The sequence below is a fragment of the Arthrobacter sp. NPDC058127 genome (assembly GCF_042884555.1).
Taxonomy (GTDB): domain Bacteria; phylum Actinomycetota; class Actinomycetes; order Actinomycetales; family Micrococcaceae; genus Arthrobacter.
Genome location: NZ_JBHVTT010000020.1, coordinates 1 through 55,509 on the forward strand (window position 1 = coordinate 1; position 55,509 = coordinate 55,509).

The window sequence follows — 55,509 nt, forward strand, 5'->3', positions numbered from 1 at the left end:
ATGTGGATCAAACCCAAAGCCCACGGCATGGACCACACCGGCCTCGGCGCACCCGACTTCATCCAACCGGACCGCAGCATGAGCGCCATCGGAGGCTGAGACTTTGCTCGTAAGATACTTCGCTGCCGCGCGCGCCGCGGCAGGCGTCGAAGAAGAACACCACGATCTTCCGGAAGGAACCAGCCTGGACGGACTGATCGCGGCCGTGCTCGCCGTCGAACGTCCGGAACCACCGGCCGGCACGCCGCCCCTGGCCCGGATCATTTCGCGCAGCAGCTTCCTGCGCAACGAGGTGGCAGTCCGCGACCATTCGGCCGCTCTCGGTGCGGACGACGTCGTCGACGTCCTCCCGCCGTTTGCCGGCGGCTGAGCCGGCCACAGCCGAAGGGTGGCTCCCCGGGTCCAACGAGCCTACGCTGTGCCTATCCGCGCAATAGCAAAGGAAGAGCCATGTACACCCTCCTGATCGAACACGCTGTGAACGACTTCGGCGCATGGAAGCGGTCCTTCGACTCGGATCCGGCAGATCGCGCCGGGTCCGGCGTTATTTCCTACAGGGTCTCCAGGTCCTTGGACGATTCGCAGCGGGTCCTGATCGAGCTTGATTTCGCCGGGCGGGAGCAAGCCGAATCAATGCTGGACACCTTGCGGACAAGGGTGTGGAGTGGACCTGGAAGGCCGGCCTCGCTCGATGGTATGCCCGATGCCCGGATCGTTGAGTCGATGGAGGCCAGGATCCTCTGAATGCCGTGCCTGCTTGACGTGAGCCCTAGACGCGCCTGCAGACAGAGATCATGAACGGGCTGAACGTCGCGGCGTCCCCAAGCCTCAGTTCCGCCATGTGGGTCAGCACGCCGCCGTCCACCTTGAAAGTGTGCCGAGCGGTCCCGCGAGGGCTACGCCTCTCAAGCCTGAGTGTGCCGTCCTCCCAATGCCCGCGGGCCGGAGCTTCCGGCGGCCGGCCCATGCTGTCCACGTAGTACCACAAGGTGTCCCCGTGGTCCGGGTCAACGGTAAAGACACCGTGCCCCTCGAAATGGGTGCCGTCGGGCTCAATGTGCCGGTAGCTTTGCACCAAGGCGTAACCTCCCGCCGCGCGAGAAAAAGTCACCTCGGCGTCGGCGGTCCGGGCGGGTCCCCACGGCGACGCCGCAAGCTCGGTACTCCCCCGCCAATGACCCAGGAAGGCTTCCAGCGCAGTGTGTGCATGACTCTTCAATGGCTCGTTCATGGCGACTCCTGCGCGGGACGATGGATACGTCACCATCATGTTCCCCATCGAGCAGGCGCGTCCAGCCTTCCCCACCGGACATGCCCCCTGTTCCAGGCCAGGAGTGGACATATCAGGACTATGTCCACTCCTAAGCTCGAACGAGGGGCATGTCCCTCAGAGGCCGAACGTCTCGGTTTCCTCGAAGGGCCCGACGACGGTCACGGTGCGGGGGGCTTCGGCGAGCACCCGGGCGAGTTCCTGGACCTGCTCGGCGGTGACGGCCTTGATGCGGTCCAGCGTCTCGTCGATGTCCTGGAATTCGCCCGAGACGAGTTCGGCGCGGCCAAGGCGGGACATCCGGGAACCGGTGTCTTCCAGCGCCAGGACGATTCCGCCGCACAATTGGCCCACAGCCTTGCGCAATTCCTCGTCGGTGATTCCGTCAGCAGCGAGCTTGTCCAGTTCGGCGCCCAGGAGTTCCAGGACCTGCTTGACCTTCGACGGTGTGCAGCCGGCGTACATGCCGAAGTAGCCCGCGTCCGCATAAGCGGAGGCAAAGGAGTAGGTGGAATAGACGAGGCCCCGCTTTTCGCGGATCTCCTGGAAGAGGCGTGAAGACATGCCACCGCCAAGGACCGCGTTCAGCACGCTCATCACGAAGCGACGATCGTCGGTGGCCACGATCGAGGGGCAACCCATGATGATGTTGGCCTGCTCCACGGGGCGCTTGATCACATGCAGCCCTGCGGTACCCGTGATGTCCGCCCGCTCGGTGGGGCGGCGCTCAACAGGGGCAGCGGCGTCCTTCAGCTCCCACCCGGCCGTCCGCAAGGCATCGAGCACGAGGCGGCACACGACGTCGTGGTCCAGGCCACCGGCGGCGGTGATGACGATTTCGTCCGGCCGGTAATAGCGCTGGTAGTGTGCCCACACGGAATCCCGGGACACGGCCTTGATGGCGGCAGGGGTGCCCCCGATCGGGCGCCCCAGCGGATGCACACCGAGAACGGCAGCCACAAAGTTTTCATGCGCGACGTCGGTGGGGTCATCGCTGTCCATGGCGATTTCCTCAAGGATCACGTCGCGTTCCTGTTCAAGTTCGGCAGGATCCAGAACTGCACCGGTGATCATGTCGGCAATGACGTCGATAGCCATAGGGAGGTCCGTGTCCAGCACGCGGGCGAAGTAGCACGTGCTTTCCTTCGCGGTGGCCGCATTGGATTCGCCGCCGACCTCGTCGAAAGCGGAAGCGATCTCCAGGGCGGTGCGCTTCTTGGTGCCTTTGAACAAGAGATGCTCAAGGAAGTGGGTGGAGCCGTGCTGGCCGTCCGCCTCGTCCCGGGAGCCGACCCCCACCCAGAATCCGATGGTTGCCGAACGCTGCCCGGGCATGGCCTCAGTGAGCACCCGGACGCCTCCCGGAAGCACTGAACGCCGGACAACGGAGCCGCCTTCGGCACCATGGATCAATTCGCCGCCGGGCACGGTCTGCGCCAATGGGAGGGGTACGACAGTCATCAAGACCTTTCAGTTCTGCGGGAAATCACGGGTGCCAAATCTGGCTGCAATCGTACCAGCGGGCGCATCGCCCATGGGACGGGAATCCGTTGTTAAAACCGGGCAGGACCGGTGGACATGTCCACCGGTCCTGCCGCGTGTTTGCCGGTTCAGGCTACTCGGCGGAAACTTCAGCCCCTTCGGCGGGAGCTTCCTCGGAGGCGGCGCCTTCTTCCTCGGCCACAACCGGGGAGAGGGAGAGCTTGCCGCGGTCGTCGATCTTGGTGATCTCGACCTGGATCTTCTGGCCCACGGAGACGACGTCGTCGACGTTGTCCACGCGCTTGCCGCTGGCCAGCTTGCGCAGCTCGGAGATGTGCAGCAGGCCGTCCTTGCCCGGAGTCAGGGAAACGAACGCACCGAAGGTGGTGGTCTTGACGACCGTGCCCAGGTAACGCTCACCGATTTCCGGGACCTGCGGGTTGGCGATGGCGTTGATCGCGGCGCGGGCTGCTTCCGCAGACGGGCCGTTGGTAGCGCCGATGTAGACCGTGCCGTCGTCCTCGATGGAGATGTCGGCGCCGGTGTCTTCCTGGATCTGGTTGATCATCTTGCCCTTGGGGCCAATAACCTCACCGATCTTGTCAACGGGGATGTTGACGGCGATCACGCGCGGTGCGAACTCGGAGAGCTCGTCCGGGGTGTCGATGGCGGCGTTGATGACGTCCAGGATGTGCAGGCGGGCTTCGCGGGCCTGCTTCAGGGCTGCGGCCAGGACCGATGCGGGGATGCCGTCGAGCTTGGTGTCCAGCTGGATGGCCGTGACGAACTCGGAAGTACCGGCAACCTTGAAGTCCATGTCGCCGAAAGCGTCTTCGGCGCCGAGGATGTCGGTCAGGGCAGCGTAGCGGGTCTGGCCGTCAACCTGGTCGGAAACCAGGCCCATGGCGATACCGGCAACAGCGGCCTTCAGCGGCACGCCTGCGTTGAGCAGGGACAGCGTGGAGGCACAGACGGAACCCATCGACGTCGAACCGTTGGAGCCGAGGGCCTCGGACACCTGGCGGATGGCGTACGGGAATTCCTCGCGGGACGGCAGAACCGGAACCAGGGCACGCTCGGCGAGTGCACCGTGGCCGATTTCGCGGCGCTTCGGGGAGCCGACGCGGCCGGTTTCACCGGTGGAGTACGGCGGGAAGTTGTAGTTGTGCATGTAGCGCTTGCGCGTGACGGGAGACAGCGAGTCGATCTGCTGTTCCATCTTGAGCATGTTCAGCGTGGTGACACCCATGATCTGGGTTTCGCCGCGCTCGAAGATGGCGGAACCGTGAACGCGGGGCAGGACCTCTACCTCGGCGGTCAGCTGGCGGATGTCCGTCAGGCCACGGCCGTCGATGCGGATCTGGTCCTTGAGGATGCGCTGGCGGACAACCTGCTTGGTCAAGGAGCGGAAGGCTGCGGACAGTTCCTTCTCGCGGCCCTCGAACTCGCCGGCGAGGGCGCCAAGGACTTCGTCCTTGAGTTCGTCGGAAGCGTTGTCGCGGTCCTGCTTGTCGGCGATCTGGAAGACAGCAGCAAGCTTCTCGGCAGCGGCAGCTTCAACAGCGGCGTAAACGTCGTCCTGGTAGTCCAGGAAGACCGGGAATTCAACCGTCGGCTTGGCAGCGCGGGCGGCCAGGTCAGCCTGGGCCTCGCACAGGGCCTTGATGAACGGCTTGGCGGCCTCGAGGCCTTCGGAAACGACCTCTTCCGTGGGAGCGGTGGCGCCCTGTTCCTTGATGAGGTTCCAGGAGTTGTCCGTGGCTTCGGCTTCAACCATCATGATGGCGACGTCGTCCCCGTCGGGACCCGACACAACACGGCCGGCAACAACCATGTTGAAGACGGCGTTCTCGAGCTGGGAGTGCTTCGGGAAAGCAACCCATTCGGTGCCCTGTTCGTCGGCGATGAGGGCGACGCGGACGCCACCGATCGGGCCGGAGAACGGGAGTCCGGAGAGCTGGGTGGACATGGACGAGGCGTTGATGGCCACGACGTCGTAGAGCTCGTCCGGGTTGATCGCCAGGACTGTGACGACGATCTGGACCTCGTTGCGCAGGCCCTTGACGAACGCGGGACGCAGGGGGCGGTCCATGAGGCGGCAAGCCAGGATGGCTTCGGTGGACGGGCGGCCTTCGCGGCGGAAGAACGAGCCCGGGATGCGGCCGGCGGCGTACATGCGCTCTTCGACGTCGACGGTCAGCGGGAAGAAGTCGAAGCCTTCACGCGGGGACTTGCCTGCGGTGGTTGCGGACAGCAGCGCGGTGTCTTCGTCGATGTAGACCATCGCGGCGCCGGCTGCCTGCTTGGCGAGGCGGCCGGTTTCGAAGCGGATAACACGCTTGCCGAAGCGGCCGTTGTCGATGATGGCTTCTGAGAACTGGATTTCGGGACCCTCCATTGAGAGTCACCTCCGTTTCTTGTTTAGCGGAAGTCCTCCCGCATCGACCCAGGCCAGCGTCTGTTCCTGGCCTGTACGACACCCGGTCATCGATCGAGACCCACGGGCTGTGCCTTCATCGCAGAAGGCTGCTCCCGGGGATCACTACCGAGGACCGCGAATGCGCGATGCGGTTGAACTCCTGTTAAGTGTTGGATTTAGTTATGGAGAAAAGGCGGCCCGTTCCACGGAGGATCGGGCCGCCCGAAGTCAAACTAGCGGCGCAGGCCGAGGCGCTCGATGAGCGCACGGTAGCGGGCAATGTCAGTCTTCTTGAGGTAGCCCAGCATGCGCTTGCGACGACCAACCATGGCCAGCAGACCGCGCTGGGTGTGGAAGTCGTGCTTGTGCTCCTTCATGTGCTCAGTCAGATCCTTGATCCGCTGAGTCAGGACTGCAATCTGGACCTCCGGCGAACCAGTGTCGCCCTTGGACGTTGCGTATGCCTCGATGATGGACTGCTTAACAGCGGCTTCAAGTGCCACGTGAACTCCTAGAGTTGTGCCGTGCGTCCCGATTCAGCGCCTCGCTGCCGGGTTGTAATGTGCCGATGACCGCACACAAAACAGGTCCAGCCGCCACGGACTGCAGCCGGATCCATCCCTCAGTTTACCGGCAGCCCGGCAATGTTGTCGAAAGCTGCCGTGTGACCCTCATCAAAGGCGGGCGCCGCTCACTGCCCGATCTCGGTCCGGACGGCGAAAAGCTCGGGGAAGAACGTCAAGTCAAGGGCCTTCTTCAGGAAGGAAACACCGCTCGAACCTCCGGTTCCCTTCTTCATGCCGATGGTCCGCTGCACCGTGCGGAGGTGCCGGAACCGCCACAATTGGAAGTTGTCTTCCAGGTCCACCAGTTCCTCGCAGGCTTCGTAGGCCGCCCAGTTGTCTGCCGCGTGTTCGTAGATGTGCTTGAACAGGGGCAAGAGCTCCGGGGCGAACTCGTGGGCTTGGGTGACGTCCCGGTCCAGGACGGACCGCGGAACCTCGTAGCCGTGCCGGTCCAGGTAGGCCAGGAATTCGTCGTAGATGCTCGGGGCATGCAGGAGCTCCTCCAGCATGGTCCTGGACTCCGGATCCGATTCGAACACCGGCAACATCTTGGCGTTCTTGTTGCCGAGGATGAACTCCACGGCGCGGTACTGGCTCGACTGGAACCCCGAGGCGTTGCCTAGGAAGCCGCGGAACTGGGAGTACTCGGTAGGAGTGAGGGTGGCGAGCACAGACCATTGCTCGGTAAGGGTCTTCTGGATGTGCTTGACCCGCGCGATGGCCTTGAGTGCTGAGCCCAGGTCGTCTTGGCGCAGCCACTCGGCGGCACTGCGAAGCTCGTGCAGGACCAGCTTCAGCCACAGTTCGGTGGTCTGGTGCTGGATGATGAACAAGAGCTCGTCATGGTGTTCGGGCTGGCTGACGGGTTGCTGGGCGCTGAGCAGCAAGGGCAACTGCAGGTAGGATCCGTAGCTCATGCGTGAGCTGAAATCCTTGACGATGCCTTCGTCGAGCGGCCGGGTGTTCTTCTCAACGCTCACGGTGCGGGACTACTTCTTCAGCAGGAGATCGTGGGCCTGGACGACGTCCAGCCGCATCTGCTCCACCAGGGCCTCGGGTCCACGATAGGCCACCATGCCTCGCAGCCTGGCCGTGAATTCCACCACGACGGTCTGGCCGTAGAGGTTGAAGTCCTCCACCGCTTCCTCCGGGCGGTCGATCACGTGCGCTTCCACCTGGCGGCTCACGCCGTCGAATGTGGGGTTGGAACCTACCGAAATCGCGGCGGGCCAGCGGGTTCCGGACTCGTCCACGAGCCAGCCGGCGTAGATTCCGTCCGCGGGGACGTAGCCCGTGGCGCCGTGGTCCAGGTTTGCCGTGGGAAAGCCCAGGGCGCGTCCGCGCGCGGCGCCATGGACCACTTCGCCGCGCATCCTGTGCGGGCGGCCGAGGACGGCGGCGGCGGTCTCGACGTCGCCCTCAGCAAGGGCCTCGCGCACCCAAGTGGAGGAACAGCGGCGGTCCGTGCCGCCGTCGTCGTGTACTGGAAAGCCTTCCGCGCCGAACTCATTGACCACGTGGACGCCGAACCCCAGTTCCTTGCCCAATTCCTGCATGGTGCCGACGTCGCCGGAATTTCCCACACCGAAACGGAGATCGTGGCCCACAACAACGTGCGCCGCGTGAAGCCCGTCCAGCAGGACCTTGACGACGAATTCTTCAGGAGTCATTGCCGCGAGCGTGAGGTTGTATTTCATGACGAGGACAGCGTCCACGCCCGTGTCCGCCAGGGCATCGAGCTTGTCCTGCAGACCCATGAGGAGCTCCGGTGCGGAGTCGGGCCGATGGACCAGGGCCGGGTGGGGATCGAAAGTCACGACAACGGACCGCGCGCCGTGCTGCCCTGCGGTGCGCAAGAGTTGCGTCAGCACTTGCTGGTGGCCCCGATGGACGCCGTCAAAGTTGCCGATGGTAACGACGCTGGGACCGAAATCCTCGGGGACCTCGGTGGGATCGTTCCAGATGTGGACCATCAACCTCGCCTTTTACTGCTGGTATTCACTATGCCCGGTGCCTGCTCCGGCGCCGGAATTCTCTAAGGTTACCCGCTCTCAGGGGGCGCCCTTGCCCGGTGGCGGAGCCCCGATTTCTACTGCGGGAGCCGCGCGGGCCGCCGACGGTAGAGCCACAGCAGGCCCAGGACCGGCAGGATCAGCGGCACAAAGCCGTATCCACGTCCGAACAGGGACCATACGGTGTCGTGCGGGAAAGCCACAGGATCGAAAAGGCTGATGGCACCAACCACCACCACTCCGACCATCTCTACGAGCACGGCCGCGAGCGATACCTTGAACCACGTGCGGCCCGGCTTCGCGAGGGAGACCGTGGCCACGATGTACACGACGGCGGCGAAGGCCGAGAGGATGTGGGCCAAGGGAGCATCCGAGAACTTGGTCAGGATCTGGTAGCCGGCACGGGCGGTGGCCGAGATCGCGAAAACCGCGTAGACCGCAATCAACAGCCTCCCGGGCCCGGTATTGCGGGTGTCCGGGTTCTTCTTCCCGGTGGTTTCAACAGTCACTTCGTGTGCTTCTTCCAATGTCAGTACCAGATCTGGTTCATGCGGGCCGCCATGACCAATGCGGTGACGCCCACGGCGCCCATGACGAAATTGCTCCAACGGGTCCGTTCCAGGATGGACCAGTACACCGCGACGATGGGGAGTATGAGAGCCGTGATGATGTAGCCCCAGAATTCCCAGGGCTCCCCAGCGATTTTTTCACCCATCGCCACGCGGATGATCGATCCCACCAGATAGACCAGCAGGACGAGTTCGACGGCGGCAACGGACAGTATGGTGACGTCGTTGGGGGCCTTCTTCATGATGCCCGCCACGACGCAAATGATGGTGGACAGCAGGCCCACTATCAGGACAGCGTAAAAGTATCCGTCCATGGCTAGTGTTCCTGCTTTTCGTTGTCAGGGGCGAACACAAGGACAGGCTTGGCGAAACTCCCCGCGTCGGCCAACAGCGCCACGAGTTCCCCTGAGGGAGAGAACGCGGCAGCCGGGTTCTCGGCGGTGGCGGCGTCGGCCGTGCCGGCAGCGGGTCCCGCGGCGATCCTGCGGCCAAAAGAAATTTCGGTGGTTTCGGCGTCGCTCAGCTCCCGGTTGGGCATGAGCGCGCGGGCGGCGGCGGACATGTCGAGGACTTCCAGTTCCTCGGCAAGCTGTTCGAGGGTGCGGGCTTGCTCCAAGGAGTATGGCCCCACGTGGGTGCGGCGCAGCGCCGTGAGATGGCCGCCAACGTCAAGGGCCTCGCCCAGGTCGCGCGCCAGCGCGCGGATGTACGTGCCCGAGGAGCACTCGACGGTCACATCGATGTCTACTACCCTGCCGCCGTCGACACTCCGGATGGCGTGGATCTCGAAACGGTGGATGGTCACGGGCCGGGCGGCAAGCTTGACCTCTTGCCCCGAACGGACGCGCGCGTAGGACCGTTCGCCGTTGACTTTGATGGCGCTGACGCTGCTGGGAACCTGCTGGATCTCGCCGCTGAGCTGCGCGACGCCGTCGCGGATGGCGTCCTCAGTGACTCCGGCGGCGCTGCGGCTTGCGGTGATGTCGCCTTCGGCATCGTCCGTGATGGTCGATTCGCCGAGCCGGATGGTGGCGGAGTACGTCTTGGACGTGCCCACGATGTACGTCAACAGGCGCGTCGCCTTGTTGATGCCAAGCACAAGCACCCCGGTGGCCATGGGGTCCAGGGTCCCCGCATGGCCCACTTTCCGGGTACCGGCCAGTCGCCGCATCCGTCCAACCACATCGTGGCTGGTCCATCCTTGCGGCTTGTCAACGATTACCAGTCCAGAAAGCACGCCTCCCAGTATATCCGCGCCGGGGCATGCGTCCTGCGGCCTGCGGCTTCCCTGAACGCTCCGGGACCGCGGCTAAGATGGCTCCCATGCCTGAGCTTGCCGCACATGTCCGCGAAGTGCCCGTGAACCAGATCCGCGAGATCACCGAGGCCGCGTGGAGCACCCCCGGGGCGATTGTCCTCAGCATCGGCGAGCCCGGCTTCGCGCTGCCCCGGCACATCCTGGACGCGGGGATCGCATGCCTGGACAGGGACGAGACCAACTACACCCCCAATGCCGGTATCCCGGCCCTGCGTGAGGCCTTTGCCGCCCGCTTCCGTGCCCACAACAAGGTGGATGTCGGGGCGGAGCGCGTGTACGTCGTGGACGGAGCCCAGCAGGGGCTGCATTTTGCCATGAGCCTGCTCCTCTCCCCCGGCGACGAGATCCTGATTCCCAATCCGGGTTATCCCACTTTTGCCATGACAAGCCATTTGCTCCACGCCGTCCCGGTGCGGTATCCGCTCTACCCCGAGAACGAGTTCCAACCCCGCATCGAGGACATCGAGGCACTGATCACGCCCCGCACCAAGGTGCTGGTCCTGAATTCGCCGTCCAATCCCCTGGGCGCCGTGATTTGCGAGGAAACGACGCGCCAGCTGGTGGAATTGGCCGTCAAGCACGATCTGTGGATCATTTCGGATGAATGCTACGAAGCCTTCACCTTCGACGTTCCGCACACGAGTCCTGCCCGTTTCGACAGCACAGTTCCCGGGGAAGCGCGGGTCTTCACGTCCCTGACCCTGTCCAAAACGTACGGCCTGACGGGACTGCGGATCGGTGCGCTCATTTGCCCGCCGGGCCTGGAATGGAAGATGAACAACGTCATGGAAGCGATCGTTTCCTGCGTGGCTTCGCCTTCCCAGTACGCTGCGGTCGCGGCGCTGACCGGCCCGCAGGACTACGTGGACACGGCACGGGAGCATTACCGTTCCAACCGCGACGCCGCCTCGGCAGTGCTTGCCGGGAAGGGCATTCCCTTCCTGGGCGCGCAGGGGGCTTTCTATCTCTGGGCGGACGTCTCGCATGTGAGCGGCGGGAATGTGCGTGCTTGGGTGCGCACCTTCTTGGCGGACTCTGGAGTGGCCGTAGCGCCTGGCACCGCGTTCGGTTCCATCGGCGAAGGGTGGATCAGGATTGCGTTGTGCGGTGATCACCAGCAGCTGCTCGACGGCGTCGGGCGGCTTCCGGCACGGCCGTGAACCTCAGTATTTGGTCCGGTTCTTGTGCCCGCGCCAGGCATCGAAAGGAGCCTCGGATGCGGCGACCTCCGTGTGCTGGACGGGCAGCAGTTCCGGCCTGTTGCCGTCGAAATATTCGTAGAACACGGCATCGTCGAAGCCTGCGGCTGCGGCACCGTACCGGTCCGCGGCAAAGTAGACCCGGCTTACCCGGCCCCATAGGGCGGCGGAGAGGCACAAGGGGCACGGTTCGCAGCTTGAGTAGAGCACGGAGCCGCTGAGGTCGAACCTTCCGAGCTCCGACGCGGCCCGCCGGATGGCCACCACTTCGGCGTGCGCTGTGGGGTCGTTGTCGCGGGTGACCCGGTTGACGCCGTCATGAAGCCGTCCGTCCGGGGTGACCACGACGGCGCCAAAAGGGCCGCCGCCGTCGGCCACGTTTTGAACCGCGAGCCGCACGGCGTGTTCAAGGTAGTCTTCGGGACTCTGAGCTGCATCGTGGGCCGCCATGCTCCGATCTTAGCGACGGGCCGTCAATTTGGCCCCGCTTTCCACGGTTAAACAAGCAGGACCAGACCCGGCAGTCTTGAGAACTGCGGATCCGGCCCTGTCCGGGAAGCGCCGGACTACTTGCCGCCGTCTTCGTCGATGTCTTCATCGGCACGGAGGTCGATGTCTTCTTCGTCAAAATCGTCTTCGTCGATGTCCGCATCCTGCGCGGCATCGCTCTTGTACGGGTCTGCGTCGCCAGCGTGTTTGGCGCCGGCGGCCAGCGCGGCCACCTCGGCGTCGCGCTGCTTGGCGGTGCGCAAGAGCTCCTCAAGGTTCGAGGCGTTGACCGGAATGAGGTCGGCAACGAATTCCAAGGTAGGAGTCAGCCGCACGGTAATGTTGCGGCCCACTTCCTGGCGCAAAACACCCTTGGCCTTCTCCAACGCCCGGGCGGCATCGGCCTGGGCAACCTCGTCACCGAAGACGGTGTAGTACACGGTGGCGTGCTGAAGATCGTTCGTGACGCGGGCATCGGTAATAGTGATGCCCTCAACCCGAGGATCCTTGATCCGCCGGCCAAGTGCCTCAGCAACAACAACCTTAATCCGCTGCGCCAACTTGGCAGCGCGTGCCGGATCAGCCATTTCTACTCCTAAAATTTGCGTACGACGGCGCGTTAGCAACTTGCGTACTTAAGTTCGGTGTGCGAGACGCGCCTAGTGCGAGTCTACGACCGGCCGCCGCGTTCCTCGGAGGCCGTTGGAGCCGATATGGGGGCCCGGGAGTGGCATCGGGCCTGCCGGAGCTGGGTGGCTGACGTCGCAAGACGTCAGCCACCCAGCGAAGGGGCGGGGCCCCCATATCGGCGGAAAGGGCCGGGGCCGCCGGAAGAATCCAACGGCCCCGCCCTCTATTTTTCGTGCTTAGACGCGCGGCTTTTCGCGCATCTCGAAGGTCTCGATGATGTCACCTTCGTTGATGTCGTTGTACGAGCCAAGACCGATACCACACTCGAAGTCCGTGCGGACCTCGGTGGCGTCGTCCTTGAAGCGCTTGAGCGTCTCAACGGTGAGGTTGTCGCCGATGACCTTGCCATCGCGGCTGACGCGTGCCTTCGTGTTACGGCGGATGATGCCCGAGCGCACGATGGAACCGGCGATGTTTCCGAACTTGGAAGAACGGAAGACTTCGCGGACCTCGGCTGTACCGAGCTGGACTTCCTCGTACTCCGGCTTGAGCATGCCCTTGAGGGCCAGCTCGATGTCATCGATTGCCGAGTAGATGACGGAGTAGAAGCGCATGTCCACGCCTTCACGATCGGCCAGTTCAGCCACGCGCTCGGCGGGCTTGACGTTGAAGCCGATGATGATGGCATTGTCCACCGTGGCGAGGTTGACGTCGTTCTGCGTGATGGCACCCACACCGCGGTGGATGACGCGCAGTTGAACGTCTTCGTCGCCGACATCGATCTTGAGCAGGGCGTCTTCGAGGGCTTCGACCGCACCGGAAACGTCACCCTTGAGGATGAGGTTGAGGGTGTCGATCTTGCCTTCGGCCACAGCCTTGTCGAAGTCTTCGAGGCTGATGCGCTTGCGGCGCTTGGCCAGGGCCGCGTTGCGGTCGGCTGCCTCGCGCTTTTCAGCGATCTGGCGGGCCGTACGCTCGTCGGAGGTCACCAGGAAGGTGTCACCTGCACGCGGTACGTTGGACAGGCCCAGGACCTGGACAGGACGGGACGGAAGCGCGATGTCGAGGGCGTTGCCGTCTTCGTCGAACATGGCACGGACGCGGCCGTGGGCCGTACCGGCCACGATCGTGTCACCGACGGCCAGGGTACCGGACTGGACCAGGACGGTGGCCACGGAACCGCGGCCCTTGTCCAGGTTCGCTTCGATGGCAATGCCTCGAGCGTCCTTGTCCGGGTTGGCGCGCAGGTCCAAAGCGGCGTCTGCGGTCAGAAGCACGGCGTCGATCAGTTCGTCGATGTTGATGTTCTGGCGGGCAGAAACCTCAACGAACATGGTGTCACCACCGTATTCTTCGGGAACCAGACCGTACTCGGTGAGCTGGCCCTTGACCTTGTCCGGGTTCGCACCTTCCTTGTCGATCTTGTTGACCGCGACGACGATCGGCACGTTGGCCGCTTGTGCGTGGTTGAGTGCTTCAACCGTCTGCGGCATGACGCCGTCGTCGGCTGCGACAACCAGGATGGCGATGTCGGTGACCTTGGCACCACGTGCACGCATGGCGGTGAACGCCTCGTGACCAGGGGTGTCAATGAAGGTGATGTCGCGCGGAGTGCCTTCGTGGACGTGGCTGATCTGGTAGGCACCGATGTGCTGCGTGATGCCGCCGTGTTCACCGGCAACCACGTTGGTCTTCCGGATGGCATCGAGCAGTCGGGTCTTACCGTGGTCAACGTGACCCATGACGGTGACAACCGGGGGACGCGGTTCGAGGACGTCGTCGCCTTCGGCTTCCAGTTCGGCATCGAGATCGATGTCGAAGGAGTCGAGGAGCTCGCGCTCTTCGTCTTCCGGAGAGACCACCTGTACCTTGTAGCCGAGTTCGGCGCCGAGCAGGCCGAAGGTGTCTTCGTCCAGCGACTGCGTAGCCGTTGCCATTTCACCGAGGTGGAACAGCACGGTCACCAGTGCGGCGGGGTTCGCCTCGATCTTGTCGGCGAAGTCCGTGATGGACGAGCCACGACGCAGCCGGACCACGGTGTTGCCGTCGCCGCGGGGTACGGATACGCCACCCAGCGACGGAGCACTCATCTGCTCCAGTTCCTGACGCTTTGCACGCTTCGACTTGCGCTGCTTGCCGCGTCCTGCGCCACCCTTACCGAAGGCACCCTGGGTACCGCCGCGTCCGCGGCCGCCCTTGCCGAAGCCACCGCCGGCGGGAGCTCCGCCACCGGTGCCTGCGCCAGGAGCGCCACCCGGACGGCCGGGGCCGCCACCGGGACGGCCTGCGCCACCCGGACGACCAGCGCCACCGGGAGCGGGACGCTCGGTGCGGTTGGGCATCATGCCCGGGCTGGGACGGTTTCCTGCGGGTCCACCTGCGGGACGCGGAGCGCCCGGACGGGGAGCACCGGGGCGCGGAGCACCCGGACGCGGACCACCGGAACCGGCTGCGGGGCGGGGACCGCCTGCGCCGGCCGCGGGACGCGGACCGCCGGGACGCTCGCCGTCAGTGCGGCCACCGGAACGGGGCATGCCCTGCGAGGTTGCGAAGGGGTTGTTGCCCGGACGGGGAGGACGCTCGCCGTCGCCACGGCCGCGGGGCATGCCCTGCGAGGTCGCGAACGGGTTGTTGCCCGGACGGGGGCCACCGGGCCGCGGAGCCTGGCTGCCCGGACGTGCCGGGGCAGGGGCTTCGGCCTTGGGTGCCGGACGGGCACCCGGCTTGGCGGAAATAGGACTTGCCGTAGCTGCGGGGGCCACAGGCGCTGCCGGGGCGGGGGTCTCAGCCTTGGGGGCGGGAACCGGAGCCTTGGGCGCAGCGGGGCCCGGAGCCGGGCGGGACGCTGCGGGCGCAGCAGGGGCAGCGGGTGCCGCGGGGGCTGCAATGCGAGGTGCTGCCGGGGCAGCCGCCTTTGCAGCGCCGGCGCCCGGGTAGGCGTCGCGAAGCTTCTTCACGACCGGTGCCTCAATTGTTGAAGAGGCGGAGCGAACGAATTCGCCCAATTCCTGCAGTTTTGTCACTGCATCTTTGGAAGTAATACCGAGCTCTTTGGCGAGCTCATGTACGCGGACCTTGGCCACATTTCTCCTGTCTCGGTCCGCACCGAGCCAGGCACGAACCGTCTAATTCTTACTGCGGGCCCCTGCCGCGAACGCGGCGGATAGGCCCTGTGCAGAGCGCAACAAAGTTGTCATCGTTGCGCACTCATCGCTGGGAACTCATCGGGTTTCCATCAGTTTTCTGACCCGCTTTCAGGTTTGGACGGTTTTCCTGCTTTCACGGGGGTGTCCGCAGGGGGTATGACTGCCGCCAGGTAGCTTTCCACGGCGGTGACTTCGCTTGCGCCCGCGAGGGCCCTTGCGAAAGCACGCCGTTTGCTTGCCAGCGTCAGGCATGTGGTGCTGGGATGCAGCCACGCACCCCGGCCAGCCATCCGGCGTCGTTCATCCACCAGGACGACGGGAGACCCGCCGCCTTCGGCGACAAGCCGGATCAACTCGCTCCGCTTGCCTTGTTTCCGGCATCCGATGCAGGTGCGCACAGGCTGGTGCCTGGTGTGAGGCAGTTCAGTCACTGGGTGTATCAACCTGCCTCAGTGTATTTACCTGTCTTCTGCGGTTCTGCTTTGCTCGGCGCACGCCCTTGGCTTGTTGGGATTGTTGCCCCCACAAGCCGCGAGCACGCCAAAGCGCACGGATACCGGGCATAGGCCCGGTTCCATCTATTCTAAGCCCCCGAGGGCCCGGCCACCGAATCCACAAGGTGCGGGGATCCGGGGCTGGGCACCGTTTGGCGTGTTTAGTTGCCCTTAGCCGGAGCGGCGTCGGAGACGATGTCGATCCGCCAGCCGGTCAGCTTTGCTGCGAGCCGGGCGTTCTGGCCTTCCTTGCCGATGGCGAGGGACAGCTGATAGTCGGGAACAACCACCCGGGCGGAGCGCGTGGCCTCGTCGGTGATAGTGACGGAATTCACGCGCGACGGCGAAAGGGAGTTGGCGATGAAGGTCGCCGGATCGTCGCTGAAGTCGACAATGTCGATCTTTTCGTCGTTGAGTTCGGTCATGACGGCACGGACCCGGGAGCCCATTTCGCCGATGCAAGCACCCTTGGCGTTGATGCCGGGGGTGTTGGCTTTGACGGCCATCTTGGTCCGGTGGCCGGCCTCGCGTGCCAGTGCCACGATCTCGACGGAGCGGTCCGCGATCTCCGGGACCTCCAGTTCGAAAAGCTTCCGGACGAGGCCCGGGTGTGAACGCGACAGCGTGATGGAGGGTCCCTTGGCGCCGCGGTGGACGTCCACCACAAACGCACGCAGGCGGTTGCCGTGGGTGTACTTCTCACCCGGCACCTGCTCGGGCGGCGGCAACAGTGCTTCGACGGAACCGAGGTTCACCTGGATCATGTGCGGGTTGTTGCCCTGCTGGATCAGGCCGGCGACGAGTTCGCCTTCACGGCCCTTGAATTCGCCGAGGACGTTGTCGTCCTCGACGTCGCGCAGCCGCTGCAGGATGATCTGCCGCGCGGTGCTTGCCGCAATGCGGCCGAATCCCGCAGGGGTGTCCTCGAACTCGCCGACGGCTTCGCCGTCGTCATCGATTTCCGTGGCCCAAATGGTCACGTGGCCGCTCTTGCGGTCCAGCTCGGCACGGGCCTTTTCGAAAGCGCCCGGCGTCTTGTGGTATGCCACCAGGAGCGCCTGCTCGATGGTGGGAATCAGGAGGTCCAGCGGGATTTCACGCTCACGCTCCAGGAGTCTCAGCGCACTCATGTCAATATCCATTAGGCCTCCTCGGAAGGTCCGTTGTACTCGTCTTCCAGCACGGCCTCGTTGAGGTGGCTGAACTCTATCTCGACTTTTCCTTGGCGGATCCTGTCGAAAGGAATTTTCACGGGTTCGCCCTGCTTGGGCTTCATGCCCTTCTTGACCTCTTGCTCGGGAACCAGCGTGACGCCGTCGTCGTCGACGGACTGGATACGTCCCGTCAGGTTCTCTCCCTGGATCACGTTGACCTTGACCATGCGTCCGCGGGCCCGGTGCCAGTGGCGGGGCTCCGTGAGGGGCCGGCCGACGCCGGGCGAGGAGACCTCGAGGTCGTAAGGGCGGCCGTCGGTCCTGGGATCGTTGTCCAGGATGTCCGAGAGCGCCCTGGAGATTTCCGCGATGACGTCCAGGCTGACGCCGCCGGTTTCCTCCTGGGGCAGGTCGATGACCACGTGGACTACCCGGTGTGAACCGGCAACGTGGATGGCAACATCCTCAAGATAGAGCCGGCTCGCCAGGACGGCAGGCTCCAGAAGCGCCTTCAGCCTGCTCTCCTCGGGGTTCCGGACCTCGTGTTGTGCTGGACTCGTCGGATCCGTTCCAGCCTGGTCTGTTGAAGTCGTGGCTTCCGAATGACTCACTGGCCAGCCGCCTCCCGATAGATGATGTTGTGACTACTAGCTTAACGACATTTGCGGCGGCGTGGTGCACGGGGCTCCTCTGCGGGGAGGCAAGTGGCCTGTGGGCGTGACACCATAGTCTGTTGTGAACCACGAGACTGTTGAGAAACCACGGAGCCATCGCTGGATGAAAGGCCTCCTTCTGGCTTTCCTCGCAGTCCTCGTCCTCGGAGTCGGGGCCGTGCTTCTCCCGCGGGACGCCGGAAAGCCGCAAGCGGTGCCGTTTTCGGAAGCTGCCCGGTCCGAAGCGCTCTCGTCGAGCGAGACGCTCCTGGACAGCGCATCGCTCCTGGAGAGCACGGACACTGTGACGTTGCTGACAAGCCAGGCGCGGGCGCTGCTGCCACCTTCCAGCCCTTCGGCACCGAACACTCCATCGGCTTCTCCCAGCTCCAGTGCCGCCCAGGACCGCCCAACGCGGGCCGGCTTTGTCTCCGCGCTCTCCGCGAGCGCTTCCCGTCGCTTGGCGGACGCCGCTAACGCCGACGGCGGCATGGCACGGCTGCTTGCCGCCGTCGGGACCGCCCAGCTGCTTGAGTCATCGCGGCTGGCCGCGACGTGGGGCCTGCCGGTACCGGCAACCCCGGCCGAGGCGAGTACCGCCCCGACACAACCGCCGAGCTGCCCGGCTTCGCCCGGCACGGCGACCATGGCGCCGACACCCGGAACGGCCCCGACCACGGCCGATCTGCCCGCAGCCCTTGCCGCCGTCGTCAGCTCCGAACAGGAGTCGATCTATGCGTACCAGGTGGCCCTGACCAGGCTGGACGCGAAGGCGTCCGCAACGGCAGCCACCTGGTTGGCCCGCCACCAGCAGCTGCTCCGGGGCGCGGAGGCCCAGGGCCGGCTGCATTGCATCGCCACGCCCGCGCGGGAAGCCGGCTATCGCCTGCCTGCCACTTTCGCCGCCAAACCCGGCCTGGCGCTCGGAAGCATGGAGTCCAGCTCACTGACTGCCTACGCCGACCTCGTGGCATTGTCGGAGGGTGAGACGCGCCAATGGGCCATCGACGGGCTTGTCGACGCCGCCAAACGCAGCCAAGCCTGGGGAGCTCCGGTTGGCCCATTCCCGGGACTTTCGATCAACAACTCCGCGCTGCCGCCGCTGCCGTCCGCCACTCCGTCTCCATAGGAAAGCCTTTCTTTGCTGGCGGCTGCAGTCCCCGAGTGCTTGGCTTGTACCATGGCTTCCATCGAAACTGCAGCCCTGCATGAGAACGAACCACACTCCAACGACCTCGCCCACCGGCTCAACTGGCTTCGGGCCGGGGTCCTTGGCGCCAATGACGGCATCGTCTCCGTTGCTTCCATCGTTGTGGGCGTCGCCGGCGCCACCACGAGCACCGGCGCCATCCTCACGGCTGGAGCAGCCGGACTCGTGGGTGGCGCTGTGTCCATGGCACTCGGCGAGTATGTATCCGTCAGCAGCCAAAGCGACAGCCAAAAGGCGCTCATCGAGAAGGAGCGCCGGGAGCTCGCCGAGGAACCCGAAGAAGAGCTGGCTGAACTGACTGCGATCTACGAGGCCAAGGGCCTGCGGCCTGAAACCGCGCGGAAAGTGGCCGTGGAATTAACGGAGCACGACGCCTTGGCCGCCCACCTTTCCGCCGAATTGAACATCGACGAGGACGACATCGTCAGCCCGTGGCATGCGGCGTTCGCATCCGCCATCGCCTTCACCCTCGGCGCGGTGCTGCCCATGCTCGCGATTCTGCTCCCGCCCCCGGGGCTGCGTGTACCGCTGACCTTCATTTCCGTGTTGCTCGCGCTGGCCATCACCGGAGCCGTTGGAGCGTGGATCGGCGGCAGCTCGAAGACCCGCGCCGCCGTGCGCGTCGTCATCGGCGGAGCCCTTGCGCTTGCCGCGACGTTCTTCATCGGAAGCCTCCTGGGCTCCTCCGGAGTGGTCTGAACCACTCCCGGACCGGCTTGGGTAGGCTGACAGTGATGACTACCTTCGTTTCGATCCCTGGCGACCTCCAGGCACGCTACTCCCGCACAGCGGAAGGGCGGGCGTGGCTCTCAGGGCTGCCCGGACTGATCAATGCCAGCTTGGAACGCTGGCAACTGTCCGTTGACCTGGAACCCGGCGCGGAACCATGGAATGGCCACGGCGGCATCGTCATTCCGGTCCTCTACGAGGGCACCCGTTCGGTGCTCAAGATAGCTTTCCCGCACGAGGAGGCCCTCGTTGAACGGCATGCGCTGGCCCTGTGGGACGGCGCCGGGGCCGTCAGGCTGCTCGACGCCGATACCGCCTCCTGCGCGATGCTCCTGGAGCGGCTCGACGCGGTCAACTGCCTGCAGGACGCCCCGATGGACGAAGCCCGCGACGTCTGGGGATCGCTCGTGAAGGAACTCAGCATCGAACCGGACGAACGGCCCGAATGGAAAGAGTTTGAGCACATAGCGGCACGTGCCGAGCGCTGGAGCGATGAGCTGCCCGCGGACTGGGAGCACCTTGGCCAACCCTTCCCCCGCTGGCTCCTCGAGGCCGCGTTGGAAGTGTGCCAGACCCGAGGCGCCGTCGGACGCCGCGCGGGCAGGGACGTCTTGGTGCATTGCGACCTGCATTTCATGAACATCCTCCCGCATCTCAATGGCACCCCGCATGGCGCCCCGAATGGGGCCGGATCCACCCGAAAGCGCGCTTACGTGGCGATCGACCCGCAACCGAAGATCGGGGAGGCAGAATTCGCGATCGCCCCGATCTTGTGGAACCGTATCCGCGATCTCTCCACCACGGCTCCCGAACTTGCACTCCTGGAGCGCTGCGCTGATTTCAGCAGCGCGGCTGGACTGGACAGTGAAGCAGCGCGGGAATGGAGCCTGGTCCGCGAGGTTGAAAACGCCCTCTGGTATGCCGGAAAACCGCGGCACGAAGGCGATCTGGCGCGTTCCTTGTGGGTGGCCAGCACCCTCGCAGGCCGGCCCCTCGACGGGTTGCCCGCCGCGCACGACCTACCCGAACCGGGACTGGCCGCCTCGAATTAGCTTCAGTGGTCCGGACGCCCTGCCGTCCGGAGTCCCTGCTTCCTGCGCCCGGCTCAAGCGGTGGCCTCCAGCGCGTCCTTGATAGCCTGCACCGCGATATCCAGGTCTGCCGAATCCGTTGACCAATTGGTCACCGAAACACGCAGGATATCCCTGCCCAGCCAGCGCGAACCGGACATCCAGACCCTGCCGTCGGCCATGACGTAGCCCGTCACGGCACGCGTCCTCTCGTCGGAACCGAAGGCCAGGGACAACTGCGTGAACACCACATCGTTGAGGACCTCGACGCCGGGCACTTCGGCAAGCCGCCGGGCCAGTTCCGCGGCACACTCCGCACGTCCAGCGACAAGCTCCCGCACGCCGTCACCACCCAAGGAACGCAAGGCCGCCCATACCGGCACTCCCCGGGCACGGCGGGACAACTCGGGCACTTTCTCCATGGGATCACCGGGGCCGTGGTCGTCCTGCATCAGGTATTCGGCGTGCATGCCGATGGCGGATCGCAGGGCGGCAACGTCACGTACCACCACGATTCCGGCGTCGTAAGGCACGTTGAGGGTCTTGTGGGCATCGGTTCCCCACGAATCGGCCAACCCGACGCCCTCGACCAGATGCCGCAGTCCCGGCACAGCAGCTGCCCACAGGCCGAAAGCCCCGTCGACGTGGACCCACGCGCCGTAGTCCTTGGCAGCGGAAATCGCCTCGGGGAATGGATCGAATGCTCCGGAATGCAGGTTCCCGGCCTGGAGACACACGATCGCCGGACCGGAACCGGCTTCCAAGGCGGCCCGGAGCGCGGCGGGGTCAATCCTTCCTTGTTCGTCCGCCGCAACAACTTCGGGTGCCCCGAACCCCAGGAAACGCAGGGCCATGTCCAGGCTCTCGTGCCGCTCGGCGCCGACGAGGACACGCAGTTTCGGCGCGCCGTGGAGTCCCCCGGCGTTGACATCCCAGCCGACGGCGGCGAACTGGCGCCACCGGGCCGCCGCGAGGGCCGTGAAGTTGGCCATGCTGGCGCCCGTCGCGAATCCGACGTCGGAGCCAACAGGTAGGCCGAGCAGCTCAAGGAGCCATCGCCCGGCCGCTTCCTCGATCCCGGCTGTGGCGGGGGTGGCGAAACGCAGGCCGGAGTTCTGGTCCCATGCGGACACCATCCAGTCCGCGGCCATGCCTGCCGGCACCGTACCGCCGATGACCCAACCGAAGAAGCGCCCCGATTGCATGGCCATGAGCCCGGGTTCGGCGTGTTCGGCGAGGAAATCAATGACCGCGGCCGGGTCCAGTCCACTGGCCGGCAAGGGTCCGCCGAAGACTGTCGTGATGTCGTCAGCCGTGGTGCTTGGCCGTACCGGCCGCCCGGGCAAGGCCCTCAACCACTCCCGGGTATGCTCCCATGCACGTTCGAGTGCCTGCTCATAGTCGCCGGAATCGACCCACATGAGTGCATGCTACGCCCGGTGCTTCCCTGCGGCCATCGCCGGCGACTTTCGAAACGCTACTTGGCGAAGTAGTCGTTCCAGACGTCCACGCCGAGTTTGATGATCAACGCGCCGACCACGATCAGGAACACAATCCGGACAAAGCCGCTGCCTTGTTTCACGGCGGTCCGCGCGCCCAGGTAGCCACCGGCCATGTTGGACAGGCCCAGCACGGCGCCGACGCCCCACAGCAATGATCCGTGCGGCAGGAAGAACAACAGGGCACCGGCGTTCGTGGCCATGTTGACGATCTTCGCCTTGGCGCTGGCCTCAAGGAAGGCATAGCCCATGGCGGAGACAAGGGCTATCACCAGGAACGAGCCTGTTCCTGGACCTATCAGGCCGTCGTAGAACCCGATCACGCCACCGATGGCGCAGGCCACGACGTAGTGCCGGTGGCCGTCGTGTCGCAGGGCGGTCAACTCGCCTGCATTGGGCCGCAACGCGGTGAAGAGCGCGACGGCGATGAGCGCCACCACGATGATGGGTTTGAAGACGCTCGCGGGAAGGTTGGCGGCCAGGACTGCTCCGCCGAAACTTCCCGCGAGGGCAATGACCGCCATGGGTATGGCCGTCTTGAGGTCAGGGCCCACCCGGCGGTAATAGGTGACGGCACTGGTCGTCGTCCCGAAGATGGAGCCCATTTTGTTGGTGGCCAATGCCTGGACGGGGGTGATCCCCGGAACCAGGAGCAAGGCAGGGAGCTGGATCAGTCCCCCGCCGCCCACGACGGCATCTATCCAGCCGGCCGCGAATCCAGCCACCACGATCATGATGAGCGTGGTGAGCTGGACCGACTCGAAGCCGGAGATCACTTCTGGCGTACGGCGTTGACCACGTAATCGGCAGCCTTCTCGACTGCCACGTTTTCTGCCTCGCCGGTGCGGCGGTCCTTGATCTCCACGACACCGTCTACCAAGCCACGGCCGACTGCCACGATCGTGGGGACGCCCACGAGCTCGGCGTCGCCGAACTTCACGCCCGGGGAAACCTTGGGGCGGTCGTCGTAGATCACGTCGAGGCCGGCAGCCTCGAGTTCGGCGGAGAGCTTCTCGGCCGCCGCGAAAATTTCCTCGCCGCGTCCGACGGCGACCACGTGGACGTCCGCGGGGGCCACGGAGCGCGGCCAGACCAGACCACGGTCGTCGTTGTTGGCCTCGGCGAGGGCGGCCACGGCACGGGTCACGCCGACACCGTAGGAGCCCATGGTGACCACAACCTGCTTGCCGTTCTGGTCAAGGACCTTCAAGTCGAGGGCCTCGGCGTACTTGCGGCCGAGTTGGAAGATGTGGCCCATTTCGATGCCGCGCGCAGTTTCCAAGGGACCGGAGCCATCCGGGGCCTCGTCTCCCGCCCGGACCTCGGTGCATTCAATGACGCCGTCCCAGGCGAAGTCGCGCCCGGCTACGAGGCCGAACACGTGCTTGCCGTCTTCGTTCGCTCCGGTGACCCAGCTGGTGCCGGAGACAACCCGGGGGTCAACAAGGAAGAGCAACTTGGACGTGCCTTCAAGGCCGAGCACGGCTTCGGCGAGGTCCAGTCCGGGGCCGATGTAGCCCTTGACGAGTTGCGGGATCTTCTTGAGGTCTTCCTCGTTGGCCGCTTCCAGGCCGATCTCGCCGGCGATGGGCAGGAATGAACCGATGTTGGCCTCGACGCGCTTGAGGTCCACGGCGCGGTCACCGGGAACGCCAATGACCACGATCTGGCGCTCGCCGGTGGGCAGCGTCACGGCGAGGACTACGTTCTTGAGGGTGTCGGCGCCAGTCCAGGCGCCGCCGTCGGAATCGCTGCGGGGAGCGAGCTGGTTGGCTGCGGCCACGAGGGTTTCGATCGTGGGCGTGTCCGGGGTGTCCAGGACGCGCGCGGGAGGCGCGTTGCTGAAGTCGATTTCGGCCGGGACCACGGTGGTCACGGCTTCGACGTTGGCCGCATAGCCGCCTGCCGAGCGCACGAAGGTGTCCTCGCCGATCTCGGTGGGGTGCAGGAATTCCTCGCTCTTGGATCCGCCCATGGCGCCTGCCGTGGCTGCGACGGGGATGACCTCAAGGCCGAGGCGCTCGAAGATTTTCAGGTACGCGGCGCGGTGGGCCGCGTAGCTCGCGTCCAAGCCGGCGTCGTCGACGTCGAAGGAATAGGAGTCCTTCATGATGAATTCGCGGCCGCGGAGGAGGCCTGCCCGGGGGCGGGCTTCGTCGCGGTACTTGTTCTGGATCTGGTAGAGGCTCAGCGGCAGGTCCTTGTACGAGGAGTACAGGTCCTTGACCAGGAGGGTGAACATTTCCTCGTGCGTGGGGGCGAGAAGGTAATCGGCACCCTTGCGGTCCTGGAGGCGGAACAGCCCCTCGCCGTACTCGGTCCAGCGGTTGGTGGCCTCGTAGGGTTCCCGGGGCAGCAGTGCCGGGAAATGGACTTCCTGGGCGCCGATGGCGGCCATTTCCTCGCGGATGATCTGCTCGACCTTGCGCAGGACACTCAATCCCAAAGGCAGCCACGTGTAGATGCCCGGTGCGGCACGGCGGATGTAGCCCGCACGGACCAGGAGTTTGTGGCTGGCGACTTCGGCGTCGACGGGATCTTCACGCAGGGTGCGCAGGAACAGCTGGGAGAGGCGAAGGACCACGGGTCAGAATCCGTTTCTATGGCAAGAGCTGGCAAAAACTACTGTGTACCAATCTACCGGCTTACAGCCGGGCCCCTCGCCCGGCACCTTCGTGAGCGTGGCCCCGGCCATCCCGATTGCCTAATCCTGCCAAACGCAGATGAGCCACGCCATGGTGCGAGGAAGCCCCTGGCCGCTGCGCGGCTGGTCATCCTGCCATGGCGTGGCTCAGCGGCCGGTCCGTCCGCGCCCCAGCGACACGGCTGGTTCTGAATTTATGTGATGGTGGACACTTTATTCAAGGGCTTGGACTAATCAATATTTGTAGGTCCTGGCCCTGGCAACGAACAACGCGGGGTCACTTAGCGCCCATCCGGAGGTCCGACATGGGCCGTAAGTGACCCCGCGTTGCAGATCCGTCCTCGAGGCCCACAGTTGACGCGCCTGTGTATGGGATTTACCTTTTATTCATCACTTGATGAATAAATCGGAGGCCGCGATGTCCCACAGCCCAGCGGGAAGTCCCGCACCAGGCATGTCCCCTGCGCCTCCGGCGGTCAAGGCGGAGGGCCTGCATGTCACGCGCGGCCACAAGAAGATCCTGCGCGGCTTGGACTTCGCCATCGAGCCCGGGCGCATCACGGGCCTGCTCGGACCTTCCGGGAGCGGCAAGACAACCCTCATGCGCTGCATCGTAGGGGTCCAGCGACTCACAGCCGGCAGCGTGGAAGTATTGGGCCGTCCGGCCGGTACACCGTCGTTGCGGCACGACGTCGGATACGTCACCCAGGCACCGAGCGTCTATACGGATCTCAGCGTCGAAGCGAACGTCAGGTATTTCGGCGCCATGCACGGCGTCACGGCGGCGGACATCGCGGAGGCGATTGCCGCCGTCGGGCTCGAATCACTGGCACGGCGGAAGACGGCAGACCTTTCCGGGGGTGAATTCAGCCGGGTCTCGCTGGCCTGCGCGCTCGTCTCGCATCCGAAGCTGCTGGTCCTCGACGAACCGACGGTTGGCTTGGATCCGGTGCTGCGTGCCGAGCTGTGGGAACGGTTCGCCGCCTTGGCCGAAGCGGGCACCACCCTGCTGGTGTCCAGCCATGTCATGGAAGAGGCCTCACACTGTTCCTCCCTGCTCCTGCTCCGCGACGGCTTGCTGCTGGCGCAGCTCAGTCCGGCGGAACTCAGCGAGCGTGGCCACAGCAACGACCTGGAACAGGCCTTCCTGCACTTCATCCAGGAAACGACCGCTACTTCGAAGCACCGGAGTACCAATGAAAGCCAGGTGGCGTCATGAATCCACGGATGATGTTCGCCACCACCAGGCGGGTTTTGGAGCAACTGCGGCACGACCACCGCAGCGTCGCGCTCATCATGGTGGTTCCCGCGCTCCTGCTCACGGGCGTCTACTATCTCTTCGAGAACGAAACCCTGCCTCCCGGATTCCCGCGGACCTTTGACCGTGTGGGACTCATGATGCTGGCCATCTTCCCGTTTGTGGTGATGTTCCTGGTCACGTCGATCACGATGTTGCGCGAAAGGACTTCGGGGACGTTGGAACGGCTCCTGACGACGCCCATCCACAAAGCCGATCTCCTGTTCGGCTATGCGTTGGCGTTCTCCATCATGGCCGCCTTGCAATCGCTTGTCGCCACGGCCGTGGCCTACTGGATCTTCAACCTGGATATCAAGGGCGGTCCTGGTTACGTCGTGATGATCGCCGTCATCAACGCAGTGCTCGGTGTCGCGCTTGGCCTCTTGTGCTCAGCCTTTGCACGGACCGAATTCCAGGCGGTGCAGTTCATGCCGGTAGTGGTGATACCGCAGATCCTGTTGTGTGGACTCTTCGTGGCCCGGGACCACATGAACAGCCTCCTGGAGAGCATCTCCAACGTGCTGCCGCTGACGTTTTCGGTCGATGCGCTCCAGCAGATCGCCGACAACACCGAGGCGACCCAGGCCATGTGGCAGGATGCCGGAATCATGGCGGCGATCGTGGTGGGAGTTTTGGCCCTGGCCTCCTTCACCCTCCGACGGCGGACCTCATGAGCGGCGCCTCGCCTCCCGTGCGGCGGGGACGCCGGAGCGGCGGGAGCGATTCCCGCGAACTGATCCTGGCCACAGCGCGCCGGCTCTTCGCCGAACACGGTTTCGACGGGACGAGCCTCCGGCAAGTTGCCCGCGAAGCCGAAGTGGACCCGGCCATGGTCCACCATTTCTTCAAGGGCAAGGACGAACTCTTCGCCCAGAGCATCGAGCTCCCGGCTGATCCCGACGACGTCCTTGCCGGCGTCGAATCGTTGGATCCCGCGCAGCGCGCGGAAGCGCTCGTCCGCGCCGTGTTGCGGCTATGGGAAAGCCCGGCGCAACACGGGCTTGTCGCGTTCGTCAGGGGGACGATCGGATCCAAGGCCAAGACGGCCTTGCTGCGGGAGACGGTGGCCCGGACCATCCTTTCCAGGATTACAGCGGGAATTCCAGGCTCCCCCGAGGAGGCGAAAATGCGCGGAAACCTTGTCGCCACGCAGGTGGTGGGACTCATGCTGATGCGCTACGTCGTCCGGCTCGAACCCCTGGCTTCCGCCTCCCAGGACGAAGTGGTCCGGCTCGTGGCCCCCAACGTCCAGCACTACCTCACGGGCGAACTCACCCCTCCCAACTGACTAGCAGTTGTTGTCGTTATGAGCCCTCAAAACGACAACTACTGTTAGCTAGTTGGGCTGGGCTGGTCAGTACAGAACCGTGGCGAACGTTCCGAGGCGTTTGAAACCGACCCGCTCGTACGTGGCGCGTGCCCGGGTGTTGTATTCGTTGACGTAGAGGCTCGTAATCGGCGCGAACTGCTGGGCGAGGACAACCACTCCCGCCATGTATCCCGCGCTGAGTCCCTGGCCGCGGAATTCAGGGTTCATCCAGACGCCCTGCACCTGGGTGGCCTGCGCCGTGACGGCCCCGAGTTCGGCTTTGAACTTCACGGTCCCGCCGGCGTCGATGTGTACCAAGGAATGGCCTTGCCGGATCAGTCCGGCCACCCTGCGGCTGTAGAAGTCCTCGCTCCCGAGAAAGGGCGAATACCCCACTTCCTCTTCGAACATGGCTGCGCAGGCGGGCAGGATCCGGTCGAAGTCCGCGATGTTCCCGAAGCCGAGCTGAGGATTGGCTTCGACGGCGGGTGGTCCAGATATCGCCAAAAGCGGCTGCTCGGCACGTACCTCGTGGGCGAAATGCCCCAGCTGCTCCAAGCGGGAATGGAGCGCCAGCACGGTCTCCGCGGGCCCGAAAATCGAGGCATAGCGACGGCCGGCCCGGTGTGCAACCGCCGCAACGCGGGAAGCCAGTTCCGGGTCCAGCTGCACCGGAACCAGATTGGCCCCGGCCCAGCAGGCACCCACCAGGGCGTCGCCGTCGAACACTCCAAAGACGCTCGCGCCCCCGGACGTTGGGGCGGCGCTCCCCGTTGAATCAAGGTGCGCCAGAATGAAAACGTTCGCTACCGGGTCTTCCATCGCGAGCACGCGAAGTGCCCGGGTGTCGGCAGCGCCGAGCACCCGGACGGTGAAATCGTCCTGTCCGGTGCCGTCTTTACTACGAGACGGTAACCACGGGGCTACCCTTGACAGCATCTTCGCCATCGGCCTCCCCCATCTCTTCAGCGATACGCATGGCTTCTTCGATCAGTGTCTCAACAATCTGGCTCTCGGGGACAGTCTTAATGACTTCGCCCTTCACGAAGATCTGGCCCTTGCCGTTTCCGGAGGCTACACCGAGATCGGCTTCCCGGGCCTCACCCGGGCCGTTCACCACGCAACCCATGACGGCGACTCGCAACGGAATCTCCATTCCTTCAAGCCCGGCTGTGACCTGCTCGGCCAGCGTATAGACGTCCACCTGGGCGCGTCCGCATGAAGGGCAGGAGACGATTTCGAGCTTGCGGGGGCGCAGGTTGAGGGACTGCAGGATCTGGTTGCCGACCTTGATTTCTTCGACAGGCGGCGCGGAGAGGGAGACGCGGATGGTGTCGCCGATACCCCGGGACAGCAGCGCTCCGAAGGCCGTGGCGGACTTGATGGTGCCCTGGAAGGCGGGTCCGGCCTCGGTCACGCCAAGGTGCAGGGGCCAGTCGCCCTTTTCGGCAAGCATCTCGTAGGCCGCCACCATGATGACGGGGTCGTTGTGCTTGACGGAGATCTTGAAATCGTGGAAGCCGTGTTCCTCGAACAACGAAGCTTCCCACACAGCGGACTCGACGAGGGCCTCCGGGGTGGCCTTGCCGTACTTCTTCAGGATGCCGGGCTCCAGGGATCCGGCGTTGACGCCGATCCTGATGGACGTACCGTGATCGCGTGCTGCCGCCGCGATTTCCTTCACCTGGTCATCGAACTTGCGGATGTTGCCCGGATTGACGCGGACTGCGGCGCAACCGGCTTCGATCGCGGCGAAGACGTACTTGGGCTGGAAGTGGATGTCCGCGATCACGGGAATCTGGGACTTGCGGGCGATGATCGGCAGCGCCTCGGCGTCGTCCGCAGAGGGGCAAGCGACACGCACGATGTCGCAGCCTGACGCGGTCAGCTCCGCGATCTGCTGCAGGGTGGCGTTGATGTCCGTGGTGGGCGTGGTGGTCATCGATTGCACGCTGATGGGTGAATCGGAGCCGACGCCGACCGAACCCACCTTGATCTGGCGGGTCTTGCGGCGGGGCGCGAGAACGGGGGGTGGGGCTGACGGCATTCCCAGGCTGACCGAGGTCACGTGGACTCCTTGGGTTGAAATGGGTGGATCGTAGGGCCGGAGTCCGGACTCCGGCCGGTCATGCTGCTAGGAAGCGTGGGCGGAGAGCATTCCGATAATGGGGTTCCACTCCGATGTCCGGATGCCTGCGATCCCTCGGACGGCGGCGAACGGATCCTCCTTCAGCGTGGCGTTCAGCTCGGCCTCGTCGGCGGCCTCGAGCAGGAGCAGTGCACCCGCGCCGTCGGTGTAAGGGCCGCTCGCCAGCAGGGTTCCCTGCTCGGCGAGGCTAGCGAGCCAGGCACGGTGGGCAGGGCGGTTCGCATCGCGCACCTCGGCGGACTCGGCGTCGTACACGTACTCAACAGCGAAAACAGTCATATGGATAGCCTATCCCCCAAGCCAAATCCGGGGAGTCCACGGCAGCGTCCGGCGTCTGCCGAGTCGGACAGCATCAGCCGAAGAGGTTGACGGGCTTGACGATGTCCGCGTAGATCAGCAGTGCGCTCATGGCCATGAGGACGCTCGCCACGACATAGGTGAGCGGCAGGAGCTTGGCGATGTCGAAAGCCCCCGGATCCGGTTTGCCGAACAGCTTGGCAATTCGACGCCGGGCACCCTCGTAGAGCGCACCCGCCACGTGTCCGCCGTCGAGCGGCAGGAGCGGAACCAGGTTGAAGACGGCCAGGGCGAAATTCAGTCCGGCAAGGAGTCCCACAAGGGCACCGACGCGCGATTGCAGCGGAACCTGATCCATGGCAGCCACTTCACCGGCCACCCGGCCGACGCCCACCACGCTGATGGGGCCGTTGGGATCGCGCGGCTCGGAGCCGAACGCCGCTTGCGCCACGCCGACCACCCTGGCGGGCAGGTTGAGGATGACTCCGGCGATCTGCTTGATGTTCTCGCCGGCCATCGGAAGAACGGTCGACGCCGGTTGGGGCACCATGGCGGTCTGCGCACCGATGCCGAGGAACCCGACTTCCTCGTACAACGGCTTGCCGTCCGCGCCCTTGGCCTGCTGGCCGTTGTCGCCGATGACGGGGCGTGCGGACAGAACCGGTGTTACTTGCGTCGTGACGCTCTTGCCGCCACGGTCCACGGTGATTTGGACGGCCTTGCCGGCGGACGCCCGGATCCAGCCGCTCATTTCGGCCCAGCTCGTCACAGGCTTGCCGTCAAAGCTGGTGACAACATCGTTGGGCTGGAGCTTGGCCACTGCGGCCGGGGTGAGTTGACAGTTCGGCGAGTTTGGATCGACGGTTTCGCCGGCCTTGACTTGGCACTTGGACACCTCGGCAATGGTGGTGGTGGCCATGGACACTCCGAAGCCCATGAGCAGGACCGCTGTCAGCACCAGGCCGATGAGCAGGTTCATGGCCGGGCCACCCAGCATGATGATGACTTTTTTCCAGACCGGCAGCCTGTAGAAGACCCTGTTCTCGTCGCCTGGGCCTACTTCCTCGTGTGCCGCGGACCGGGCTTCGGTGGCAAGGGTCTGGAACATGCCGGTGCTGGAGGGCCTGACGCTGCCATCTTCCTTGTTGGGCGGGTACATGCCGATCATGGCGACGTAGCCGCCCAGCGGGATCGCCTTGACGCCGTATTCGGTCTCGCCTTTCCGCGTGGACCACAGGGTAGGACCGAATCCGATCATGTATTTCGTGACGCGCACTTTGAACAGCTTGGCGGGAAGCAAGTGCCCCACCTCGTGCAGCGCAATGGAGACGGCCACGCCGATCGCGACGAAGACGACTCCGAGAATGAACAGAATGACGGGATTCATGCCTTAAGTACTGCTTCCTAAAGGGTGCTGTTGGCTAAACGATCGTGGGTGCGCGTGCGTGCCCACCTCTCAGCATCCAACACCGAGTCCACCGTCAGCTCCAAGGATCCTGAATGTTCGCTGAGGACGGACTCCACCGTGTCCACGATGTCTGTGAAGCGGATCCTGCCGGCATGGAATGCTTCTACCGCTTCCTCGTTGGCCGCGTTGAAGACAGCGGGAAAGGTGCTCCCCTGCTTCGCGGCGTCCTTGGCCAGCTCCACGGCGGGGAAGGCTACCGAATCAAGGGGCTCAAACGTCCAACTGGTCGCCTGGGTCCAGTCGCAGGCCTTGGCGGCGCCGGGCACGCGGTCCGGCCACCCGAGGCCGAGGGCGATGGGGAGCCGCATGTCCGGCGGAGAGGCCTGGGCAATGATGGAGCCGTCCACGAACTCCACCATGGAGTGCACCACGGATTGCGGGTGCACCACGACGTCGATCCTGTCCAGGGGGACGTCGAACAGCAGGTGCGCTTCGATGACCTCCAGGCCTTTGTTGACGAGGCTGGCCGAGTTGGTGGTGACCATGAGGCCCATGTCCCACGTGGGGTGGGCAAGGGCCTCGGCCGGGGTGACGTCACGGAGTTGCTCCCGGCTGCGGCCCCGGAAAGGTCCGCCGGACGCCGTCAGGATGAGTTTCTCAACCTCTTTGTCGGTTCCCGCGCGGAGGCATTGGGCAATGGCCGAGTGCTCGGAATCCACGGGCACGATTTGGTCAACGGCGGCAGCGGCCTTCACCAGGGCACCTCCCACGATCAGGGATTCCTTGTTCGCCAAAGCCAGGATGGCGCCGGACTTGAGGGCTGCCAGCGTGGGCGCCAGCCCGATGGACCCCGTGATGCCGTTGAGCACGACGTCCGCTTCGATCGCCGCAATCTTGGTGGACGCATCCGGCCCCGTGATGATTGCCGGATCGTAGTTCCGGAGTCCGGCGGCGGAGGCGGCAGCGCCTATGAGTCTCTGGAGTTCGCGTGGATCGCCATGGGCGATGCCGACTGCCTGTGCCTTGGTGTGGACTGCCTGCTGCGCGATGAGTTCCAGGTTCCCGCCACCCGCGCTCAGCGCCACGACCTCGAAGAGATGGGGGGCGGAGTCGACGACGTCAATCGCTTGAGTGCCGATGGAACCAGTGGACCCGAGGAGGATGATCTTGCGCGGCTGCATTGCTTAAGTATCCCGCACCCCAGGCGTAGCGTTGGTTTGTGGACTGGGTCTCGTGGTTCGAGGCGCCGGACTATGAATTCGCCCGGCAGGTGCTCCAGCGTGGCACGGCCACGCTCTATTTCATCGCGTTCCTGTCCAGCCTCAACCAGTTTCCCGCGCTCCTTGGCGAACACGGGCTCCTCCCCGTACCGAGGTACGTGGACGGCCACAGGATCTTGCGCAGGCCCAGCCTGTTCCGCTGGAAGTATTCGGACACGTTGCTCCGCGCCGTCTGCGCCGCCGGGCTTGCCGTTTCATTGGCTCTCGTGGGCGGGCTGCCGCAGCTGGGCCCGCCGTGGCTTCCCCTGGCGGCGTTCCTGGTTTTGTGGTTGCTCTACATGTCGATCGTCAACGTAGGCCAGACCTTCTACGGCTTCGGTTGGGAGATGCTGCTGCTGGAAATGGGCTTCACCGTCGGCTTCCTCGGTTCGGATCAGACTCCCCCGCCCAGGACCATCCTCGTGCTGCTCGTGTGGCTGCTGTTCAGGCTGGAATTCGGCGCGGGCATGATCAAGATCCATGGCGGAAGCGAGTGGCGTGATTTAACCGCCCTGTACTACCACCACGAGACGCAGCCCATGCCGGGGCCGTTGAGCCGCCAGGCGCATCTCCTGCCCAAAGCGATGCACCGCATGGAAGTGCTCGGCAACCACTTCGCCCAGCTGGTGGTGCCGTTCTTCCTGTTCGCCCCGCAGCCGCTGGCCACCATTGCCGCCGGAATTGTCGTCTTCACGCAGCTTTGGCTGGTGGGGAGCGGAAATTTCGCGTGGCTCAATTGGTCCGCGATCGTGCTCGCCTTCGCTGCGGTGAGCGACCCCGTTGCCCACGCTGTGCTGCCTTTCATCCCGCAGCGGCCGAACCCGGCAGCGGCGGTTCCGCAGACCCCGGTGTGGTGGCTCGCCGTCGTACTCGCGGTGACGGTGCTCCTTCTGGTGCTCAGCTATTGGCCCATCCGCAACCTGCTCTCGCGGGGGCAGCTCATGAACGCCAGCTTCAACCGATGGCAACTGGTCAACACTTACGGGGCGTTCGGCACGGTGACGCGGCACCGGGTGGAAATCGTGGTGGAAGGCACCCAGTCCGAGGTTCCCGTCGACGAGGCCGATTGGCGCGAATACGGCTTCAAGGGCAAGCCCGGCGATGTCCGCCGGTTGCCCCGGCAATGGGCGCCATACCACCTGCGCCTCGACTGGCTGATGTGGTTCCTGCCCTTGCGCACGGTGCACGAAGAATGGTTCTACGCGTTCTTGGGCAAGCTGCTCGACGCCGATCCGCCCACCTTGCGCTTGTTGCGCCAGGACCCGTTCGACGGCGACCGGCCGCGCTGGGTGCGGGCGCGCAGCTTCCTCTACCGCTTCGCCACGAGGGCCGAGTTCCGGGAAACGGGTCAGCGCTGGATCCGGATGGAGCTCTACGAGGTCATCGCCCCGTTGTCGCTGCCGAGGTCACGACGGCGCGGTCAATAGACTGGCCCGTCAATGGGTCCGGCCCGAGCAGCCCTTCAGGAAAGCCGGGCCCTGCGTAGCGTGGATTCGGCGTGTTTCAGGATGGGGCCGTCCACCATTTTTCCCTTGTGCTGGAACACACCGGTTCCAGCCGCAGCCGCAGCGTCAAGCAGCTCCCGGGCCCCTGCGACGGCCTCGGGCGACGGAGCGTAGGCTTCGCGGACAACGGCGACCTGGTTCGGGTGGATGCAGGCCTTCGCACCGAATCCACTGGCCACTGCGTCGGCGGATTCCACGGCAAGCCCGGCAAGATCGGGAATGTCGACATAGACCGAGTCGATGGCCTCCTTGCCCGCGGCTTTCGCGGCCAGCAGCACCGTGGAGCGGGAGTGCGTTGCGACGGCGCGGTAGCCGCCGTCGTCCTTGCGGCTGGAGGAACCGCCCATCGAGGCGATCAGGTCCTCGGCGCCCCACATGAGCCCGACGACGTTGGGAGCCTGGGCGATCTCAGCCGCGTTGACGATCCCTTTGGCCGTCTCGCACAGGGCGATGACGTGGTAACCCTCGAGTGCTTTCAACTGTTCGGCGGTCTCGGCCTTGGCCAGCATGACGGTCCGGTATGGGGTATGCGCGAGGCAGTGCAGGTCCTTCTCGAAGTCCGGAGTGCCCACCGGATTGACGCGCACTATCGTGCGGCTGGGGTCGAGCTCGGCGGTCTCGCCACCTGAGCCGAGCTGGGCGAGGATGGCGCCCCGGGCCCGCTTCTTGTCTGCGGGCGCGACGGCGTCCTCAAGGTCCACGATGACGGCGTCGGAACGCTCGGCGGCCTTTTGGAAGCGTTCCGGGCGGTCGGCGGGGCAGAAAAGAAGAGCGGGGCCCATGGTGAAGGTCATGTATTGATTGTCCCCTGTTGCGCCTCCAGATGCGCGGTCCGGCTCCACATGAGACAAGTGCGCGTGGCCAGAGCCACAATCTTTCCGTCCTGGTTGCGGCCGGTGTGTTTCATGGTCACCACGCCCTGCCCGGGACGCGATGACGACTCCCGTTTCCCGCTGATGACAGTCTCGGTGTAGAGGGTATCGCCGTGGTAGAGGGGGTGTGGGAAAGAGACGTCCGTGAGGCCCAGCTGGGCAATGATGGTGCCCTGGGTCAGTTGGGTCACGGACTGTCCCACCATGGTGGACAAGGTGAACATCGAGTTCATGAGCCTCTGCCCGAAGGGCTGCTTGGCGCTCCACGCCGAGTCCAAGTGGAGGGCCTGGGTATTCATAGTCAACGTAGTGAAAAGGACGTTGTCCGTTTCGGTGACGGTCCGCCCCGGCCGGTGGGCGTAAACGACGTCTTCCTCAAGCTCGTCGAAATAGAGGCCCCGCTGCTCGACAATGCGGGGTTCGGGGACCCGGGGTTCAGCGTCCGTGGTCATACAGTCAGTTCCTGGTCCTCTTCGAAAAGCTCGACGCCGGTCGCGGCCGCCACGTCCTCGGCCGATACGTTCGGTGCCAACTCGCGCAGGACGAGCCTCGACACCCCGCCTTCGGAGACGACGTCGATCACGGCGAGGTCGGTGATGATCCGGTCCACGCAGCCTTTCCCCGTGACGGGCAACGAGCATTCCTTGACGATCTTGGGTTTGCCGTTGCGGTCCACGTGCTCCATCATCACGATCACCCGCTTGGCGCCGAACACCAGGTCCATGGCGCCGCCCATGCCCTTGACCATTTTGCCCGGGATCATCCAATTGGCCAGGTCCCCGTTGGCCGCGACTTCCATGGCGCCCAGCACGGCGACGTCCACATGGCCGCCGCGGATCATGCCGAACGACGTCGCTGAGTCAAAGAACGCGGCGCCCGCGTTGACGGTGACCGTTTCCTTGCCGGCGTTGATCAGATCCGGGTCCACGGCATCCTCGGCCGGGTAGGGGCCAACGCCCAGGATCCCGTTCTCGGAATGCAGGATCACCTCGACCCCGTCAGGGATGTAGTTGGGAATCAGGGTGGGCATGCCGATCCCCAGGTTGACGTATTGCCCATTGCTGAGTTCACGGGCTACGCGGGCGGCGAGTTCGTTCCGCGTCCAGCCTTTGCCCTCGTGGTCCTCGACGCCGGCGCGGCGGTACTCGTGCCTGACCGCCTCGGGACGCGGCGGCACATCCTGGGTGATGTTCGATTCCATGGCTACGCTCCTGTCTTCCCGGTCAACGCGACGGTCCGCTTTTCGATGCGTTTCTCCGTGTCCGGTGCAACCACGACCCGCTGGACGAAGATGCCCGGGGTGTGGATATGTTGCGGATCGAGTTCGCCGGGTTCCACAAGCTCTTCGACCTCGGCGATGGTGATCCGGGCCGCCATGGCGCACAGTGGATTGAAGTTCATGGCCGTCGCGTGGAAGACGAGGTTCCCGTGGCGGTCCCCCTTCCAGGCGTGGACCAGTCCGAAATCGGGTGTCAGGGATTCCTCCAGGACATAGTCCGCCCCGTTGAAGGTGCGCACTTCCTTAGGTGAGGATGCGATCGCCACGTTGCCGTCGGCGTCGTACTTTTGCGGCAGACCGCCTTCCGAAACCTGCGTCCCGACGCCGGCCGCCGTGAAGAACGCGGGGATTCCGGCCCCGCCGGCACGCAGTTTCTCGGCGAGGGTGCCTTGCGGTGTGAGGACCACCTCGAGTTCACCGGCGAGGTACTGCCGCGCGAACTCCTTGTTCTCACCAACATAGGAACTGATGGTCCGGCGGATCCGTCCGTCCTTCAGCAGGATGCCCAGGCCCCAGTCGTCCACGCCGCAGTTGTTGCTGACTGTTTCAAGGTCCTTGGTGCCTTGATGGTGGAGCGCATCGATCAGCGCCACCGGGATACCGCACAAGCCGAACCCACCGACGGCGAGAGAGGCACCGTCGTGGATGTCTTTCACCGCTTCCGCGGCGCTGGCAACAACTTTGTCGATCATCGTTTACCTTCCCTGACGGTTAAAGGCCCAGCTCGCGGGCGATGAGCATCAACTGGACCTCGGTGGTGCCTTCCCCGACTTCCAGGATCTTGGAGTCGCGGTAGTGCCGTGCCACCGTGAATTCGTTGATGAAGCCATAGCCACCGAACACCTGGGTGGCGTCCCGTGCGTTGTCCATGGCTGCCTCGCCTGCGACCATCTTAGCGATGGCCGCTTCGGTCTTGAACGGCTTGCCGGCCAGCATCCTCGCGGCCGCATCGTAGTAGGCCAGGCGTGCCGTGTGGGCCCGTGCCTGCATGCGGGCGATCTTGAACTGGATGGCCTGGTACTTGCCGATGTTCTGGCCGAAGGCCACACGTTCCTTGGCGTACTTCACGGACAAGTCGACGCAGCCCTGTGCCGCACCGGTGGCGAGCGCGGCGATGGCGATACGGCCTTCGTCCAGGATGGACAGGAAGTTGGCGTAACCACGGCCCCGGACACCAAGCAGGTTCTCCTCGGGCACCCGGACGTTGTTCAGTGTGAGCGGGTGCGTGTCGGAGGCGTTCCAGCCCACCTTGTTGTAGGCCTTTTCCGCGGTGAAACCGGGCGTGTCGGTGGGAACCAGGATGGTGGAGATTTCCTTCTTGATGCTCCCGTCCTTGCGTTCGTGCTGCCCGGTGACGGCGGTGACGGTGACGAGGCGCGTGATGTCGGTCCCGGAGTTGGTGATGAACTCCTTGTTGCCGTTGATGACCCAGCGGCCGTCCTCGAGGTGGGCGTTCGTTTTGGTCCCTCCGGCGTCCGAGCCAGCTTCCGGCTCGGTCAGGCCGAAGCCCGCGAGCGCTTCGGCCGAAGTCAGCTGGGGCAGCCAGTGTTCTTTCTGCTCCTGCGTGCCGAAGCGGTACACCGGCATGGCGCCCAGCGAGACGCCTGCTTCGAGGGTGATCGCCACGGACTGGTCAACCCGGCCCAGCTGTTCCAGCGCGAGGGCGAGCGCGAAGTAGTCTCCGCCCATGCCGCCGAACTCCTCAGGGAAGGGCAGGCCGAAAAGGCCCATCTCGCCCATTTGCTTGACTACCTCGTACGGGAAGCTGTGTTCCTCGTCGTGCTTGGTGGACACCGGTGCCACTACCTCGTCGGCGAATTCCCGGACGGAGTCGCTCAGGTCCTGGTATTCCTCGGTGAGTTCAAAACTTGCCATGGCTAGACTTCCTCGTCTTTCTGGTTCTCTGCTGTAACTTCAAGGGCGGGTTCCGCTGTGGCCTCGGGGGTGGGTTCCGCCGCAACGTGGATGGTGGCGAGGACCTGGTCGGCCTTGACGAGGTCCCCGGTCTTGCTGCTGAGGTGCACGGTGCCGGACACCGAGGCCACCAATTGGTGTTCCATCTTCATCGCCTCCACGGCAAGGAGGACCTGGCCTGCTTCCACGTGGTCGCCGTTGTGCACCGAAACGGAGACCACGGTTCCCGGCATGGGAGACCGGACTTCGGGATCCGCGGCGCCTTCTTCGCGCTGGATGCCAGCGAGGATGCGTTGGAGCCGGGCCTCGCGGTCCAGGATCTCCAGCCGGCAGGACCAGCCGTCGCTGCCGAGCCAGAGTTCGCGTGTCCCTGGCCCAGGAGTTGGTGAGCCGTGCGCGAAATGGTGCTCGACGCCGTCGAGCACCAGCACCGCATGTCCCGAGGGTCCCGGCCGCATGACGGCAGAGTGCTCGACGCCGCTGTCCACGCGGGCGGTGAAGCCCGGCCCGTTCACTGTCAATCCCACGGTGGCAAGTCCGCCGTCGGGACGTCCGACTGTGGTCTTCCACGGTGCGGGCGCGCCCACGCGCCAGCCGTCGGCGGCGTTCCAGGGTGCTGCCGTTCCGGCAGGAGCCAAGACCTGACGGCTCAGTATCGCCGCGGAGACCAGCTCGACGTCGGTCACTTGGCGGAACTCCATTCCCTCCAGCTTGCGCTCGATCAAGCCGGTGTCGAGGCGGCCGGCGCGGACGTCGTCGTCGTTGATCAGGAGCCGCAGGTACTCGACGTTCGTGTGGACACCCAGCAGGGTGTAGTCCCCCAGTGCGTGGTCAAGGGTGTCCAACGCCGCTTTGCGGTCCGGGCCCCAGGCGATGACCTTCGCGAGCATGGGATCGTAGTCTCCGGTGACGGACAGTCCCGGCAGCATGGCGGAGTCGACGCGGACGTGCGGATCCTTGCTTGCCCGTTCCCGGAGCGTCACGATCTCGCCGATCGACGGCATGAAACCGCGTTCGGGTACCTCCGCGTAGACGCGCGACTCTACCGCGTGACCGTCAAGCACGACGTCGGGCTGCGCCACCGTGAGGACCTCACCCGCGGCGATGCGCACTTGCCATTCGACCAGGTCGACGCCCGTCACCATTTCCGTGACAGGGTGCTCCACCTGGAGGCGGGTGTTCATCTCCATGAAGAAGAAATGCTCCGGGTCCTGGTCCGAGACGAGGAACTCCACCGTGCCGGCGCCGCTGTACTTGACGCTTCGGGCGGCCTGGCAGGCGGCCTCACCGATCCGCGCCCGGACCTCTGCCCCGTTCGCGAGGGACTCGAGCAACGGGGACGGTGCTTCCTCGATGACTTTTTGGTGGCGGCGCTGGAGCGAGCATTCACGCTCGCCGAGGTGGATCACGTTGCCGTGGTTGTCGGCGAGGACCTGGACTTCGATGTGCCGGGGCTCCTGGATGAGCCGCTCCAGGAACAGGGTGTCGTCACCGAAAGCGCTCGCAGCCACGCGGCGGGCCGTCAGCAGCGTGGCCGCCATATCCTCGAGCCGCTCCACGATGTGCATGCCCTTGCCGCCGCCCCCGGCCGAGGGCTTGATGAGCAGGGGGAAGCCGACGCCGGACGCCGCCTCGATCAGCGCTTCGTCGCTCAAACCAGGTTCGGCGATGCCCGGTACGCATGGGACGCCGTAAGACATGACGTGGTTTTTTGAACGGATCTTGTCGCCCATGATCTCGATGGCATCAATGCCGGGGCCGATGAACGCGATGCCGGCCGCGTCCAGGGCCTTGGCAAACTCAACGTTCTCGGCGAGGAATCCGTAGCCGGGGTGGACAGCTTGGGCGCCGCTTTGCAGGCAGGCCTCGATGATCGCGTCGATCCGAAGGTAGCTGTCCGCTGCCGCGGCTGTGCCGATGCGGACGGCGGTGTCTGCTTCGCGCACGTGGCGGGCCCCGGCGTCGGCGTCTGAGTAGACCGCCACGGAACGGATGCCCATCGCCCTCAGGGTGCGGATCACGCGGCAGGCGATCTCGCCGCGGTTAGCGACAAGGACGGTGTCGAAAGAAGTGATTGTCATGGGGTCACATCCGGAAGAGGCCGAAGGAGGTTTCCGGCAGTGGTTGGCGGGAGACGGTGTCCAAGGCCATGCCCAGGACGCGCCGGGTATCTGCGGGGTCGATGATGCCGTCGTCCCAGAGCCGGGCGGTGGAGTAGTACGGGCTGCCTTGGTCCTCGTATTGCTGCTTGATGGGGGCCTTGAAGGCTTCCTCGTCCTCGGCGGACCATTCCTCGCCGCGGGCCTCGTATTGGTCCCGTTTGACGGTGGCCAGCACGCTGGAGGCCTGGTTCCCGCCCATCACCGAGATCCGGGACGCCGGCCACATCCACAGGAAGCGCGGCGAGTAGGCCCGGCCGCACATCGAGTAGTTTCCGGCACCGAAGGAGCCGCCGATCACCACGGTCAGCTTCGGCACGCGGGCGGTGGCGACGGCGGTGACCATCTTGGCGCCGTTCTTGGCGATGCCGCCGTGCTCGTAGTCCTTGCCTACCATGAAGCCGGAGAGGTTCTGCAGGAAGACCAAGGGGATGCCGCGCTGGTCGCATAGCTCGATGAAGTGCGCGCCTTTGAGGGCGGATTCGCTGAAGAGCACCCCGTTGTTGGCGACGATGCCCACAGGATGGCCATGCAGCTTCGCGAATCCCGTCACCAGGGTGGTGCCGTAGTTCTTCTTGAACTCGTGGAACCTCGAGCCGTCCACGAGCCGGGCGATTACTTCGCGGACGTCGTACTGGGCATTGACGTCCGTAGGAACCGCACCATAGATCTCACCCGGGTCCGCCACCGGCTCGACGACGGCGTCCACGTCCCACGCCGGGGCTGCCGGCTTGGGCAGGGTGGAGACGATGTCCCGGACGATCTGCAGGGCGTGCTCGTCGTTTTCGGCGAGGTGGTCCGTCACACCGGAAATCCGGGAGTGGACGTCCCCGCCGCCAAGTTCCTCGGCCGTCACGATCTCACCGATGGCGGCCTTCACGAGGGGCGGCCCGCCCAGGAAAATGGTGCCTTGGTTACGGACGATCACTGTTTCGTCGCTCATGGCGGGCACGTAGGCGCCACCGGCCGTGCAGGACCCCATGACCGAGGCGATCTGCGGGATCTTCGCCGCTGACATCTTCGCCTGGTTGAAGAAGATCCGGCCAAAGTGCTCTTTGTCCGGGAACACCTCATCCTGCTTGGGCAGGAAAGCTCCCCCGGAATCCACGAGGTAGACGCACGGCAGCCTGTTCTCCAGCGCGATTTCCTGGGCCCGGAGGTGCTTCTTCACCGTCATCGGGTAATAGGACCCGCCCTTGACCGTGGCGTCGTTGGACACCACCATCACCTGGCGTCCATGGACCAGCCCGATCCCCGCAATCACGCCGGCGCCCGGCGAATCATCGTTGTACATCCCGTTGGCCGCCAACGGGGCGATCTCCAGGAACGGGCTTCCCTCGTCCAGCAAGTAATTGATGCGCTCGCGCGGCAACAGTTTGCCCCTGGAGATGTGCCGCTCACGCGACTTCTCCGGCCCACCGAGCGCGGCCACGGCAAGGCGCTTCTTCAGCTCGCGCACCAGGGACAGCTGCGCTTCCGCGTTGGCCGCGAACTGGTCGCTGCTGGTATCCAGCTGGCTGGCGAGTGTCTCCATCGACTGTGTCCCATCCCGGCCAATGGCCATCTCAGTTAGTACCGCATAACTGGAATTTAGGTTAGTCTCTATTAACTGTGTTGTCCATCACCCCTGCACTGGGCCCGTCCCGGTACCGGCGCTGAAGTGGACGCGTGCAAAAGGAGGAATTGTGGTCACCTTCCAGCGGAGCCCGCAGCAGGACGGCCAAAACCCGCGGAGCCCCAAGCAAGACAGCCCGACCCAGCGGAGCCAAGCCAAGGAAACACGGCGCAAGGCCCTCCTGACCGCCGCGGCCGGGTTGTTCGCGGCCGACGGTTTCAACCGCGTGTCCCTTGAGGACCTCGGGGCTGCGGCAGGAGTCAGCGGCCCTGCGGTGTACCGGCATTTCCCGGGAAAACAAGCCGTGCTCGCCGAGCTCCTGCTGAGCGTGAGCCGGAATCTGCTCGACGGCGGCCGCACCGTGGCGTCCGAGGCCTCCGACGCCGAAGCTGCGTTGCGCGGACTGGTGGAATTCCATGTGGACTTCGCCCTCAGCAATCCCGATGTCATCCGGGTCCAAGACCGCGACTTCAGCAACCTCAGCGACTCCGACCAAGCCGAAGTACGCACCCTGCAGCGCAACTACGTGGAACTGTGGGTGGGGGTGCTCGGGGAACTGCATCCCGACACGGATCCTGCCGAGCTACGGGTCCGCGCCCACGCAGCCTTCGGCCTCATCAACTCGACTCCCCACTCGGTCCGGCACCACGGACGCCGCATGGCGGTCAAAAGCGCCCGGCCCATCCTCGAACGCATGGCCCTCGCAGCGCTGATGGTGCGCTAGCCTCCCGCCCCAAAAGGCCCAACTGACTCCCCACCGCCACCCTTGCCTCGCAAGCTCGGCCAGGGAACCCTGGCGGCGTGGGCCCAGCAGTTGTTGTCGTTATGAGCCTTCAAAACGACACTTACTGCGAGCTAGTTGGGCCTGGACGCGCGGCTGGATGAACGCCCTGCTAGATCATCGTCATGACTGTTGCAGGATCGGACAGGATAGCGCCCAGGTCGGCCAGGAATTTCGAGCCTTGTTCGCCGTCCACCAGCCGGTGGTCGAAGGACAGGCTCAGTGACATCACCTGGCGCACCGCGAGTTCGTCGTTGTGCACCCACGGGGCCTTGCGCACCGATCCCAACGCGACGATGGCAGCCTCGCCCGGGTTCAAGATGGGGGTTCCGGCGTCGATCCCGAACACGCCGATGTTCGTGATCGAAATGGTTCCGCCGGTCAGATCTGCCGGGGAAGTCTTGCCTGAACGTGCCGTGTCCGTGAGTTCGGACAAAGCCGTAGACAATTCGAGCAGCGTCATCTTGTCCGCGTCTTTGATGTTGGGAACAGTCAGTCCCCGCGGCGTGGCGGCGGCGATCCCCAGGTTCACATAGTTGAACTGCACGATCTCCTGTGCGGCCTCGTCCCAGCGGGAGTTCAGCGTCGGGTTCCTGCGCAGGGCAGTCAGCACGGCCTTGGCTGCGATGGTCAAGGGTGTGAGCTTGTACCCGGCAAATTCGCGGCTGGCCTTGAGCCGCGTCAACAGTTCCATGGTGGGCGTGACGTCAACGGTCAGGAACTCCGTCACATGCGGAGCCGTGAAGGCGCTTTGCACCATGGCAGCGGCTGTGAACTTCCGGACTCCCTTGATAGGTGTGCGGGTCTCGCGTTCAGCGGAGACCCCGACGGCGGGCGCAGCGACCGGTGCGACCTCGGGAGCCGAAACCTCCGCCTGGGATCCGGCCGCGAAGTCCTGGACATCCGAACGGGTGATCAGGCCTCCCGGCCCGGTTCCCCTGACCAACTCGAGGTCGATTCCGAGATCCCTCGCGAACTTGCGGACCGGCGGGGTAGACCGTGGACGCTCATGCTCCACCGTCGGCTCGGCGGGCATCGCGAGCCGTGCGGGCTGTTCAACCGCGGGAACGGGCTCGACGGCGGGAACCGGTTCCCGGGCGGCCTCGCGTTCGCCGGTGCTTCCGTCATAGGACCGCTGGCGTCGGGCCGGCCGTCCTGACTTTTCGACTACGGCGCCATAGCCTACGAGGTTGGGCTCGCGCTTCGCCGCGGTCTCCGCGGGGCTTTCCACGGATGCGCCCGCACCGGGACCGGCAACAGCGGAAGGCGAGGCTCCGGCGTCGTCGACTTCAAAGGAGACGATCGGCTTGCCGACCTCGACAACCGAACCGGCCTGTTCGTGCAAGGCGGCCACGGTTCCGGCGAAGGGCGAAGGCAACTCGACCACGGCCTTGGCCGTCTCGACCTCGGCAATGACCTGGTTCAAGGTCACAGTGTCCCCCACCGCGACCTTCCAGCTGAGAATTTCCGACTCAGTGAGTCCCTCGCCGAGGTCGGGCAGCCTGAATTCCTTGATCATGGTGGCGCTCATCCTTCCAGCCCGCTCAGGGAGTTGCCGCGGCCGAGAGCGCGGTCCACACCGTCAAGAATCCTGTCCAGATCAGGCAGATGGTGCATCTCGAGCTTTGAGTACGGGTACGGGATGTCGAATCCCGTGATCCGGACCGGCGCCGATTCAAGGTAGTTGAAGCAGCGCTCGGTGATACTGGCGGCAATCTCCGCGCCGAGCCCGCCCGACTGCGCAGCCTCATGGGTGATGACGAGCCTGCCGGTCTTGCGGACGGACGCCTCCACGGCCTGGAAGTCGATCGGAGCCAGCGAGCGCAGGTCGATAACCTCCACGGAGACTCCTTCGTCGGCGGCGGCCATGGCGGCGTCGTTCGCGGTTTTCACGAGCGGTCCGTATGTTACCAAGGTGACGTCACTTCCTGGGGTGACCACCCTCGCCTTCTCCATGGACAGTGCCGTGGAAAGATCTGCGGTCTCATCCACTTCGCCCTTGTCGTGGTAGCGGCGCTTGGGTTCGAAGTACAGCACCGGATCGTCCGAGGCGATGGCCTGTTGGATCATAGTGTAGGCATCCTGCGGGTTGGAGACGCTGATGACGCGAAGGCCCGAAGTGTGGGTGAAGTAGGCCTCCGGGGACTCGGAGTGGTGCTCGGGTGAACCGATTCCGCCGCCGAAAGGAACGCGGATGGTGATGGGCATCTTGACGCGGCCCTGGGTCCGGTAGTGCATCTTGGCTACCTGGCTGACGATCTGGTCGAATGCCGGGTAGATGAAGCCATCGAATTGGATTTCGCAGACCGGGCGGTAGCCGCGGTAGGCCAGTCCGACGGCGGTGCCGATGATCGCGGACTCGGCCAAGGGGGTGTCGACCACCCGGTGTTTGCCGAAGTCTTTCTGGAGGCCGTCGGTGACCCGGAAAACCCCGCCGAGCGCACCGATGTCCTCACCCATGAGGACAACTTTGGGATCGTTTTCGAGGGACTTGCGCAGGCCGGCGTTGATGGCGCGGGCGAAGGTCAGCTTGCTCATCAGAGTGCACCTTCCTGGGTTGATCCGCTGAAGCTTTCCAAATAGCGGGAGTAGTGGTCCTTCTGGCGTTCGATCCAGGAGTTGGGCGTGCTGTAAACGTGCTTGAAGAGGTCCAGCGGCGCGGGATCGGGCATGTTGATGACTCCTGCGCGCAAGTTCCTTGCCACCTCATCCGCTTTGGCCTGGGTCTTGGCTTCGACCTCTTCCGTCAGGAGGCCCTTGGTGCGAAGCAGCGCCTTGAGCCGGGCAATCGGGTCCTTGGCTGCCCAGTCCTCAAGCTCATTGGCGTCGCGGTAGCGGGTGGGATCGTCCGCCGTCGTGTGCGGGCCCATGCGATAAGTCACCGCTTCGATGAACGTCGGTCCGCCGCCCTTGCGGGCCCGGTCCAGCGCAATGCGCGTGACGGCCAAAACAGCCAGGACGTCGTTCCCGTCGACCCGCATGCTGGGGATTCCGAAGCCCGAGGCACGATCGGCGATCTGGATGTGGGACTGAATCCGGACGGGTTCGGAGATGGCCCAGTGGTTGTTCTGGCAGATGAAGACCACGGGCACTTGGAAGCTCGCCGCGAAGACCATTGCCTCGTTGACATCGCCTTCGCTCGTGGCGCCATCGCCGAAGAGTGCAACCGCTACCGAGTCGGCGCCGTCGTGCTGGATACCCATGGCGTAGCCGGTTGCGTGCAGCGATTGCGAGCCGATGATGATCTGTTGGGTGGCGATGTTGTGGCGGTACGGGTCCCAGCCGGAGGAGGCATTGCCGCGCCAGGCACGGACCAAGTCGGTGGGCTCCACACCGCGGCAGTAGGCCACGCCGTTGTCCCGGTAGCTGGGGAAGACAAAGTCGTCGTCCCTGAGGGCCCGGCCCGCACCGATCTGCGATGCTTCCTGGCCTAGCAGCGGCGGCCACAGAGCCAGCTCGCCTTGACGTTGCAAGGCGGTGGCCTCGGCGTCGATGCGGCGGATGACCATCATGTCTTCATACAGCGAGCACAGTTGCTCGTCCGTGACATCGCTGACCCAGAGATCGAACTCCGGGTGGCTGATGCGTTCCCCTTCCGGGGAAATCAGTTGGACCAGATCCCCGCCGGTCCGACGCGGGCTTGCTGCACTGATTCCGGGATTCGGAGCCTTGTAGGCGTCCTGGCCGGGTTCGTCCGTCAACACAGTTGATCGCACCTTTCAGCTCGTGCTCGCAGGCCTTTTGGAGGACTTGTGATCCAGCCGCGGGCCAGCATCCGGGCGTCGTCGCCTGGATTAATTGTGACCCTACTCACAATGCTCATTGGGTACAACCACCGTTGAAAATTCTGCGCATTCTGCCCTATCTGGGCGGTGGCTACCGTGCTAACGTTGCGCATTATGCAAGCTTTAGATGGCACCGACACACGCCTGCTTTCGGCCATGGCGAAGGACCCCCGCGGCACCGTTGTCGCCTTGGCACAGAAGCTGGGACTATCGCGGAATACGGTCCAGGCACGGATGGCCCAACTGGAAAAGAAGCATGCGTTCCTCTCCTTCGAACGGCGCATCAACCCCGCCGCCCTTGGCTACCCCCTCATGGCCTTCATCTCAGTGCATGTGCAGCAGCAAAAGCTTGGACAGCTCGCCTTGGACCTCGCCGAAATACCGGAAATCCTGGAGGGATACGGCCTGACCGGTTCGGCCGATCTGCTGTTGCGGGTGGTGGCGCTCGACGCCGAGGATCTGTTCCGGATCAACGGCAAGATCCTTGCGTGCGACGGAGTGGAACGAACGGACACCGCCATGTCCATGGGCGAATTGATTCCCTTCCGGGTGCAGCCGTTGCTGAACCGGAACACCAAGAAGGCGCTCCGCACAGGCTGAGCCCGGTAACCTCGAAAAAATTTGTCCCATCCCACCCATCCATAGCGCCGGGTGGTCCGAATCTCTGGTTGAGAGCCCCGTCCGGGGTTTCGAACACAGGCCGGATACAAAACCGGCCATACCGGAAGGTTTGGACCATGCGCACTTCGCCCAACCGCCTGATCGCCACCATCTTTGGAGCCGTCTACCTGCTCGTGGGTGTCGTTGGATTCTTCGTCACCTCGGGAATTGGATTCTTCGCCACCGAGGGTGCCAATCTGATCATCTTTGCGGTAAACCCCCTGCACAACATCATCCACCTCGCCATTGGCGCCGCCCTGCTCTACGCGGGCATGAACAGCACCGTGCTGTCCAAGACCATCAACACCACGGTCGGCGCGGTCTACCTGCTTGTCGGCATCCTCGGACTGTTCCTCGTGGGCTCCGCACTGAACATCATTGCCCTTAACGGCGCAGACAACGTCCTGCACTTGGCAAGCGCTGTGGTGCTCCTCGGCATCGGCCTCTCGCAGGACAAGGTTCCGGCCACCACCGCCAGGGCCCACGTCTAGAAGACGCCGCAAACCCGGAAGGAGCCGTCCGTGTCAGCTCAAGCAGCGACGTCCGTAGGACCCACCGCCGGGGCATCCCTCACCCTGTTTTCGTGTTTCGCGGGAATGGGGGCCGGCCTCGTGGAGCTTTCCATCGCATCCAGCTACATTTCGGGCCGGGGACCACTTGTGTGGGCGGGCGGCATCTTCGCGGCCTGGGGCCTGGCGCTTCTCGCCAGCTCGATTGGCAGCCTCCAACGGGGGCGGCTCCGGTTCCGTAAACCAACAACCCTGGGCCTCCTCGCGGCCGTGCTGGTCCACGTCGGATTCCTGGTTGCCGGTATGGCCCAAAGAGTGCTCGACGGCGGGCATCTGGCAGCTCTGTTCCTGGTCCTGATGGCACTGGGATCCTCTGCCTGGCTCGCCCGAAGGTTCCGCGACGACGTCGGCGGAGTAGCGCAGGCTCCCCCGCGGGCCGGCGCGCTTTTGGGCGCAGCCTTTGCCGCCGCCGTCGTGGTCGCAGCAATTACGACACCGGGGCTCGCCGCCTCGGTAGCCGGAGCGCACGCCGTCCCCCACGGAGAGCACTCCCTGCCGGGCGGCCACAACCACTAAGCCCGGATGCTCGCTCACCTTTGGTTGAAAAATGGGAATCCCTCCTGCAGATCTTTCTGCAGGAGGGATCCGCCATTTGGCCTTGTTTGTGAACGAGCGTCACGCCGAACGGCCCGATATGTGAGCGAGCGTCGGACCGGTACTCCTAGTGGTTCACCGCTTTCTCGGCTCCGACGCCGGTCAGGGAACGGACTTCCATCTCGGCCTGCTTCGCGCTGTCTTCGCGCCGCTTGTCCACCACGGTTCCGAGCCAGCCAAGCAGGAAGGCAAGCGGAATGGACACGATTCCGGGATTGCTCAACGGGAAGACCGCGAAGTTGGCACCCGGGATCATGGACGTCTTGGCACCGGAAACAACCGGCGACAAGGCAATCAGGATAATGGCCGCAGAGAGTCCGCCGTACATGCTCCAGGTGGCGCCCTGGGTGGTGAACTTCTTCCAGAACAGGGAGTAGACGATGGTCGGCAAATTGGCCGATGCCGCCACGGCGAAGGCGAGCGCCACGAGGAAGGCTACGTTCTGGCCATTGGCGAAAATACCGCCGAGGATCGCAAGGATCCCGATGACCACCACAGTCCGCCGGGCCACCTTGACCTCGGTCCCGGCGTCGGCCTTGCCCTTCGAAATAACGTTCGCATAGATATCGTGGGCGAACGACGCCGCTGCCGTGATGGTCAAGCCGGCCACCACCGCAAGGATGGTGGCGAACGCTACGGCCGAGATGAAGCCCAGCAGCAACGGCCCGCCCAAGTGGAACGCGAGGAGCGGTGCAGCGGAGTTCACACCGCCGGGGGCCGACTTGATGGTGTCGGCTCCGACGAGGGCTGCCGCGCCGTAGCCGAGGACAAGGGTAAACAAGTAGAACAACCCGATCAGCCAGATGGACCAGACCACCGATTTGCGGGCTTCTTTGGCCGTGGGCACCGTGTAGAAGCGCATCAGCACGTGTGGCAGTGCGGCCGTGCCGAGGACGAGCGCCATCCCAAGGGACAGGAAGTCGAGCTTGGAAGTGTCGGTCTTGCCGTACTGCAGGCCGGGATTGAGCACGTTGGGGTTCTTTGCGGTGTCCGCCGCAGCACCCAACAGGTTGGACAGGTTGAAGCCGTAGATGGACAGCACCCACAGCGTCATGACGGCCGCACCGCAGATGAGCAGCACGGCCTTGATGATCTGGACCCAGGTGGTGCCCTTCATTCCGCCGATCAGCACGTACATGATCATGAGGGCGCCGACGACGACGATCACCAGGGCTTGTCCGCCCCAGTCGCTGATGCCCAGCAGCAAGGAGATGAGGCTTCCGGCGCCGGCCATCTGCGCCAGCAGGTAGAAAAAGCAGACGGCCAGGGTGGACAGGGCCGCGGCGATCCGCACCGGGCGCTGGCGCAGCCGGAAGGAAAGCACATCGGCCATGGTGAATTTGCCCGTGTTGCGCAGCAGTTCGGCAACAAGCAGCAACGCCACAAGCCACGCCACGAGGAACCCGATGGAGTAGAGGAAACCGTCGTAGCCGTTGACGGCGATTGCCCCGGTGATCCCCAGGAAGGAGGCGGCGGAGAGGTAGTCTCCGGCGATGGCGGTGCCGTTCTGCGAACCGGTGAACGAGCGCCCGGCGGCATAGTAGTCGGCAGCCGTTTTGTTGTTCCGGCTGGCCCGGAAAACGATCACCATGGTGACCAGGACGAACAGGGCGAAGATGCCCATGTTCAACAGAGTGGTGTCCTTCAGAGCGGCAACGTTGACCATCGGGACCATGGCGCTCATTTTGCTGCCCCTCTCACGGTGCTGCCCTTGTCGAACTCGTGGCCCTCGATCTCATTCCGGATTTCCGCGGCGATCGGGTCCAGCTTCCGGTTGGAGTAGTGAACGTACCAAGCCGTAATTCCGAAAGTTGAGACGAACTGCAGCAGGCCCAGGACCAGGCCGACATTGATGTTGCCCCACAGCTTGGTGGACATGAAGCCCACCGCGTAGTCAGCCAGCAGGACGTAGGCGAAGTACCAAAGCAGGAATGCAATGGCCATTGGAAAAACAAAACTACGGTGGCGCTTGCGGAGCTCCTGAAACTGCCCCGTTTGCTGGACTTCCTGGAAATCAACGGACGCCGCTGCGTCCGGTGTCTGGGCCTCGTTACCCATGGCTTCCTCCTGGTTGTGGGTGTCTCCATCGACCACGCACTCCTGGCCGATGTGACTGGAATCACTATCCGCCGGGCAACTGCACCACTTCCAGATTCACCGGCATAGGCGTCGCCCAGCGGACACGTTGCTGCGCCGAACGGCGGGTTCGCTAGTCTTGCTCCATGCCGGATTCCCCGCTCGTCACCGCCGCCGCCATTGCGGTCATCGTGCTCGCTGTGGCGGTCGTCGTCGGGGTGGGCCTCAAGGTGATCCGTTCCTTCCGCGAGCTGGGAACCGACGCCGAGAGGGCCACGTACCAAACCCTGCATGCGGCGTCGCGCGCGGGACAGTACCTGCGCACCGGGCTCCACGCGGCGGGAGCGGGCAAGGCGAGCAAGCAATTGCGTTCCCTGCTTGGCTGCGACGCCCTCGCCATTACGGACACCGAGTCCGTTCTCGCGTGGGATGGCGCGGCGGAAGAACTCAAAGCCGCCCTGATGGAGCTCGCCTCGGGAGTTCTCGCCGACGGACGGACCGTGGTTGTCCCGGCGTCGCACGCACTGAACGCCGTCGTGGCGCCGATCAGGGCCGGAAACCGCGTGGTGGGGGCGGTCGCGGCCTTCGCCCCGCAAGCCGGCGCCGGGCTGGTCCGGGCGACAAGCGAGCTGGCCGACTGGGTGGCTGTGCAAGTGGAATTGGCCGAACTCGACGCTTCCCGCACCTTGCTCATGGAGGCCGAAGTCCGGGCCCTGCGCGCACAGATCAGCCCCCATTTCATCTACAACTCGCTCAACGCCATTGCCTCGTTCATCAACACCGATCCCGCCAGGGCCAGGGAGTTGGTGGTCGAGTTCGCGGATTTCACCCGGTACTCCTTCCGCCGCCACGGGGATTTCACCACCTTGGCGGAGGAACTCCGGAGCATCGACCGCTACCTGCTGTTGGAGAAGGCACGCTTCGGAGACCGCGTTCAAGTGAGCCTCAGGATCGCGCCCGAAGTCCTGAGCACGGTGATTCCCTTCCTGAGCCTGCAACCGCTCGTGGAAAACGCCGTGCGCCATGGGCTTGAAGCGAAGGAAGGACCGGGCCACATCACCATCTGCGCAAACGACTCCGGGGCCTTCGCGGAGGTCACCATCGAGGACGACGGCGTAGGCATTGATCCGGAACACCTGCGCTCGGTCCTGGCGGGGCACGCAGACGGCGACCATGTTGGACTGCGAAACGTCGATGCCCGCCTTCGGCAGGTCTACGGAGACGAACACGGCCTCGTCATCGAGACCGCGCCGGGAGAGGGCACCTTGATCACTATCCGCGTCCCGAAGTCCCAGCCGAGCCATGATGCCTGAGGCTAATCTATAACCATGATCAACGTACTCGTCGCCGACGACGAGCTCCCCGCCGTTGAAGAGCTCGCCTTCCTGCTGGGCCGGGACGAGCGCATCGGCGCCATCCACCGTGCAGCCTCGGGTGCCGAAGCCCTCAGCGCCCTCGAAACGGAATCTGTGGACGCGGTCTTCCTGGACATCCACATGCCCGCGCTTTCCGGTTTGGACATCGCCCGTGCCATCGCGCGCAGCCCCCGCCCTCCCGCCGTCGTCTTCGTCACCGCCGACGAAGACTGTGCGCTCGAGGCGTTCGAACTGGCCGCCGTCGACTACCTGCTCAAGCCGGTGCGTGCCGAGCGCCTGGCGCGGTCCATCGGCCGCATCAGCGAGCTCATGAAGGACGGCAGCAAGGTGCCCGAGATGATCACGGTTGACCAAGGCGGAACAACCCGGATGATCCGGAGGGACGATGTCAGCTACGTCCAGGCCCAGGGAGACTACGCCCGGCTGCACACCGCGGAGGCGAGCTACCTGATCCGGGTACCCCTGAGCGATCTCGAACAGCAGTGGGCGGACGCCGGATTCATCCGCATCCACCGTTCCTATTTGATGTCACTGAACCATGTGGGGCACATGAAACTGGCCGCCGCACGCCCCAGCGTCACTGTCGCCGGAGCCGAACTGCCGATCAGCCGCAGGCACCTTCCGTCCGTGCGGGACAAGCTCGAGGCCACCCGGATCCGGCCACAAGGATGACCCGGGTCAGGGTCACGGCCCCGCAATCAATTGCCAGGGTAGCCCCCAAACGTCCGTACCATTCGCGGGAAGCTGCCGAGGACTCCGACGTCGGGCAGGTCTTCGTCCGGTCACTCATCCGTTCGCAATTGCGCCTAGCTTTGGTGGTGGCTTCCGGATTCCTGCTGGTGCTGGCCGCCTACGGCTCCATGGTGGCGCTGGTCCCTCAGCTCGCGCAGATGCGGATTCTCGGCCTCCCCGTAAATTGGATCATCCTCGGAGTGGCGCTCTATCCGGTGATCGGCCTGAGCGCATGGCTGTACAACCGCTCCGCGGCAAGGAACGAAGCCCGCTACCGCGATCTTGTGGAGGAGAAGTGAATCCCGCCGTCGGGCTCGCCGCATTTCTGGGCGTGGCGCTCGCGACGGCGGGAATCGGCTTCTACGGCCTGCGCATTTCGCGTACCACTGGCGACTTTTACGTGGCATCGCGCACTGTCCGGCCATGGTGGAATGCCTCGGCGATCGGCGGCGAATACTTGTCGGCCGCGAGCTTCCTGGGGGTCGCGGGGCTGATCCTGCTGACGGGAACGGACGCTCTCTGGTTCCCCGTGGGCTACACGGCCGGCTACCTGATGCTCTTGCTGTTCGTGGCCGCCCCCTTGCGCCGGTCGGGTGCCTACACGATCCCGGATTTCACGGAGGCCAGGCTCGAGTCGAAAGCCGTCCGCCGCGTCACGAGCCTTGTGGTGGTTGCCGTCGGGTGGCTCTATATCGTGCCGCAGTTGCAGGGCGCCGGGCTCACCATCCGGATCAGCACGGGATTGCCTTCGTGGGTGGGCTCCATCGCCGTCGTGGCGGTGGTCTGCATGACGGTAGTGGCTGGTGGCATGCGTTCCATCACCTTCGTCCAGGCTTTCCAATACTGGCTCAAGCTGACGGCTTTGGCGGTGCCTGTGGTGTTCCTGCTGCTGAACCAGACGGGCGGCGGCTCAGCGGTCCTGGCGGAGGCGTCCAGCAATCCCACGGGCCTTCAGGCGGCAGGGCTCTACCAGACTGTCTCGCTCTTGGTGGCGCTCCTTTTCGGAACGCTGGGACTCCCCCACGTCCTTGTCCGCTTTTACACCAACCCGGACGGCCAATCGGCGCGCCGAACCACCCTCATCGTGTTGGGCCTGCTGTCGGTCTTCTATTTGTTCCCGACGGCGTTCGGCCTGCTCGGGCGGGTCTTCGCGCCTGAGCTCGCAAGCAACGGACGGCCCGACGCCTTGGTCCTGCTGTTGCCTGGAAAGCTGCTGGGTGGGGTGCCCGGCGATCTCCTGTCGGCATTGGTGGTTGCGGGTGCGTTTGCGGCGTTCCTCTCGACAACCTCGGGATTGGTGGTTTCGCTGGCCGGCGTCATCAGCCAGGACCTTCTTGGCGGGAGCGTGCGCGGATTCCGGGTGGCCGCCCTCCTTGCCGCCGTCGTCCCCCTGGTTTTTGCGTTCACCACGGATTCGATGGCCTTGGCCGGCAGCGTAGGGCTGGTGTTCGCTTTCACGGCGTCCACCATTTGTCCCGTCCTGCTTTTGGGCATCTGGTGGCGTGGCCTGAGCGACACAGGCGCGATTGCAGGCATGCTGACGGGAGCCGTCCTTTGCGGCGGTGCGCTGGTATCGGGCACGATCATCGGTTCCGCTGCGCCCGGATGGCTTGCCCAGCCCGCGGCTTGGACCGTGCCGGCCGCGTTTGCCGTGATGGTGCTCGTCTCACGGGCAACGAAACACCGGGTCCCCGGGACCGTGACCCGCCTGATGACCAGGCTTCACGTCCCGGAACGGCCGGTGGCCACCGAACGCCAGCTCCGCTGAGGTCCGCGGAGCGCGGCGGAGCCGGCGCCCCGCACACCGAGGGCGAGGCGCCCGCCTGGGTTTTGCTAGTCGATCGCCGCCATGAGTTCGACGACCCGGTCGAGGAAGGCATCAACCTGCGCCTCTTCGTAGCCGTCGCGCCCGCGGGCCTCGGAGAAAGCCGCTCGGCGGACGTTGTCGACGCTCAGCGGTTTGTCGTTTTCCAGGTAACCGATCAGGGAGACGCACAAGGCATCGACCTCGGCGATGTTGTAGCTGCGCGCACGCTTCTTGTCGGGCCGCCGGAAACGTTCGCCATCGGGCCGGTGCAAACGGCCGCGCAACACCCCGGAGAGTTTGCCGATCTTCAGCAACCAGGCTTCCTCGCCTTCGGCCGCTATCAGCTCGTCACGTTCACGTCGGGCGAAGGCATCTTCGAGGCGGTCCAATGCGGCGTCCACAGCGTTGGCGTCGTAGCCGCCCTTGACAGGATCAAACGAAACCGCGCGGACATCGGTGCTGCCGATTTTCTCGGCTGCCTCGGCCCTGTTTTCAAACGACAACCGGGCGCGCTGGAAGAACTGGTCGACTTGCTTTGCGTTGTAGCCGTACCTGCTGTGCGCCACGCGCTCAAATGCTGCGGGGATCTGGCGACGAATGTCCACTGCCACTGCTTTCCTTCTGGGTGGTTGTCAGGCGCCGCTCAACAGCGCGTAAAGAATAAATGCTGCCGGCGCCGCGAAGACGATCGAGTCGAGGCGGTCCATGACCCCGCCGTGTCCGGGCAGGATGCTACTCATGTCTTTCACGCCAAGTTCCCGTTTGACCATGGATTCCGCGAGGTCACCTGCGGTAGCCGCGGCCACCATGCCCACGGCGAGCACCACACCGACCCACCACGGCCTATCCAGCACGAAAATGCTGGCGAGGATCCCGATGACCATGGCACCTGCCACCGAGCCAGCGAACCCTTCCCAGGTCTTTTTGGGACTGATCTTGGGAGCCATCGGATGCTTCCCGAAGAGTGCCCCCACGAGGTACCCGAAAGTATCGTTGGACACTACCAGCAACAGCATGACGGCGATCTGCCAGGCACCCGCCGGAACCTGCCCGGCGGGCCAGGGACCCGCCGTCGTCGCTCCCCCGCCTGCATGGAGGGGCAGGATGGCAAAGCTGATCAGGAAAGGCACCCAGGCAAGCGTGAAAATTCCGGAGAAGACGCTGCGCGGAGCTCCGGCAGCGCTTTCAAGGGAACGCCAAAGCAGGACGGCCGTGCTGCTGAGCACCATCGCGAAGAGCAGGCTTTCGGTGCCACCGAAGTACGCCGCGAGCGGCATCGCCACGGTACCGGTCAGCACGGGAATGATCGGCATCCTGGTGCCCTGGCCTTCGAGAGCACGGAAAATTTCCCACACGCCGAGGACCGCAAACGCGGTGGTCAGGAGAACGAACCCCAACGGCAGGAACAGCAGGCCGCCGAGGACGGCGAAGAGCATGGCGAGCCCGACGCCGATGGCGGCCGGAAGGTTCCGGCCTGCCTTGGGCGTCGGGTTGCCGCGTTGGCGTCTGGCGC

Annotated in this window: 56 protein-coding genes (1 of these 56 only partly in view); 19 read left to right on the plus strand and 37 right to left on the minus strand. The window is 64.8% G+C overall.

Annotated elements, in window-relative coordinates; genetic code table 11:
- Positions 1-103: 103 nt before the first annotated feature.
- Both ACFVTG_RS20370 and ACFVTG_RS20375 read left to right on the plus strand, forming a co-directional pair.
- Complete coding sequence (locus ACFVTG_RS20370; protein WP_284752698.1) at positions 104-370, plus strand: MoaD/ThiS family protein; 267 nt, start codon at positions 104-106, stop codon at positions 368-370.
- A gap of 80 nt (positions 371-450) precedes the next feature.
- The gene (locus tag ACFVTG_RS20375) at positions 451-744 is read left to right on the plus strand and encodes a hypothetical protein (RefSeq protein WP_390282683.1); all 294 of its coding nucleotides are present in this window, start codon (positions 451-453) and stop codon (positions 742-744) included.
- Between the two features lie 25 nt (positions 745-769).
- On the opposite strand, the gene ACFVTG_RS20380 is transcribed toward ACFVTG_RS20375, so the two are convergent.
- The 9 genes from ACFVTG_RS20380 to truB form a co-directional block, all read right to left on the minus strand.
- Complete coding sequence (locus ACFVTG_RS20380) at positions 770-1,231, minus strand: DUF1579 family protein (RefSeq protein WP_284752696.1); 462 nt, start codon at positions 1,229-1,231, stop codon at positions 770-772.
- Between the two features lie 156 nt (positions 1,232-1,387).
- Entirely contained in the window at positions 1,388-2,731 is a 1,344-nt protein-coding gene (locus ACFVTG_RS20385) for a pitrilysin family protein (protein ID WP_284752695.1), read from the minus strand.
- A gap of 154 nt (positions 2,732-2,885) precedes the next feature.
- Positions 2,886-5,150: a polyribonucleotide nucleotidyltransferase gene (locus tag ACFVTG_RS20390; RefSeq protein WP_284752694.1), complete on the minus strand. Its 2,265-nt coding sequence runs from the start codon at positions 5,148-5,150 to the stop codon at positions 2,886-2,888.
- Between the two features lie 254 nt (positions 5,151-5,404).
- Entirely contained in the window at positions 5,405-5,674 is a 270-nt protein-coding gene (gene rpsO / locus ACFVTG_RS20395; RefSeq protein WP_028266602.1) for a 30S ribosomal protein S15, read from the minus strand.
- 188 nt (positions 5,675-5,862) lie between these two features.
- Positions 5,863-6,717: a tryptophan 2,3-dioxygenase gene (kynA, locus tag ACFVTG_RS20400; RefSeq protein ID WP_390282684.1), complete on the minus strand. Its 855-nt coding sequence runs from the start codon at positions 6,715-6,717 to the stop codon at positions 5,863-5,865.
- Positions 6,718-6,726: 9 nt separating this feature from the next.
- A complete protein-coding gene (locus ACFVTG_RS20405; protein ID WP_390282685.1) occupies positions 6,727-7,710 on the minus strand; it encodes a bifunctional riboflavin kinase/FAD synthetase in 984 nt (327 codons plus the stop codon).
- A gap of 116 nt (positions 7,711-7,826) precedes the next feature.
- Positions 7,827-8,276 (minus strand): hypothetical protein, encoded by a 450-nt coding sequence (locus tag ACFVTG_RS20410; RefSeq protein ID WP_390282686.1) that lies wholly within the window; start codon positions 8,274-8,276, stop codon positions 7,827-7,829.
- Between the two features lie 2 nt (positions 8,277-8,278).
- Positions 8,279-8,632 carry a hypothetical protein gene (locus ACFVTG_RS20415; protein WP_390282687.1) on the minus strand — a complete coding sequence of 118 codons (354 nt, stop codon included), beginning with the start codon at positions 8,630-8,632 and terminating at the stop codon, positions 8,279-8,281.
- Between the two features lie 2 nt (positions 8,633-8,634).
- Positions 8,635-9,555, minus strand: a complete 921-nt coding sequence (gene truB, locus ACFVTG_RS20420) for a tRNA pseudouridine(55) synthase TruB (RefSeq protein ID WP_390282688.1) — start codon at positions 9,553-9,555, stop codon at positions 8,635-8,637.
- 86 nt (positions 9,556-9,641) lie between these two features.
- Between truB and ACFVTG_RS20425 the strand changes: the two genes are divergently transcribed.
- Complete coding sequence (locus ACFVTG_RS20425) at positions 9,642-10,796, plus strand: pyridoxal phosphate-dependent aminotransferase (protein ID WP_284752688.1); 1,155 nt, start codon at positions 9,642-9,644, stop codon at positions 10,794-10,796.
- Between the two features lie 3 nt (positions 10,797-10,799).
- Here ACFVTG_RS20425 and ACFVTG_RS20430 read toward each other — a convergent pair whose 3' ends face one another.
- The 6 genes from ACFVTG_RS20430 to rimP form a co-directional block, all read right to left on the minus strand.
- Positions 10,800-11,285 (minus strand): nucleoside deaminase, encoded by a 486-nt coding sequence (locus ACFVTG_RS20430; RefSeq protein WP_390282689.1) that lies wholly within the window; start codon positions 11,283-11,285, stop codon positions 10,800-10,802.
- 116 nt (positions 11,286-11,401) lie between these two features.
- On the minus strand, positions 11,402-11,911 hold the full coding sequence (gene rbfA, locus ACFVTG_RS20435; protein ID WP_390282690.1) for a 30S ribosome-binding factor RbfA: 510 nt from the start codon (positions 11,909-11,911) through the stop codon (positions 11,402-11,404).
- Positions 11,912-12,190: 279 nt separating this feature from the next.
- Complete coding sequence (infB, locus tag ACFVTG_RS20440) at positions 12,191-15,037, minus strand: translation initiation factor IF-2 (RefSeq protein WP_390282691.1); 2,847 nt, start codon at positions 15,035-15,037, stop codon at positions 12,191-12,193.
- Positions 15,038-15,189: 152 nt separating this feature from the next.
- Positions 15,190-15,531 carry a YlxR family protein gene (locus tag ACFVTG_RS20445; protein ID WP_284752684.1) on the minus strand — a complete coding sequence of 114 codons (342 nt, stop codon included), beginning with the start codon at positions 15,529-15,531 and terminating at the stop codon, positions 15,190-15,192.
- A gap of 224 nt (positions 15,532-15,755) precedes the next feature.
- Positions 15,756-16,736, minus strand: coding sequence for a transcription termination factor NusA (gene nusA, locus ACFVTG_RS20450; protein ID WP_284752683.1), 981 nt, complete (start codon positions 16,734-16,736; stop codon positions 15,756-15,758).
- The gene (gene rimP / locus ACFVTG_RS20455; RefSeq protein ID WP_059387824.1) at positions 16,736-17,359 is read right to left on the minus strand and encodes a ribosome maturation factor RimP; all 624 of its coding nucleotides are present in this window, start codon (positions 17,357-17,359) and stop codon (positions 16,736-16,738) included. The genes nusA and rimP overlap by 1 nt, the downstream gene beginning before the upstream one ends.
- Positions 17,360-17,525: 166 nt before the next feature.
- On the opposite strand from rimP, the gene ACFVTG_RS20460 reads away from it, so the two are divergent.
- The 3 genes from ACFVTG_RS20460 to ACFVTG_RS20470 are packed head-to-tail and all read left to right on the plus strand — an operon-like array spanning position 17,526 to position 20,392.
- Positions 17,526-18,530: a DUF4439 domain-containing protein gene (locus ACFVTG_RS20460; RefSeq protein ID WP_390282692.1), complete on the plus strand. Its 1,005-nt coding sequence runs from the start codon at positions 17,526-17,528 to the stop codon at positions 18,528-18,530.
- Between the two features lie 51 nt (positions 18,531-18,581).
- A complete protein-coding gene (locus ACFVTG_RS20465) occupies positions 18,582-19,310 on the plus strand; it encodes a VIT family protein (RefSeq protein WP_390282693.1) in 729 nt (242 codons plus the stop codon).
- A gap of 35 nt (positions 19,311-19,345) precedes the next feature.
- On the plus strand, positions 19,346-20,392 hold the full coding sequence (locus tag ACFVTG_RS20470) for an aminoglycoside phosphotransferase family protein (RefSeq protein ID WP_390282694.1): 1,047 nt from the start codon (positions 19,346-19,348) through the stop codon (positions 20,390-20,392).
- Positions 20,393-20,445: 53 nt separating this feature from the next.
- On the opposite strand, the gene ACFVTG_RS20475 is transcribed toward ACFVTG_RS20470, so the two are convergent.
- The 3 genes from ACFVTG_RS20475 to ACFVTG_RS20485 are packed head-to-tail and all read right to left on the minus strand — an operon-like array spanning position 20,446 to position 24,493.
- Complete coding sequence (locus ACFVTG_RS20475) at positions 20,446-21,831, minus strand: pyridoxal phosphate-dependent decarboxylase family protein (protein ID WP_390282695.1); 1,386 nt, start codon at positions 21,829-21,831, stop codon at positions 20,446-20,448.
- Between the two features lie 56 nt (positions 21,832-21,887).
- A complete protein-coding gene (locus tag ACFVTG_RS20480; protein ID WP_284752677.1) occupies positions 21,888-22,685 on the minus strand; it encodes a TSUP family transporter in 798 nt (265 codons plus the stop codon).
- On the minus strand, positions 22,682-24,493 hold the full coding sequence (locus ACFVTG_RS20485) for a proline--tRNA ligase (protein ID WP_284752676.1): 1,812 nt from the start codon (positions 24,491-24,493) through the stop codon (positions 22,682-22,684). Before ACFVTG_RS20485 ends, ACFVTG_RS20480 begins: the two co-directional genes overlap by 4 nt.
- A gap of 514 nt (positions 24,494-25,007) precedes the next feature.
- Here ACFVTG_RS20485 and ACFVTG_RS20490 point away from each other — a divergent pair.
- Genes ACFVTG_RS20490 through ACFVTG_RS20500 form a run of 3 tightly spaced genes read left to right on the plus strand, consistent with a single transcriptional unit; the run spans position 25,008 to position 27,138 of the window.
- Positions 25,008-25,772: an ABC transporter ATP-binding protein gene (locus ACFVTG_RS20490; protein WP_390282741.1), complete on the plus strand. Its 765-nt coding sequence runs from the start codon at positions 25,008-25,010 to the stop codon at positions 25,770-25,772.
- 8 nt (positions 25,773-25,780) lie between these two features.
- On the plus strand, positions 25,781-26,524 hold the full coding sequence (locus ACFVTG_RS20495) for an ABC transporter permease (RefSeq protein ID WP_284752702.1): 744 nt from the start codon (positions 25,781-25,783) through the stop codon (positions 26,522-26,524).
- Positions 26,521-27,138: a TetR family transcriptional regulator gene (locus ACFVTG_RS20500; protein ID WP_390282696.1), complete on the plus strand. Its 618-nt coding sequence runs from the start codon at positions 26,521-26,523 to the stop codon at positions 27,136-27,138. The genes ACFVTG_RS20495 and ACFVTG_RS20500 overlap by 4 nt, the downstream gene beginning before the upstream one ends.
- Before the next feature lie 66 nt (positions 27,139-27,204).
- Here the strand turns inward: ACFVTG_RS20500 and ACFVTG_RS20505 are convergent, their stop codons facing one another.
- From ACFVTG_RS20505 to dxr, 5 genes are all read right to left on the minus strand, one after another.
- A complete protein-coding gene (locus ACFVTG_RS20505) occupies positions 27,205-28,098 on the minus strand; it encodes a GNAT family N-acetyltransferase (protein ID WP_390282742.1) in 894 nt (297 codons plus the stop codon).
- On the minus strand, positions 28,061-29,227 hold the full coding sequence (ispG, locus tag ACFVTG_RS20510; protein ID WP_284752674.1) for a flavodoxin-dependent (E)-4-hydroxy-3-methylbut-2-enyl-diphosphate synthase: 1,167 nt from the start codon (positions 29,225-29,227) through the stop codon (positions 28,061-28,063). Before ispG ends, ACFVTG_RS20505 begins: the two co-directional genes overlap by 38 nt.
- A gap of 66 nt (positions 29,228-29,293) precedes the next feature.
- Positions 29,294-29,587, minus strand: a complete 294-nt coding sequence (locus ACFVTG_RS20515) for a YciI family protein (protein WP_284752673.1) — start codon at positions 29,585-29,587, stop codon at positions 29,294-29,296.
- Between the two features lie 73 nt (positions 29,588-29,660).
- Positions 29,661-30,992, minus strand: a complete 1,332-nt coding sequence (locus ACFVTG_RS20520) for a site-2 protease family protein (protein WP_284752672.1) — start codon at positions 30,990-30,992, stop codon at positions 29,661-29,663.
- Between the two features lie 17 nt (positions 30,993-31,009).
- Positions 31,010-32,194 carry a 1-deoxy-D-xylulose-5-phosphate reductoisomerase gene (gene dxr / locus ACFVTG_RS20525; RefSeq protein WP_390282697.1) on the minus strand — a complete coding sequence of 395 codons (1,185 nt, stop codon included), beginning with the start codon at positions 32,192-32,194 and terminating at the stop codon, positions 31,010-31,012.
- Between the two features lie 38 nt (positions 32,195-32,232).
- Here dxr and ACFVTG_RS20530 point away from each other — a divergent pair, with 38 nt between their 5' ends.
- Positions 32,233-33,699, plus strand: coding sequence for a lipase maturation factor family protein (locus ACFVTG_RS20530; RefSeq protein ID WP_390282698.1), 1,467 nt, complete (start codon positions 32,233-32,235; stop codon positions 33,697-33,699).
- Between the two features lie 35 nt (positions 33,700-33,734).
- Here the strand turns inward: ACFVTG_RS20530 and ACFVTG_RS20535 are convergent, their stop codons facing one another.
- The 7 genes from ACFVTG_RS20535 to ACFVTG_RS20565 are packed head-to-tail and all read right to left on the minus strand — an operon-like array spanning position 33,735 to position 41,535.
- Positions 33,735-34,571: a CoA ester lyase gene (locus ACFVTG_RS20535; protein WP_284752669.1), complete on the minus strand. Its 837-nt coding sequence runs from the start codon at positions 34,569-34,571 to the stop codon at positions 33,735-33,737.
- The gene (locus tag ACFVTG_RS20540) at positions 34,568-35,101 is read right to left on the minus strand and encodes a MaoC family dehydratase (RefSeq protein ID WP_390282699.1); all 534 of its coding nucleotides are present in this window, start codon (positions 35,099-35,101) and stop codon (positions 34,568-34,570) included. Before ACFVTG_RS20540 ends, ACFVTG_RS20535 begins: the two co-directional genes overlap by 4 nt.
- A complete protein-coding gene (locus ACFVTG_RS20545; protein WP_390282700.1) occupies positions 35,098-35,850 on the minus strand; it encodes a CoA transferase subunit B in 753 nt (250 codons plus the stop codon). The genes ACFVTG_RS20540 and ACFVTG_RS20545 overlap by 4 nt, the downstream gene beginning before the upstream one ends.
- Positions 35,851-35,852: 2 nt before the next feature.
- Positions 35,853-36,620: a CoA transferase subunit A gene (locus tag ACFVTG_RS20550; RefSeq protein ID WP_284752666.1), complete on the minus strand. Its 768-nt coding sequence runs from the start codon at positions 36,618-36,620 to the stop codon at positions 35,853-35,855.
- Positions 36,621-36,639: 19 nt separating this feature from the next.
- Positions 36,640-37,803, minus strand: coding sequence for an acyl-CoA dehydrogenase family protein (locus ACFVTG_RS20555; protein ID WP_234753077.1), 1,164 nt, complete (start codon positions 37,801-37,803; stop codon positions 36,640-36,642).
- A 2-nt stretch (positions 37,804-37,805) separates the two neighbouring features.
- Positions 37,806-39,923, minus strand: a complete 2,118-nt coding sequence (locus ACFVTG_RS20560; RefSeq protein ID WP_390282701.1) for an acetyl/propionyl/methylcrotonyl-CoA carboxylase subunit alpha — start codon at positions 39,921-39,923, stop codon at positions 37,806-37,808.
- Positions 39,924-39,927: 4 nt separating this feature from the next.
- Positions 39,928-41,535: a carboxyl transferase domain-containing protein gene (locus ACFVTG_RS20565; protein WP_390282702.1), complete on the minus strand. Its 1,608-nt coding sequence runs from the start codon at positions 41,533-41,535 to the stop codon at positions 39,928-39,930.
- 151 nt (positions 41,536-41,686) lie between these two features.
- Here ACFVTG_RS20565 and ACFVTG_RS20570 point away from each other — a divergent pair, with 151 nt between their 5' ends.
- Positions 41,687-42,340, plus strand: a complete 654-nt coding sequence (locus ACFVTG_RS20570) for a TetR/AcrR family transcriptional regulator (RefSeq protein WP_390282703.1) — start codon at positions 41,687-41,689, stop codon at positions 42,338-42,340.
- Positions 42,341-42,509: 169 nt separating this feature from the next.
- Here ACFVTG_RS20570 and ACFVTG_RS20575 read toward each other — a convergent pair whose 3' ends face one another.
- From ACFVTG_RS20575 to pdhA, 3 genes are read right to left on the minus strand one after another with little or no spacing between them, the layout of a single operon-like run.
- On the minus strand, positions 42,510-43,928 hold the full coding sequence (locus tag ACFVTG_RS20575; protein ID WP_390282704.1) for a dihydrolipoamide acetyltransferase family protein: 1,419 nt from the start codon (positions 43,926-43,928) through the stop codon (positions 42,510-42,512).
- Positions 43,925-44,935: an alpha-ketoacid dehydrogenase subunit beta gene (locus tag ACFVTG_RS20580; protein WP_236816599.1), complete on the minus strand. Its 1,011-nt coding sequence runs from the start codon at positions 44,933-44,935 to the stop codon at positions 43,925-43,927. Before ACFVTG_RS20580 ends, ACFVTG_RS20575 begins: the two co-directional genes overlap by 4 nt.
- The gene (gene pdhA / locus ACFVTG_RS20585) at positions 44,935-46,101 is read right to left on the minus strand and encodes a pyruvate dehydrogenase (acetyl-transferring) E1 component subunit alpha (protein ID WP_390282705.1); all 1,167 of its coding nucleotides are present in this window, start codon (positions 46,099-46,101) and stop codon (positions 44,935-44,937) included. The genes ACFVTG_RS20580 and pdhA overlap by 1 nt, the downstream gene beginning before the upstream one ends.
- A gap of 195 nt (positions 46,102-46,296) precedes the next feature.
- On the opposite strand from pdhA, the gene ACFVTG_RS20590 reads away from it, so the two are divergent.
- From ACFVTG_RS20590 to ACFVTG_RS20600, 3 genes are all read left to right on the plus strand, one after another.
- Positions 46,297-46,782 carry an Lrp/AsnC family transcriptional regulator gene (locus ACFVTG_RS20590; RefSeq protein ID WP_078105724.1) on the plus strand — a complete coding sequence of 162 codons (486 nt, stop codon included), beginning with the start codon at positions 46,297-46,299 and terminating at the stop codon, positions 46,780-46,782.
- A 137-nt stretch (positions 46,783-46,919) separates the two neighbouring features.
- Positions 46,920-47,333 carry a DUF4383 domain-containing protein gene (locus ACFVTG_RS20595; protein ID WP_059387837.1) on the plus strand — a complete coding sequence of 138 codons (414 nt, stop codon included), beginning with the start codon at positions 46,920-46,922 and terminating at the stop codon, positions 47,331-47,333.
- 30 nt (positions 47,334-47,363) lie between these two features.
- Positions 47,364-47,927 carry a hypothetical protein gene (locus tag ACFVTG_RS20600; protein WP_345449760.1) on the plus strand — a complete coding sequence of 188 codons (564 nt, stop codon included), beginning with the start codon at positions 47,364-47,366 and terminating at the stop codon, positions 47,925-47,927.
- A 145-nt stretch (positions 47,928-48,072) separates the two neighbouring features.
- On the opposite strand, the gene ACFVTG_RS20605 is transcribed toward ACFVTG_RS20600, so the two are convergent.
- Entirely contained in the window at positions 48,073-49,689 is a 1,617-nt protein-coding gene (locus ACFVTG_RS20605; RefSeq protein WP_390282706.1) for a cation acetate symporter, read from the minus strand.
- Positions 49,686-50,063 (minus strand): DUF485 domain-containing protein, encoded by a 378-nt coding sequence (locus ACFVTG_RS20610; RefSeq protein WP_284983984.1) that lies wholly within the window; start codon positions 50,061-50,063, stop codon positions 49,686-49,688. The genes ACFVTG_RS20605 and ACFVTG_RS20610 overlap by 4 nt, the downstream gene beginning before the upstream one ends.
- On the opposite strand from ACFVTG_RS20610, the gene ACFVTG_RS20615 reads away from it, so the two are divergent.
- From ACFVTG_RS20615 to ACFVTG_RS20635, 5 genes are read left to right on the plus strand one after another with little or no spacing between them, the layout of a single operon-like run.
- Positions 49,968-50,171 carry a hypothetical protein gene (locus ACFVTG_RS20615; protein ID WP_390282743.1) on the plus strand — a complete coding sequence of 68 codons (204 nt, stop codon included), beginning with the start codon at positions 49,968-49,970 and terminating at the stop codon, positions 50,169-50,171. The two genes, ACFVTG_RS20610 and ACFVTG_RS20615, sit on opposite strands and share 96 nt — an antisense overlap.
- A 56-nt stretch (positions 50,172-50,227) precedes the next feature.
- Positions 50,228-51,394, plus strand: coding sequence for a histidine kinase (locus ACFVTG_RS20620; RefSeq protein ID WP_284752657.1), 1,167 nt, complete (start codon positions 50,228-50,230; stop codon positions 51,392-51,394).
- Positions 51,395-51,409: 15 nt separating this feature from the next.
- Entirely contained in the window at positions 51,410-52,129 is a 720-nt protein-coding gene (locus ACFVTG_RS20625; RefSeq protein ID WP_390282707.1) for a LytR/AlgR family response regulator transcription factor, read from the plus strand.
- Entirely contained in the window at positions 52,126-52,488 is a 363-nt protein-coding gene (locus ACFVTG_RS20630) for a hypothetical protein (RefSeq protein ID WP_390282708.1), read from the plus strand. Before ACFVTG_RS20625 ends, ACFVTG_RS20630 begins: the two co-directional genes overlap by 4 nt.
- Positions 52,485-53,957, plus strand: coding sequence for a cation acetate symporter (locus ACFVTG_RS20635; RefSeq protein ID WP_284752654.1), 1,473 nt, complete (start codon positions 52,485-52,487; stop codon positions 53,955-53,957). Before ACFVTG_RS20630 ends, ACFVTG_RS20635 begins: the two co-directional genes overlap by 4 nt.
- A gap of 65 nt (positions 53,958-54,022) precedes the next feature.
- On the opposite strand, the gene ACFVTG_RS20640 is transcribed toward ACFVTG_RS20635, so the two are convergent.
- Both ACFVTG_RS20640 and ACFVTG_RS20645 read right to left on the minus strand, forming a co-directional pair.
- Positions 54,023-54,607 carry a DivIVA domain-containing protein gene (locus ACFVTG_RS20640; protein ID WP_284752653.1) on the minus strand — a complete coding sequence of 195 codons (585 nt, stop codon included), beginning with the start codon at positions 54,605-54,607 and terminating at the stop codon, positions 54,023-54,025.
- 21 nt (positions 54,608-54,628) lie between these two features.
- Positions 54,629-55,509, minus strand: the 3' portion of a protein-coding gene (locus tag ACFVTG_RS20645) for a phosphatidate cytidylyltransferase (RefSeq protein ID WP_390282709.1). Its footprint extends 43 nt past the window's final position; only the last 881 of its 924 coding nucleotides appear in the window; its start codon lies off the right edge, out of view; it ends in the stop codon at positions 54,629-54,631.

Excerpts from the sequence above, each read along its gene's own strand:
- ACFVTG_RS20375 (WP_390282683.1), top strand. The coding sequence starts at position 451 with ATGTACACCCTCCTGATCGAACACGCTGTGAACGACTTCGGCGCATGG.
- ACFVTG_RS20380 (WP_284752696.1), bottom strand. The coding sequence starts at position 1,231 with ATGAACGAGCCATTGAAGAGTCATGCACACACTGCGCTGGAAGCCTTC.
- ACFVTG_RS20385 (WP_284752695.1), bottom strand. The coding sequence starts at position 2,731 with ATGACTGTCGTACCCCTCCCATTGGCGCAGACCGTGCCCGGCGGCGAA.
- ACFVTG_RS20390 (WP_284752694.1), bottom strand. The coding sequence starts at position 5,150 with ATGGAGGGTCCCGAAATCCAGTTCTCAGAAGCCATCATCGACAACGGC.
- ACFVTG_RS20405 (WP_390282685.1), bottom strand. The coding sequence starts at position 7,710 with ATGGTCCACATCTGGAACGATCCCACCGAGGTCCCCGAGGATTTCGGT.
- ACFVTG_RS20415 (WP_390282687.1), bottom strand. The coding sequence starts at position 8,632 with ATGGACGGATACTTTTACGCTGTCCTGATAGTGGGCCTGCTGTCCACC.
- ACFVTG_RS20425 (WP_284752688.1), top strand. The coding sequence starts at position 9,642 with ATGCCTGAGCTTGCCGCACATGTCCGCGAAGTGCCCGTGAACCAGATC.
- ACFVTG_RS20430 (WP_390282689.1), bottom strand. The coding sequence starts at position 11,285 with ATGGCGGCCCACGATGCAGCTCAGAGTCCCGAAGACTACCTTGAACAC.
- rbfA (WP_390282690.1), bottom strand. The coding sequence starts at position 11,911 with ATGGCTGATCCGGCACGCGCTGCCAAGTTGGCGCAGCGGATTAAGGTT.
- nusA (WP_284752683.1), bottom strand. The coding sequence starts at position 16,736 with ATGGATATTGACATGAGTGCGCTGAGACTCCTGGAGCGTGAGCGTGAA.
- ACFVTG_RS20460 (WP_390282692.1), top strand. The coding sequence starts at position 17,526 with ATGAAAGGCCTCCTTCTGGCTTTCCTCGCAGTCCTCGTCCTCGGAGTC.
- ACFVTG_RS20465 (WP_390282693.1), top strand. The coding sequence starts at position 18,582 with ATGGCTTCCATCGAAACTGCAGCCCTGCATGAGAACGAACCACACTCC.
- ACFVTG_RS20470 (WP_390282694.1), top strand. The coding sequence starts at position 19,346 with ATGACTACCTTCGTTTCGATCCCTGGCGACCTCCAGGCACGCTACTCC.
- ACFVTG_RS20475 (WP_390282695.1), bottom strand. The coding sequence starts at position 21,831 with ATGTGGGTCGATTCCGGCGACTATGAGCAGGCACTCGAACGTGCATGG.
- ACFVTG_RS20490 (WP_390282741.1), top strand. The coding sequence starts at position 25,008 with ATGTCCCCTGCGCCTCCGGCGGTCAAGGCGGAGGGCCTGCATGTCACG.
- ACFVTG_RS20495 (WP_284752702.1), top strand. The coding sequence starts at position 25,781 with ATGATGTTCGCCACCACCAGGCGGGTTTTGGAGCAACTGCGGCACGAC.
- ACFVTG_RS20500 (WP_390282696.1), top strand. The coding sequence starts at position 26,521 with ATGAGCGGCGCCTCGCCTCCCGTGCGGCGGGGACGCCGGAGCGGCGGG.
- ACFVTG_RS20505 (WP_390282742.1), bottom strand. The coding sequence starts at position 28,098 with ATGCTGTCAAGGGTAGCCCCGTGGTTACCGTCTCGTAGTAAAGACGGC.
- ACFVTG_RS20515 (WP_284752673.1), bottom strand. The coding sequence starts at position 29,587 with ATGACTGTTTTCGCTGTTGAGTACGTGTACGACGCCGAGTCCGCCGAG.
- ACFVTG_RS20520 (WP_284752672.1), bottom strand. The coding sequence starts at position 30,992 with ATGAATCCCGTCATTCTGTTCATTCTCGGAGTCGTCTTCGTCGCGATC.
- dxr (WP_390282697.1), bottom strand. The coding sequence starts at position 32,194 with ATGCAGCCGCGCAAGATCATCCTCCTCGGGTCCACTGGTTCCATCGGC.
- ACFVTG_RS20535 (WP_284752669.1), bottom strand. The coding sequence starts at position 34,571 with ATGACCTTCACCATGGGCCCCGCTCTTCTTTTCTGCCCCGCCGACCGC.
- ACFVTG_RS20540 (WP_390282699.1), bottom strand. The coding sequence starts at position 35,101 with ATGACCACGGACGCTGAACCCCGGGTCCCCGAACCCCGCATTGTCGAG.
- ACFVTG_RS20545 (WP_390282700.1), bottom strand. The coding sequence starts at position 35,850 with ATGGAATCGAACATCACCCAGGATGTGCCGCCGCGTCCCGAGGCGGTC.
- ACFVTG_RS20550 (WP_284752666.1), bottom strand. The coding sequence starts at position 36,620 with ATGATCGACAAAGTTGTTGCCAGCGCCGCGGAAGCGGTGAAAGACATC.
- ACFVTG_RS20555 (WP_234753077.1), bottom strand. The coding sequence starts at position 37,803 with ATGGCAAGTTTTGAACTCACCGAGGAATACCAGGACCTGAGCGACTCC.
- ACFVTG_RS20560 (WP_390282701.1), bottom strand. The coding sequence starts at position 39,923 with ATGACAATCACTTCTTTCGACACCGTCCTTGTCGCTAACCGCGGCGAG.
- ACFVTG_RS20565 (WP_390282702.1), bottom strand. The coding sequence starts at position 41,535 with ATGGAGACACTCGCCAGCCAGCTGGATACCAGCAGCGACCAGTTCGCG.
- ACFVTG_RS20575 (WP_390282704.1), bottom strand. The coding sequence starts at position 43,928 with ATGAGCGCCACCATGATCAAGGAATTCAGGCTGCCCGACCTCGGCGAG.
- ACFVTG_RS20580 (WP_236816599.1), bottom strand. The coding sequence starts at position 44,935 with ATGAGCAAGCTGACCTTCGCCCGCGCCATCAACGCCGGCCTGCGCAAG.
- ACFVTG_RS20590 (WP_078105724.1), top strand. The coding sequence starts at position 46,297 with ATGCAAGCTTTAGATGGCACCGACACACGCCTGCTTTCGGCCATGGCG.
- ACFVTG_RS20595 (WP_059387837.1), top strand. The coding sequence starts at position 46,920 with ATGCGCACTTCGCCCAACCGCCTGATCGCCACCATCTTTGGAGCCGTC.
- ACFVTG_RS20605 (WP_390282706.1), bottom strand. The coding sequence starts at position 49,689 with ATGAGCGCCATGGTCCCGATGGTCAACGTTGCCGCTCTGAAGGACACC.
- ACFVTG_RS20610 (WP_284983984.1), bottom strand. The coding sequence starts at position 50,063 with ATGGGTAACGAGGCCCAGACACCGGACGCAGCGGCGTCCGTTGATTTC.
- ACFVTG_RS20620 (WP_284752657.1), top strand. The coding sequence starts at position 50,228 with ATGCCGGATTCCCCGCTCGTCACCGCCGCCGCCATTGCGGTCATCGTG.
- ACFVTG_RS20625 (WP_390282707.1), top strand. The coding sequence starts at position 51,410 with ATGATCAACGTACTCGTCGCCGACGACGAGCTCCCCGCCGTTGAAGAG.
- ACFVTG_RS20630 (WP_390282708.1), top strand. The coding sequence starts at position 52,126 with ATGACCCGGGTCAGGGTCACGGCCCCGCAATCAATTGCCAGGGTAGCC.